Genomic DNA, 55,861 nt, shown 5'->3' on the forward strand with positions numbered 1-55,861 from the left:
AAGGCCACACGACCACCCAGGGGGCGAACCCCGAGCAGCCAAACCTCAGAAGAAAATCCCAGCAAACACCAACCCCCCGAAAGAGGCCGGTGCATTGCCTCAAAGAAATCCCCGACCCCAACCACCCTCCCGAAGAAGGATGCACAGGGCCACGGGGCGACCCGACCGCATCACGGCCGGGCCGATAAAGGCACTGGCTTTTAACACGCTGTTGAGTTCTCAAGAAACGGACACCCACCGCGCCGAACCCGCTTCCGCGAGCCCCGCTCCGGGGCGACTCCTTTACTTTATCGGATCCGCCCGGCTTGTCAATTTCCAGGCTTTTCCAATAACGCCTTTCCGTTCCGCTCGCGCGGCCCTTCCAGGCGGTGAAGCCATTTCACCAGATTCGGCGCGATTGTCAAAATCGAACCGGTTCCGGCCCACCGCCGTACAGCGGACACGACGAAGCCGCGTCGGCTGGTTCGGTGGTGGGTTCCCCGGACGGTCGGCCGCCAGGCAGGCGTCCTGCATCCGTGTGGGGACGAGGGGTTAACTTACGTCGTCTGGACGGCCACGTCAAATCGACATCGCCCAGCGGGTCCCCTCCCGCCGTCTTGCGGGAAGAGTGAGCGTGAGCGGACCCTGAGCATCGGGGCCTTCTCGCGGCCCTACCAGCCCACGGCACGGAGGTACTCCCAGTGACCTACTACCCCCCAGTGAACCCGGCCGGACCCGGCGGCACGCCACCCCCGAACCATCTCGTCTGGGCGATCCTCACCACCCTGTTCTGCTGCCTCCCCGCCGGGATCGTCTCCATCGTCTTCGCCGCACAGGTCAACTCCAAGTGGTCGACGGGCGACCACGCCGGTGCCTTGAGCGCCTCCAACAACGCCAAGATCTGGGCCATCGTCTCGGCCGTCATCGGAGGCGTGGCGACCGTGCTCTTCGTGGCGCTCTCCGCCGGCAACTACAACAGTTGAGCCTGGACAGGACGGCCGGCCCGTGACACGTGACCGCCGATCGGCTCCCCCGCCGGCGGGCGCCGCGCCCCGCGACCGTTCCGCGGTCGCGGTGACGCGGCGGCTCGTCCTGCCCGGCGGCGTCCTGGTCCTCGCCGGAGTCGTCGTGGCCTACGTCGCGGCGATCGATCCGAACCGGGCGGGCAACTATCCGACCTGCCCGTTCCTCTCCCTGACCGGTTGCCAGTGCCCGGGGTGCGGGTCCCTGCGGACGATCCACGCGCTCGCCCACGGCGATGTGCGGGAGGCGCTCGGCCTCAACGTGTTCGCCATGGTGATGCTTCCGGTTCTGGCGTTCTTCTGGGGCCGCTGGACGGTGGCCCGCGCGCTGGATCGGCCGCCCCGGACGAAGGCGGGCGACCCTCGGCTGATCTGGGGGCTGCTCGGCGCCGTCATGCTTTTCTGGCTCGTTCGGAACCTGCCCTTCGGCGCGTTCCTCAGCGCGTAGCGCGGAGGTGTTCGCGGGGCCTCGGGTCGCGAGCACCATACGGGGGCGGCGACGCGCGTGGTCCCACGGCGGCGGGGAGGGCGCGTCGCCGGCCCCTGGCGAGAACTCGCCAGGGGCCGTGCGTTTCGCTCTGCGGACGCCTCTTCCTGGATGCAGAACGCGCAGGTCATCGGCGTGTTCGAAGCGACAGAAGGGACGAATGAGGCCACTGCCCGACCATGGGGTCACATTGGTCCACTGAGGTCGTGGAGAACGGTGGGACGGGTGTCAGACTGTCGGGATGAGTCCTCGCAAATCGGACCCCGGTGTGCGCGTGATGTTGATCGACATCGCGGCCCGGCTGCTGGCGGAGGAGGGGCCGCAGGCGCTCACGACGCGGCGGGTCGCCGCCGAGGCGGGCAGCTCGACGATGGCCGTCTACACCCACTTCGGGGCGATGAGCGGGCTGGTGCGGGCGATGGTCCACGAGGGCTTCACGCGGTTGAAACGGTACTTCGACGGGATCGTCGAGACCGACGACCCGGTCTCCGACATGGCGCTGCTCGGACGGGCGTACCGGCACAACGCGCTGGCGAACTCGCATCTGTACACGGTGATGTTCGGCAGTTCGTCCCTGGGCGGGTTCTCGCTGTCCGAGGAGGACCGGCAGCACGGCCGCTACACGCTGGCGCACGCCGTGGACCACGCGGCGCGCTGCGTCCGGGCGGCGCGGTTCCGCACCGGTGACCCCGAGCTGGTCGCGCACCAGATGTGGAGCGCGATGCACGGGCTGATCACGCTGGAGCTCGGCGAGTACCTGATCGAGCCGTACGACGCGGAGGTGTGCTTCGAGGCGCAGCTGGTGGGGTTGATGGTCGGGGCCGGGGACACCGTGGAGGCCGCGACGCGGTCGGTGCGGGCGTCGCTCGACCGGCTCGGGACGGAGCTCACCGGCGCACCCGCCACCGAGTTCGTCGACTGACCCCGCGCCTCAGGACGGCAGGCGCATCTTGCGCATGAAGACGGGCAGCAGCCACGGCCGGCGTCCCCAGACGACGATCTTGCCGGTGAGCGCGGCCCGCGCCCTGCTGACGCGGCCGAACAGCATGAGGTTGAGGTAGACGGGGTCGAAGCGCACCTTCACGTCGATGTCGCGGCCGGGGTGCCCGATGCTGACCCGCCCGTTGTCGAGCACCATCACCGCGGGGCTGGTGTAGGCGGACCGGAACTCGACCGCGACGCGGCCGCGGTGCTCCGGACGGTTCCAGTCGAGCAGGTGCCCGTAGCCGTGCCTGGTCACGCCGAGCAGGAACAGCTCGAAGAACAGCGCGGCGTCCGCCGGGAGGATCGCCCAGCGCGTCCCGGTGGCGCGGGCGATGTCGCGGCCGTGGACCTGCATCTCGTTGACGAGGTGGGCGAGCACGCCCGCGGCGGGGACGCGGGAGCCGCCGAGCCAGTCGATGGGCTCGTCCGGGTCGAGGTCGTCGCAGGCGCGCTGGATGGCGGCGATGTCCTCGCGGAGGCGGCCGGCGAGGGTGCGGACGTCGCGCTCGGTGAGCTGGGCGAGCGCGACGTCGTTGAACTGGGCGACGGTGTCGACGGTGGTGCGCGGGATGACCTCGGCGATCACCGGGCTCTCCGAGAGGCTGCCCGACTTGCCCAGCATGCGCCGGTAGGCGTCGGAGATCGTGACGAGGTGGGCGGCGGTGTCGGCGACGGTCCAGTCGACGGTGGCCATCGCCTCGGACGGGACGGACAGCAGTAGTTCGGCGAATCGCGCGCCGGTGATTTCCACACTGTGGCGGGCGTTGGACCATGTGGTCGGGGAGACGGCCGGGAGCATGTCCGCCCTCCTTCGGGAGGTTCTCGGGACCGAACAACACCGGTATACCACCTGGAACAGTCGGCGCCTATAGGTCATGCATGCCCTATTCCGAGAATCAAGCAGTTTTCGAGATGACGGTAATGCTGAGCCACCCTGAGAAGCGGCCGGGAGTGGGGCGGTGTCCCCGGCATGGCGCTCCAAGAGTTTCCCGTGAAAAATCATCCGCGGCCTCTTCATTTCGCTCGGCGGCGGCGCGGAGTCGTCCGGGAAAGGGCATGCCGGAGAGCCGGTTCCGAACTCGCGCGGCGGGGCTTCGCGCGGGGCGGGCGTCGTTGGTTCACCGCGCTGACCTGCTACTGGACGAACCTGGTGGTCCTTCCGCGGGCGCCGAGGCCGGGGCGGTGGCCGGGCGGCCGCCGCCGGTCCAAGGCCCGGCGTACACCCGCTACGCCGAGCAACCCGCTTGTCGCAGCGCGCATTTCACCCCGCGAATTCCACCGGCCGTTCGGCGAGGCGCCGTTGCCGCGAGCCGCCGCCGGGCGGCCCTGGCCATCCGCGCAATGGTCCGGTGGCGCCGACGCTTTCGCCACCGGTTTCGGACGGGCGTCAGGGGCGCTTCCGACCGCGCACCAGGAGCGGGCCTTCGCGTTCGTTTCCCAGGCGGGGAGCCCTCCGCACGGGACGGAATGCGACGGGAAGGTAACCGGCCCTGCCCATCCCGCTGACGCGCATGAGGCCATGGGCCCCGGCCCAAGCCGAGGCGCTCTGTGTCCTTGTGCCGGGACGCTTCGAATGGAACCCGCGACGATGTGGCGTTTTCCGAGAGGGGCGGTTACCGGTGGCTCACGGCCGGCCCCGCGGGGGCGGCCGCACGTTCAGGTCACCGGGACGATCCGCGCGCGGACGAGCCGTCCGTCGCGGATGTCCAGGAGGCCGAGGGTACCGTGCGGCTCGCGGCGCCGGTCGGTCGGCGAGCCCGGGTTGAAGACGCGGACGCCGTCGCCCGTCTCGTCCATGGGCGTGTGAGAGTGGCCGAAGACGACCAGGTCGGCGCCGGGGAACCAGGCGTGCATCCGCGCCGTCCGGCCGAGCGTCCGGCCGCTGTCGTGGACCATCGCCACCGCGAGGCCGTCGAGGTCGAGTTCGAGGCGCTCGGGGGCGCCCCAGTCGGCCACGTCCTGGCCGTCGTTGTTGCCGAGCACGGCGTGGACGGGCGCGTACTGGGCCAGCTCGTCCAGGACGGAGGCCACGCAGACGTCGCCAGCGTGCAGGATCACGTCGGCTCCCCGCAGGTGCTCGGCGACCCGCGGCGGGCACGACTTCCAGCGCCGGGGCGCGTGGGTGTCGGAGATGGCGACCGCTCTCATCCCTCCCATCCTCCCCCACGCCCCGCCGGTCACCGCGCGCGGGTGGCGGGTGCGCGCCCGCCGGGCCAGCTCGGGTGCCGGGGGCGCCAGCGGAGCCGGGACCGCGCGCGGGCGTTGTCCGCGCCGCGCAGCCCCGTCATGCACGCCACGCCCCATCCGCCGACGGCGAGCCGGGCGAGGGCGACGGGCGTGCGCCTGGGCTGCGGGGCGTCCAGCATCCGGGCGAAGGCGGGCAGGAACTCCGCCATCGTGAGCGGGGTGTCGTCGACGACGTTGAGGACGCCGCCGACCTCCTTGTCGAGCGCCGCGACGATCGCGGTGGCGGCGTCGTCGGCGTGGGTGAACGACAGCACCGACCGGCCGCCGCCGACCACGGGGACGCGCCCCGCGCGGACCCGCTCGGTGAACGACCCGCGGGCCGCGAAGGCGGATCCGGGGCCGTACAGGTGGCCGAAGCGGAGCACCAGCCCGCCCGCGTCCGCGGTCGCCCGCTCCAGGTCCAGCAGCGCCGCGAGGACGGGCGCGAACCGACGGGGCGTGTGCTCGGTCCACAGCGGCGCGTCCTCGTCGGCGAGGCCCTCCCCCGGCTGGTAGGCGTAGGCGAGGCCCTGCGCGATGATCCGCCGGGCACCGGCCTCGCGCGCCGCCTCGTACAGGTCGCGGGCGCACCCGGTGCGCGGCAGGCCGCCTGCGGCGCGGTGCCGGGCGGCGCGGCGGGGTCCGAGGACGGCGGGGACGGGGGTGAGCAGGTTGACCACGGCGTCGGGCGCGGCGCTCGCCACCGCGCGGACAAGGGCGTCGCGGTCCCGCACGACCGCCACGGCATCGTCCTCGGAGCGCCGCCGGGACCCGGCCAGCGCGACGACGTCGTGGCCGACGGCCTCCAGCAACGGCACCAGCGGGCTCCCGATCACGCCGGTGGCCCCGGCGACAAGCACGCGCATGACGACACTCCCCTGATCCGCCCGGCCGCCTCGCCGGGACAACGCCCTACGGGAAGCAAGACGGACCGCCCCGCCCGTGCGTGACACCCCGGCGGCCGCGGATCGGGTGAATTTCAGACGCGGCGGCTCGGACACCGGTGGGAAAAAACTGTAAGCACCGTGTCATTTCCCGCTGCTGACCAGCGGGGTTAGGCTCGGGCTCCCTCGCGGCCGCCGCCGTGCCGGCGGCCGAACGCCCCCGGTCCGCGCCGGCGGCGGCGCACATCGCGAGGGCCAGGGGACGGCCGGGCTCCGAGGAGGTATGGACACTCCCTTGCACCGGCCGAGGAGTCCGGCCGTCCCTCCCGCTCCAGGCGCGGCGGGGGCGTGGGTCAGCGCGCCGCCGGGGACGGCAGGCCGGTGGCGGGCAGGCCGGCGGCGCACCACGCCTCGAAGCCGCCGTCGATGTCGGTGGCGCGGGTGAGGCCGAGGTCGTGCAGGGCCGCGGCGGCCAGGCTGGAGGTGTAGCCCTGCGAGCAGAACACGATCACGCGCACGTCGTGGCCGGTCGCCTGCGGGATCCGCGCGTCGGAGGCGGGGTCGAGCCGCCACTCCAGCACGTTGCGCTCGATGATCAGCGCGCCCGGCACCTCGCCCTCGGCCGCGCGCTGGGCGGCGGGGCGGATGTCGACCAGCAGCGCGCCGTCGAGGAGGTCGGCGTGGGCGCGCTCGGGCGTGACGCGCTCCAGCCGGTCGCGGGCGGCGGCGAGGATCTCGTCGATGGTGCGGGGCATGCGGGCCAGCATGACACCCGATTCCCTATCAAGTCAATCTGAATAGTTGCTAACGCGCGAGCAGGTCGGCGGCGGCCGCGGTGAGGATCTCCTGGACGCGCAGGCCGTGCGCGGCGTCCAGGGGGTGCCCGCCGCCGTCCCGGACGGCCGCCGCGAACTCGGCGACCATGGTCGGGAACGCGTCGTCGCCGAGGTCGGTCCAGTCGAGCCGCGCGTGCCCCGCCCGCCCGTGGACCTCGACGTGGGCGGGCGGGCCGCCGGCGGCCCCGGCCATCGAGACCGACGCCTGGCTGACCGCGCCGCCCTCGTGCTCCAGCAGCAGCCCGACCCAGCCGAGGGGGTCGCCGTGGGCGCGGACGGCGGTCACGCGTCCGAGCGCGGCGTCCAGCAGGTCGACGAGGTGGGGGCCGAGGTCCAGCAGCGCGCCGTGCTCCAGCCGCCACGGGGTGGCGAACGGCCCGCCGGCCAGCACCGGCGTGACGAACGAGCCGTACCCGCCGAGCGGCGCGGACCCGCGCGCCCGCTCCAGGAACGCCCGCGCGGCGGCCGAGTAGCGCACGGTGAGCGCGATCTGGGAGGCGACCCCGGCCTCGGCGATCGCGCCGGAGAGGCGCCGCGCCCCGTCCAGGTCCAGCGCGAGGGGCTTCTCCAGCAGGACGGCCTTGCCCGCGCGGGCGGCGCGTGCCGCGAGATCGGCCTGCACGTCCGGCGGGACGCAGAACGCGACCGCCTCGCAGGCGTCGAACAGCTCCTCGATCCGCGTGAACGAGGGCGCGCCGTGCGCGCCGGCCAGCGCGGCCGACGCCTCGGGACGCCGCGCCCAGACCCCCGCGAGCCGGGTGGACGGCCCCGCCGCCAGCGCGGGCGCGTGCGCCATGCCCGCCCACGGACCCGCTCCGACCAGCCCCACCGCCACCGCTTCGCCCATGCGCCGACGATAGACCGGGTGCGGTAGGCGGGGGTCAGCACCCGCCGTGCGTGAGCGTCCAGTCGTCCAGGAACGTCTGCACGTGGTAGCCGTAGAGGCCGCCGTCGGTCAGGTACCGGTAGGCGTAGTCGTAGCCCGCGCCGCAGGTCGCGTTCCCCGCCTCGATCGCCCAGCCGTCGGGGGCCGTGATGCCGTCACCGGCGATGGCGTCGAGGAAGCGCTGGTCGGCGCCGCCGAACGAGCCGCCGCCGCGGGGCTGCGGCACGACGACGGTCTTCCGCACGACCTTCGGCTTGGTGACCGTGACGGTCGGGGTCGGCTCCGGCTCGGCCGGGGCGTCGGCCCCCGTGGGGTCCGGTGACGCGGTCCGCGCCACGGCCCCCGCGCGGTGCGCCCCTCCCGGGTCCAGCATGACGACCGCGGCGGCGCCCCCGCCCGCCGCGACCGTCGCCGTCACGGCGGCGACCGCGACGACGATGATGGTGTTCCTGCTCATGTCGCCCTCCGTTCGACAGCGGGCGCCGCCGGCGAGCCGCCCCCGTCCGGCTCGCCCGGCGCCCCCGTCCAAGGGTGCGCGTGATCGCGTCATCACAGACAGGGACCGATGTCCTGATCCGTTCCCGCCGCGTGTCCCGGACGCGGCGGGCGGGAACGGCCGCGCGGATGGGACGCGCGGGCCCCCTCAGGCGTCGCGGGCGACGGAAATACCGCCCGGTACCGCTCCCCCGCTTCGCGGGTCGAGGGGACAGTTGTCCTTGCCGTTGTCCTCGCCGCCCGACCGGGAGTTCGAAACAAGCACGGAATGCGGAGCGCCCGTGCCGAATGGCGGGCCCCCGGCCCCGGGTTCCCGGGCGGTCGGGAGCGGTGGCCACACCAGGCTACGGCGCGCTTGCGGACCCCGGCGGATCGCCATAAAGCAGTAAACTCACCGCACCGTCGAGTGATGGAGCGAAATGCAGGAAATCGGGCTGGCTGAGGCAGTGAAAGCGATCCGCGACGACCTGGTGCGGGCCGAACGGGAAGGCGCGGGCGAGAGCGTCCGTTTCACCGTCGGGCCGATCGAGGTCGCCTTCGACGTCGCGCTGACCAGGGAGGGCGGCGCGAACGGCAAGGTCAAGGTGTGGGTCATCGAGGCCGGCGCCTCGGGCAAGGTGTCGCAGACCAGCACGCACCGGGTGGCGTTCACGCTGACCCCCACGCTCGACGGCCGGCCGCTTGAGGTGGGTGACCGGCTCAGCGCGCCCAGCCGGTGACGCCCGACGAGCCACGCTGGCGCACCGTCGAGGTGCTCGTCGAGGACGGCGCGAAGGGGTTCGGCACCGGCTACCGGGTCTCGGACCGGCTGGTGCTCACCTGCCGGCACGCGGTGGAGACGCCGGGGACGGCGACCGTCCGGCTCGCCACCCCCGACGGTTCGGTCGCCGTCGCCGCCGACCGGGTCTGGACGGCCGAGGGCGCCGAGGTCGACCTGGCCCTGCTGCGGGTGCCGTCCGGCGCGCTGCCGCGGGTCGCCCCGGCCGTGCTGGCCGACGTCGACCCCTGGAGCACGGGCCGCGCGACGTTCTCCTCCTGGGGGTTCCCCGCGTCCCACGAGCGCAAGGGCGCGCTCGGCGCCGTCCGCGACGTCGACCAGGTGGACGGGGAGGTGCTGCTCGGCGCGAACGTCAAGACCGGTCTGCTCGACCTGCACCGGCACGACGCGCCGCAGCGCGCGGGCAGGGCCTACAAGGGGCTGTCGGGCGGGCCCGTCCTGGTCGGCGGGAGGCTGGTCGGCGTGGTCCGCTGGGCCGAGGCCGACGGGCCGCTGACCGCGTCGCGGGTGTTCAGCGCCGCCGGGCCGCACCGGCCCCGGATCGCGGGCGAGTTCGTGGAGCCGCGCGAGAGCCGGGAGGCCCTGAACGCCCTGCTGGAGGACGCGGGCGTCCGGCTGGAGGAGGCACACGCCGGCCCGGCGGCGCCGGTGCGCCGGTCGCGGTACTGGTCCACGATCACGAAGATGCGGGCGCGGTGCCCGCACCCCGCCGACCGGGACGCCGAACTCGCCCGCCTCCAGGAGTTCGCGACGGGCGCCACGTCCTACCTGTGGCTGGTCGGCGACCCCTACGCGGGCAAGACCACGCTCGCCGCCGCGTTCGCCGGGGACCCCGCGCCCGAGGTCATCACGGTCGCCTTCTTCGTCTCCCGCTCGACCGGCTCGCGCCTGGCCGACTACCGGACCGCGCTCGCCGACCAGCTCGCCCCGCTGGTCGGCGAGGTCCTCTCGCCCGGTGTCGTGCCCACCGCGTTCGACCTCGACGACCTGTGGCAGCGCGCGGTGGAACGTGTCACCGCGGACGGCCGCCACCTGATGCTCATCGTGGACGGCCTCGACGAGGACGACCACGTCCAGCACCGCGAGAGCAGCATCGCAGCGCAGCTCCCCGAGTACCTGCCGCGCGGCGGCCACGTGCTGGTGACCAGCAGGTACTTCCCCGAAGTGCCCGCCGACGTCCCGGACGGGCATCCGCTGCGCCGCTGCGAGCGCCGCCCGCTGGCCGCCAACGACGCCTCCCGCGCGTCCCGGCGGGCCGCCGAACTCGACCTCCAGCAGCACCTGCGCGACCGCACGAGCCGGGACGTGCTCGGGCTGCTGGCCGCCTCGGGCGGCGGGCTCGCCGACGCCGACGTCGCGCACCTCACCGGCCTCGACCTCTTCGACGTCCGGGACCTGGTCGAGCACACGATCGCGCGGCTCGTGGACTGCCGCGAGGAGCACGGCCTGCGCCGGTACTCCTTCGCCCACGACCTCATCCGGGAGACCACCACCGAGCGCCTCGGCCCGGAGGCGATGGCGGGCCACTGGGAGGCCGTCCACGCCTGGGCCGAGCCCTTCCGGGCGCGCGGCTGGCCCGCCGACACCCCGCTCTACCTCCTGGACCGCTACCCGCAGGTGCTGGCCGACACCGGCGACCTGGAGCGGCTCCGCGGGCTCAACGACCCCGAGCGCTGGCGGCGGCTGCTGGAGCGCGTCGGGACGACGGAGCCCGCGGTGCGGACGCTCACCGACTCGATCCGGCTCCACCTCGCCGAGGATCCCCCCGACCTGGCCGCGACGTACCTGCTGGCGCTGTGGCGCGACCAGCTCCGGCTCTCCTCCCGCATCCACCCCGAGATCATCGCGATGGGGTGGGCGGAGCTCGGCGACCTGGAGCGGGCCGAGCGGATGGCGCGGGAGATCGTCGTCCCGTCGATCAAGTCCAACATCCTGGTCTCCATCGCGGAGGTCGCCGGGCGGTCCGGCGCCGACACCCAGGCGGAGCTGTGGCTCCAGGAGGCGGAGCTGCTGGCCGGCGACATCCTGAGCGGGGTGCGGCGCGCCCGGACCCTCGCCCGGATCGCGCTGGTGCTGGGCGCCGGGTTCACCCGGGCCGAAGCGCTCATGGAGGAGGCCGCCCGGCTGATCATCTCCGTCGTCCACTCCCGGGGCCGCCGCAGGGACCTGATGGTGAACCTCGCCTGCGACGCGGCGCGCGCCGGGCTGTTCGACTCGGTGGAGCGCGTCGCGCGCTCGTTCACCGACCGGAAGGACCGGCGGCAGATCATCGCGGCGGCGGCCCGGACCGCCGCCGAGGCCGGGTTCCAGGAGGACGCCGAACGCCTCGCGAACCTCATCGAGCACCAGGACGTCCGCTGGGAGGCGCTCGCCGACATCGCCGGGGTGCTCGCCGAGCGGGGCGAGGTCGCGGCGGCGCGGGAGCTGGTCGGCACGTCGGTCCACGGGGCCCGGCTGGTGTGCGGGGCGCTCGGCCGGGTCGTCCGGGCGCTGGAGCTGCGGGGCGAGCACGCCGAGGCCGCGGCGGTGCTGGCGCAGGCGATCGAGATCGCCTCCGCCAAGGGCGGCTCCCGGCAGGCCGCCTTCGCCGCGCTGTTCTCCCCGGTCGTGGACGCCGGGCTCCTCGACGACGCCGAGCGGCTCATGGAGCTGATGGAGGGGCACCGCCGCCCGGTGGCCGCGATCCGCGTCGCGCTCGCCGCGATCGACGCCGGCAGCGCCGACACCGCGACCCGGATGGTGGCGGTCGCGGCCGACCTCGTCGCGCGCCAGCCGCGGCGCCAGTGGGCGCCGCTGGTCGAGATGGCCGCCGCGGCCGCCGCGCGCGGCGACCTGGAACGCGCCCGGGACCTGCTGACCGTCGCGCTGAACGCGGGCGACCGCCCCCGGCCCTGGGGGACGCAATCGATGGGCCTGCTGATCGAGACCCATGTCGCGGAGCTGCGCGGCGACACCTCCGACCTCCTTGAGGCGGGCATCGCGGCCGCGCTCCGGTACCCGTCGAAGCAGAATTTGCCCACCGAGCTCGCCAAGACCGCCACCGACCTCGGCCTCACCGCGCTGGCCGTCCGCGCGGCGGTCCGGATCATCGACGTGCACGAGCGCAACGACGTGCTCGGCGCCGTCGTCGCGAAGGCCGCGGCGCAGCGGAGAACGGAGGTCGTCGAGGCGGCGCTGGCCGCGATGAGCCCGACCCGCAAGCGGGCGTTCGCGCTGGTCAACGCGGCGGAGGAACTGGCCAGGGCGGGCCTGGCGCTGGACGCGGAGCGGCTCGTCCAGTCGATGCCGCACGGGTTCCGGCACGCGGTCGGCCTCGCCCAGCTCGGCCGGGTCGCCATCGAGCGGGGCGACCGCGAGCGCGCGGTCGCCTTCCTGCTGGCGGCCGAGGAGGCGGCCCCGGCGGGATCGGTCCGGCACCTGTCGCCGTTCGAGCTGACGGCCGCGTCGCTCGCCGCCGCCGGGCGGGGCCGCTACGGCGACGCGGAGCGGATCGTCGGCGTGATCGACCGGACCCGCCTCCAGGTCAGCGCGTTCGCGGACCTGGCGCGGGCGGCCTACGGCGACGGCGAGTACGGCCGCGCCGGACGGTTCCTCTCCCTCGCCGAGCAGCGGCTGGACGACGCGGACGCCGACACCCTCGACTCCAGCGCGGCCGAGCTGGCCTCCGCCGCCGCCGACACCGCCGACCTCGACACCGCCGAGCGGCTCGCCGCCCGCGTCGCCGACCCGGTGGCGCGCGTCTCCGCGCTCGCCGACGTCGCCCGCATCGTCCACGCGCTCGGGCACACCGCCGCCGCCGCGCGGCTGCTGGCCGACGGCGAGCGGCGGCTGCCGGGCTTCGACGCCGACTCCCACGACGCCGTCGCGGTCACGCTCGCCTCGGCGGCCATCGCGACCGGCGACCTGGTGATGGCCGAACGGCTCGCGGGCCGGGTCGCCGACCACCGGTTCCGCGTGGAGACGCTGCTGGCCGTGTGCGCCGCGAGCCGGGACCGGCTGCGCGCGCTGCGGCGCAGGGTCGGGCAGGACATCCGGGCCGTCCGCAACCTGCGGGTCCGCGGCGCGCTCCTCGGCGCCCTCGCCCGCGTCATCGCCGACTCCGGCAACCCGGGGCAGGCGGGCAAGATCCTCGCGGAGGCCGAGGCGGCCGTGCACACGATCGCGGTCACCAACGCCGAGCCGCGCTGCCGCGGGCTCATCGAGCTGGCCGTGACCGCCGCCGCGATCGGCGACGCCGAGCGCGCCCGGCGGCTGCTGCGCGAGGCCGAGGAGCTCGCCGCCACCCACGTGGACGAGCGCCGCCACCAGCGGGCGCTGGCCAACGTCGCCCACGCCGCCGTCCAGATCGGCCAGCTCGACCTCGCCGAGCGCACGGTGACGGTCATGCAGGGCGCGCGGCTGCCGTTCCCGGCCTGGAACAGCCTCACGCTGATCGCCGCGCGCGCCGCCGCCGACGGGGAGACCGCGCGCGCCGTCCGGCTCAACGAGCAGGCCCTGGACATCGCCAAGCGCATGCACGACCCCAAGGTGCGCGGCGCGGCGCTGGCCTCGATCTCGGCCGCCGCCCTCCGCGCCGGGCTCCTGGACCAGGCGCGCGACATCCTCGACGACGACAGCCATCACCACCACCGGCAGGGCCCCATCTGGCGGGACATCGCGCTGGCGATCGCGGCGGCGGGCCGACTGCCCGAGGCCGAGGCGGAGGCCGCGCGCATCCAGTCGCCCACACGGCGCCGCGAGGCGTTCGAGGGGATCATCGACCGGCTCGTGACCGCCGACGCCCGCGACGACGCCGAACGCCTCATCGTCCAGGGCATCCGCGAGGACAGCTGGCTCCCGCCGCCCGCCCTCATGATCGCGGCCCTGCCCCAGGTGATCCCCGTCCTCGGCAACGCCCTCCCGGCGATGGCCGCCTTCGAGGAGCACGAGCGCGGCTGACCCCGGATTCCGGCGTCGCCGCAGGTCCGAGGCGGTTCGCGGGGCCGGTAGGCTTCAAGGGGCCCCCAAATCGATCTTCGAGAACTTTGGAATGACTCCTTCCACCGCGCGCCCCTCCACGCTGCCCCCGAACGGCGCGCCCGCCGGCGTCGGCGGGGACGGATCGTTCCGGATCGGGCTGCTCCAGTTCGCGCCCCAGGTCCGCTCCGAGCGCGAGAACGTCCGGTTCATCCGCTCGGCCGTGCGGGGCGTCACCGACGCGACCATCGTGCTGCCCGAGTTCTTCCTCGGCAGCTACCGCACCTACCCCCTCTTCTTCCCCGAGCAGGACGAACTGGCCCGGCCGCTGGAGCCGCTGCTCGCCGTCTCGGTGGAGCAGCGCCTGCGGTTCGTCGGCAGCCTGCCCGTCCGCTCCCACGGCAGGAACTTCAACCGCGCGCTCGTGGTCGGCGAGGGGACGATCTCCACGGCGCACGACAAGGTCCGGCTGTTCGGGCCCGAACTCGACGTGTTCAGCGCCGGGCGCAGCCCGCACCGACTCATCGACATCGGCGGCCTGCCGAGCACCGTGCAGATCTGCATGGACATCGCCGACCCGGTGCCGGTGCGCGCGGCGGCGGGCGCCGGGGTGCGGCTGGTGCTCAGCCCCTCGACGGTGTCGGTGGCCTTCCTGCGGGTCATCCACCAGGCCAGGGCGCTGGAGAACCAGGTCGTCAGCGTGTTCTGCAACCGGCACGGCGTGGACGACGACGGCACCGTCTACCTGGGGCGGAGCGGGATCTTCCTCCCCGACGGCACCGACGTCTCGGTCCGCGCGGACGGGGACGAGCTGGCGCTGCGCACGGTGCGGGCCGAGCAGCTCGCCGCGTGGTCGGCGCTCCAGCGCGGCCTGGTCGGGACCCCGGCGGCCCCGCCCGGCTGAGGGGCCGCGCGGCTGAGGCCCGCGCGGCTGGGGCCCGCGCGGCTAGGCGGGCCGCTTGGTCAGCAGGTGGTCGCCGAGGACCAGCGCGTCCAGGTTCATCGCGAGGAACGCGCGGCACGCGTCGGAGGGCGTCTCGACGAGCGGCTCGTCCCGCCGGTTGAACGAGGTGTTCAGCAGAACCGGGACGCCCGTGCGCGCGCCGAACTCCCGCAGCAGCCGGTGGCAGCGCCGGTCCTGCTCGCGGCCGAGCGTCTGCACCCGCGCCTTGCCGTCCACGTGGACCGCGGCGGGGATCAGGTGCCGCGCGGCGGGACGGACGTCCACGGCCAGCGCCATGAACGGGCTCGGCCCCTGGAGCTCGAAGAACTCCCCGGCGCGCTCCTCGACCACCATCGGCGCGAACGGCCGGAACCACTCGCGGTCCTTGACGGCGGCGTTGATGTGGTCGCGCATCCCGGCCCGGCGCGGGTCGGCCAGGATGCTGCGGTGCCCGAGGGCCCGGGGGCCCAGCTCGGACCTCCCCTGCCACCAGCCGACCACCTGGCCGTCGCACAGCCGGTCCACGACCGCCGCCAGGAGCGGCGCCTCGTCCAGCCGCGCGTGCTCGACGTGCTCCCCGACCGCCGCGACGGCGGCCTCGACCTCGTCCTCGGAGTACGGCGGGCCGTAGTAGGCGGTGCGCATCGTGGTGTCCACGGGCAGGCCGCGCGCCTTCACCTCCAGCAGCAGCTTGCCGACGGCCTGGCCGTCGTCGCCGGGCGCGGGCACGACGAACACCTCGCGGAACGGGCCGTCCCGGACGATCCGCCCGTTCGCGACGCAGTTCAGCGCGACACCGCCCGCGAGGCAGAGCCGGGGGCTCCCGGTGAGCCGGTGCGCCCGCCGGGCCAGGCCGAGCACGATCTCCTCCAGGATGACCTGGCCCGCGTGGGCGATGTCCATGTCGTCCTGGTCGAAGCACCCGGGGACCGGGGGCCGTGCGCGCGCCCGGACGAACTCCTCCCACAGGACCTGGTCCTGCGGCTCGGGCGGCGCCCACCCGAACTGCTCGCGGCCGAGGGTGTTGGCGAGCACCACGGAGGTGAACCGGGGATCGACCCGGTAGCGGCCGTCGTCGCGGGTGCCGGCGAAGCGGCGCAGCCGGTCGAGGAAGTGCGACGGGCGGCCGTAGGCGGCCAGCGCCATCGTCTTGCCCTCGCAGTTGAGCTGGCCCATCCCCGCCAGCACGCCGACCGCCGTGTAGAAGTGGCCGATCGACTCGGCGGCGAACACACCGGAGGAGGCGGCGAGCTCCTCCACCAGCCGCAGCCCCGCCGCCGTCCCCCGCCAGACGGACGTGGTGACGAGCCGGTCGTGGCGGTAGCCCTGGCCGTCCACCACGAGCACCGCCGCCTCGTCGAAGCCCGAGCCGTAGAAGGTGCTCGCCGCGTGGTGGAGGTGGTGGTCCTCCCGGCGGAGCCCGCCGGAGTTGTCCACGAACCGGTCGCCGGGGCCGCCGAGATGGCGCCCGTAGGCGGGCCGGTCGCGCAGGAACCGGTAGGCGAGCCGGGAGTCCCAGCTGTGCTTGCGCCGGTCGCCGACCCGCTCGGAGGCCAGCGCGACGATCTCGCCGCCCGGCGCCAGCATCGCGACGCCCCCGTCGTGCCAGGAGGTCGCGTGGCTGTGCAGCAGCGCGGGCAGCGCACGGTGTTCCACGGGCTCCCCCGCGAGGGTCAGGCGTCGAATCCCAGGGACGCGACGAACACGAAGTTCGGCGACCGGTTCACCAGCCTGATGACGACGAAGTCGTTGTACAGGCCCGGCGGGACCTCGGTGTCGACGTGCACCCGGACGCTGACGCGGGCGGGCAGCGCGCGGCCCGCGAGGTCGACCGCGAGGTCGGCCTTGTTGTTGTCGGACGTCGTCAGCCGGGTGGTCGCGAGCACGACCTCCCTGAAGTGGCCGGGATGGGCGGGGTCGGCCTCGTGGAGGATCACCGAGACCACATGGCCCGGGTAGCCGGCGAACGTCGTGACATTCTCGGTCAACACCTGCAACGTGGTGGTGTTCGGCCCGGCGGGATCGGTTTTCTGGAGCGTCAGCGGAAGCTCGACGGTAAGCCCGGAATAGGCGGCGTCGCCGTACACACCCGGTTCGTCCCCGAGGTGGACACGGCCCTGCCAGACCAGTTCCGGCTGGATGCTGAGCATGTGCTGACCTCCCGTACGCGGGGCCCGGACAATTCGGTTTCCCATGCTATCGAGAAAGCCCGCTCCCTGTCATTGCCCGCGCCGATCCCGCGGCCTTCTCCGAATGGATCAAGAACGGCCCGTGTCGGATCTTCACCGGACGGTCACCAGTCACAAGATCCGTTATTTGCGATCAATATCGGAACAAATCCGGCCGGAGGCCGCGAGGCCGTGACCAGGCGCTCCCCGCGGAGGGCACCGGCGTTTCCGTCCGGCAATTCCCGGCGCAATGCGCCCGAACAGGCGAAAGGAGGGGGTCCTTGGGATGATGCTCCTCCTCGGCCGTCCCGCACGCCGTCAAGGTGTTTGACCGCGTTCGGCGCGTCAGTTGAACGGGCGCGCGTGTGATTGAACGGACCGATCTGTGAGCGTTAGCCGGTACGTCCCGTCCGGTGGGCGGGCGCGAAACGAGAGCGAGGACGGGCCTTCGTGACCGGAAAAGGTGGCAGGATCAGGCGCTGGGCGCGCCGGCGGTTCGACGACGACTCGATCACCCGGCAGCGGATCAAGCCCGGCACCGTGCGGCGGATCGTCCCCTACGCGCTGCGCTTCCCCTGGCTGCTGTCGGCTCTGCTGCTGGCGACGGTGGCCGAGGCCGTCTTCACGGCGCTCAGCCCGCTGATCCTCAAGGCGATCATCGACGAGGGGATCATCCCGCGCCGGTTCGGCGTCGTGCTGTGGCTGTGCGCGGCGGTGGTCGGGCTGGCGCTGGTGAGCGCGGCCGTCGACTACATGCGGACGTGGTGCGCCGGACGCGTCGGGGAGGGCCTCGTCTACGTCCTGCGGACGAAGGTGTTCGACCACGTCCAGCGGCAGCCGCTCGCGTTCTTCACCCGCGCGCAGACCGGCGCGCTGATCAGCCGCCTCAACTCCGACGTCATCGGCGCCCGGCGGGCGGTGACCTCGCTGCTGGTGGGCTCGGTGTCGACCATCCTGACCCTGCTCCTCGTGGTGGGGGCGATGTTCTACCTGTCGTGGCAGCTCGCGCTGGCGTCGCTGGCGCTGATCCCGCTGTTCCTGCTGCCGATCCGGCTGATCGCCCGCCGGGTGCAGCGGCTCACCCGCGCCGGCATGGAGCTGGAGGCGGACATGGGCTCGCTGATGAACGAGCGGTTCAACGTCGCGGGCGCGATGCTCGGCCAGCTCTACGGGCGGCAGGACGAGGAGTCGGAGGCGTTCGCCGCGCGGGCGGGCCGGCTCCGCGACATCCAGGTCCGCGGGATCGCGGTCGACCGGATGACGTCCCAGCTCGTCGGCGTGCTCACCGCGCTGATCACCGCCGTCGTCTACGGGCTGGGCGCGGCGCTCATCATCGACGGACGGCTCCAGCTCGGCACGCTCGTGGCGATGGTGGCGCTGCTGCTGCGCCTGTACGGCCCGGTGGACCAGCTCTCGACGATCCAGGTCGACGCGATGACGGCGCTGGTCAGCTTCGACCGGCTGTTCGAGATCCTCGACCTCAAGCCGCTGATCAGCGACCGGCCCGGGGCCCGCGACCTGCCCGCCGGGCGGGAGGCGCCCGACATCGAGTTCGACCGGGTCTCCTTCCGCTACCCGACGGCGGAGGAGGTGTCGCTGGCGTCCCTGGAGTCGATCGCCAGGCGCGGGGTGGAGAAGACCAGCGACGCCTGGACGCTGGACGGGCTGAGCTTCCGGGCGCCCGCGGGCAGGCTCACGGCGCTGGTCGGCCCGTCGGGCGCGGGCAAGACGACGATCACCCAGCTCGTCCCCCGGCTGTACGACGTCGGCGCGGGGGCGCTGCGGATCGGCGGCCACGACGTCCGGGACCTCACGCTGCGGTCGGTGCGGGAGGCGGTCGGGGTGGTGACGCAGGACGCGCACCTGTTCCACGACACGCTCCGCGCGAACCTGGAGTACGCGCGGCCGGGCGTGACCGAGCGGGAGATCGTCGAGGCGTGCGTCGCGGCGCGCATCTGGGACATGGTCGAGGCGCTGCCCGACGGCCTCGACACCGTGGTCGGCGACCGCGGCTACCGGCTCTCGGGCGGGGAGAAGCAGCGGATCGCGCTGGCCCGGCTGCTGGTCAAGGCGCCGCCGGTGGTCGTCCTGGACGAGGCGACCGCGCATCTGGACTCCGAGTCGGAGGCCGCGATCCAGCGGGCGCTGCGCTCGGCCCTCGCCGGCCGCACGTCGCTGGTGATCGCGCACCGGCTGTCCACGATCCGGGAGGCCGACCAGATCCTCGTCGTCGAGGCGGGGCGGATCCGCGAGAGCGGCACGCACGAGGAGCTGCTGAGCCAGGGCGGCCTGTACGCGGACCTGTACCGGACGCAGTTCGCCGGCCAGGCGGGGGACGATCCGGCCGTCCGCTCCACCTGACCGGCGGCACCTGACCGGCGGCGCGCGATCCCCGCGTTCGCCTAGCGCGCGGCGCCGAAGTCGTGCACGACGACGGCCGCGGCGCCGACGCTCGGGTGGCGCTGCAGGACGGCCTCGATCTCGCCCAGCTCCATCCGCACCCCGGCGATCTTGACCTGCCGGTCGACGCGGCCGAGGTACTGCAGGACGCCCTGCGGCAGCACCTTCACCTCGTCGCCGGTCCGGTAGAGGCGGCCGGTCGCGGTGGTCTCGAAGGGGTCGCGGAAGAAGGCGTCGCGGGTGCGGTCGGCGTCGCCGGCGTAGCCGCGGCCGACGCAGGTGCCGCCGACGAACAGCTCGCCGGCCTCGCCGGGCTCGGCGGCGTGCCAGCCGCCGTCCTCGCGGCGCAGGACGTACAGCCGCGAGTTGATCACGGGGGCGCCGATCGGCAGCCGCAGCAGCCCGAGGTCGGCGGGGGTGACCGTGTGGTGGGTGACGTCGTCGGAGCACTCGGTCGGGCCGTAGGCGTTCATGAGGCTCGCGTGCGGCACCTCCGCCAGCCAGCGGCGGGCCAGCTCGGTGGGCAGCTCCTCGCCGGTCGCGAGCATCCAGCGCAGGCCGCTCATCCGGGGGGCGTCCGCCGCCTCGGCGAGGTCGTCGAGCAGCAGCCGGATCATCGTCGGGACCAGCTCGACGATCGTGACGCCCTCCGCGTCGACGTGCCGGGCGAACGCGGCCGAGTCGTGGCCGGTCCGGTCGGCGACGACCGTGACCCGGCCGCCGAGCAGCAGCGGGCAGAGCATCTGCCAGACCGAGATGTCGAAGCCGAGCGGGGCGGTCTGGGCGAGGACGTCGGACGCGGTCATGCCGAGGTCGATGATCTTGGCGTGCAGGTGGTTGAGCATGCCCTGGTGCTCGACCACCGCGCCCTTGGGCCTGCCGGTCGAGCCGGAGGTGAACAGCATGTAGCGGGGCTGGTCCGGGCCGTCGAGCCGGGCGGCGCCCCGCCACGGCTCGGCGGACGCGGCGTCGGCGGCGCGCACCACCGGCACGCCGGCCTCCCCCGCGCCCTCGGTGAGCGCGGCCGTCACCTCGCCCGGGTCGGTGGCGAGCAGCAGCACCGCGCCCGCCTGCCCGAGGACGTCGGCGACGCGCCGGGCGGGCCAGCCCGCGTCCGCCGGGACGTAGACGGCGCCGAGCAGCTCGATCGCCAGGAACGCGGCGATGACGTCGACGCCGCGCTCACCGCCCACGGCGACGACGGTGCCGCGCCCGGCGCCGTGCCGCTCCAGCAGCGCGGCGACCCGGCGGGCCTCCGCGGCCAGCTCGGCGTAGCCGACCCGGCGGCGCTCGTCCTGGACGGCGGGGCGGTCCCCGGCGGCGGCGAACCGCTCGACGTGCGTGATCACCGCGTCGGCGAGGTCGGCCTCGTGCTCGCGGCCGAGCGCCAGCTCCCGCGCGCGCCGCAGGTCGGGATCGGCGATCGGCAGTTCCGGCAGTTCCGAGGGGGCGAGCAGGGTCCGCGCGATCGTCATGATTCCGCTCCCAAACAGTTCGACACTTGAGGGCCATTACCCCGCGCCACGGGGATGAACGCAGCTTTTGTGATTCGCTGCCCTACAGTACGGTGACCGAGGCTACGGCACCCAGTACCGATTTGCCTATTCTCCTTTCTCCCGGAACCCTGCCGTCACCGCTGCCTGTCATTCATTGGGGTGTGCGCAACGTGACCATTATCGACTCGCCACACGAGTTCAACGTCGAGGACCTGTACGTCGACCTGCGCGGGCCGATCGGCTCCGCGCTGTTCCTGAAATGTGAGGGATTCAACTTCGCGGGGTCGGTGAAGCTCAAGGCCGCGGCGCAGATGGTGGAGGCGGCGGAGGAGGAGGGCGTGCTCGGCGCGGAGTCCGTGCTGGTGGAGTCGTCGTCGGGCAATCTGGGCATCGCGCTGGCGCTCATCGCGGCGAGCCGCGGGCTCCGGTTCCGGTGCGTCACCGACCCGCGCTGCAACCCCGCCTCGCTGCGTTTGATGCGGTCGCTCGGCGCGGAAGTCGAGGTGATCTCCACGCCGGACACCAATGGCGGCTTCCTGGAGAGCAGGATCCGCCACGTGCGGGAACTGTGCGCGTCCAGCGATGACTACGTGTGGCTCAACCAGTACGCGAACCCGAGCAACTGGAGGGCGCATTACCGGCGCACCGCGCCCGCCATCGCGAGCGCCTTTCCTGGCCTTGAGGTGCTTTTCGTCGGCGCCGGGACGACGGGCACGCTGATGGGCTGCGCGCGCTACTTCAAGGAGCACCGGAAACCGGTGACGATCGTCGCGGTCGACGCGGTCGGGTCGGTGACGTTCGGCGGCATCCCCGAGCGGAGGCTCGTGCCGGGCCTCGGCACGAGCCGCCGCCCCGAACTGCTCGACGAGGCCTACATCGACGACGTCGTGTTCGTCCCGGAGACCGACACGATCGCGACGTGCCACGCGCTGGCGGCGCGGGGCTTCCTGTTCGGGGGCTCGACCGGCACGGTCGTCAGCGGCGCCGTCCGCTGGCTCGGGGAGAAGTACCCGGGCGCCGAGCCGGTCGCGGTGGCGATCTCACCCGACCTCGGTGAGCGCTACCTCGACTCCATCTACGCCGACAGCTGGCTGGAGGAGCACTTCGGCGCGCTCCCCGCCCGGTCCTGACGCGGCGTCCCGGCCCCGACGCGACCGCCGCGCGGCCGAGCCGCCGGGCGGCGGTCGGCCACGCGGCGGTCGGCCACATGGTCGCGGGGACGGGCTAGCGCTGCTCCATCGCCGCGATCAGGCTCTTCGGCCGCATGTCGGTCCAGGACCGCTCGATGTAGTCGAGGCAGTCCTGCCGGCCCGCCTCGCCGAAGACCTTCTCCCATCCCTCCGGCACCTCGACGAAGACCGGCCACAGCGAGTGCTGGCCCTCGTCGTTGACCAGGACGAGGTAGCTGGCATCGGGGTCGTCGAACGGATTGGTCATCTCGCCGTCCTCTCTCAGGTGATCGGCCCACGCGCACCCACTATGGCGCGCGTCCCCGTGGCCGCGTCAACGCCCACCGCGGGCCCGCCGCGGGGCCCGCGCGGGACGCGTTCGACTGCGCCGGTGTGCCGGTTGAACACCAGGTGGGACCGGCTCCGGCGGCACGCCGCGGTGCCCTTGATCGGCCCGCTCGCGCGGTGCCAGGGTGGCGCATGCCCTTCGTGAGCACCAACGGGATCCGGCTCTCCTACCAGCGCGCGGGACGCGGGGAGCCGGTGCTCCTCATCATGGGGTCGGGCGCGGCGGGCCGCGTCTGGACCCTGCACCAGACGCCCGCGCTGCACCGGGCGGGCTACGAGACGATCGTGGTCGACAACCGCGGCATCGCGCCCTCCGACGTCCCGCCCGGCGACTACGCGCTCGCCGACCTCGTCGCCGACACCCGGGGCCTGGTCGAGGCGCTCGGGATCGGGCCGTGCCGCCTCGTCGGCACCTCGATGGGGTCGATGATCGCGCAGGAGCTGGCGCTGGAGTCGCCGGAGCTGGTGCGCTCGGCGGTGCTGATCGCGACGCGGGCGCGCTCGGACGCGGCGCGCCGCGCCCTGGCGGCGGCCGACCGGGTGCTGCGCGAGAGCGGCGTCCGGCTGCCGGACGCCTACCGGGCCGCGCGGACCGTCGTGGAGATGCTGTCCCCGGCGACGCTGAACGACGAGGCGGCGATCGGGGGCTGGCTGGAGGTCTTCGAGATGTCGGGCGGGGACGACGTCGCGCCCGGTCAGCAGACCGTCGAGCCGGCCGGGGACCGGCGGGAGGCGCTGCGGGGCGTCACGGTGCCGTGCCGCGCGATCGCCTTCGCCGACGACCTGGTCTGCCCGCCGCACCTGGTCGCCGAGGTCGCCGACGCCATCCCGGACTGCGACCTCGTGGAGATCCCCGGCTGCGGCCACCTGGGGAACCTGGAGCGCCCGGACGCGGTCAACACCGCCATCGTCGAGTTCTTCGCCAAGAACTGACCGCCCCGGGCGGCGGCCTCACACCGGGCGCGGGTCGGCGGGCAGCGGCCACGCCACCGCGCGGGGGTCGGGGACGGCCTTGCGCCACGTCCGCTCGGCCGCGACGGTGAACCCGCGCCGCAGGTAGTTCCCCCGGGCGTTCGGGTGGTCGAGCGTGCTGGTCGTCAGGTGGACGCGCCGGGCCGGGCCGAGGTCCTCGGCCCACACCTTCCCGCGCCGCCAGGCCCGGCGGGCGCACTGCTCGACCAGGTGGCCGCCGAAGCCGCGGCCGACGAAGGCGGGGACGAGCCCGACGAGGTGCACCTCGGTGTCCCCGCCGGGCTGCGCCTCCAGCTCGAAGTAGCCCGCGACCGTGCCCTCGGCCATCGCGATCCAGGTGGCGAGGCCGGGGCGGGCCAGCCAGCGCGCCCAGTCGGCGTGCGTCCAGCCGAACCGGTCCGTCCAGCAGACGCGGGCGCCGACCGCCGCGTACAGCGCGCGGCTCAGGTCGGGTGAGGCCGTCCCGGCGAGGCTGAAGGTCATCTCGCCGGGCGGCTCGGCGGCCGGGCGCAGGTCCGCGCGGTCGCGCATCTCCAGCGTCCACTCGGTGACGTCGATCCCGGTGGTGCCGGTACCGGTCGTGTCGATGCCGGTCGTGTCGGTCCCGGTGCTCGTCACCGGCGGCCCCCCTCGTTGGCTGGACGGACGGCGGGGACTACCAGCGCCACTCCTGCTGCTTGAACAGGTGCCCGGCCCTGATGTCCCGGTCGGAGCACCAGGTGAGGAACTCCTCGATCTGCTTGATCTGGTAGGTGTCCTCGTTGTAGGTGGTGGCCATCACGTGGCCGAGCCAGTCCTCCTCGCCCATCGCGTAGACGTAGGCCTCGGTGGCGCCCAGCTCGGTCATGATCGCGGCGGCCTGCTCGGCGTTGGAGCCCGACAGCTTGCGCGAGTTGCTCATCTTCTTCGTGACCGGGACCGTCAGCAGCGCCTGGTAGAGCCAGGTCAGCGGCGCGCCGTCGCACTCCATGCCGAGGAAGGCGATGTCGGCGGTGCCGAGGTGGCCCTTCACGTACCGGTACAGGCTCGGGTCGATGCCGGAGGAGTCGGCGCCGACGAACACCTTGCGTCCGGCCAGCTCGACCCAGTACGTCGACTTGGCGCGGATGTCGAGGTCGCAGTGCTCGCCGAGGAAGGGGGTGGCGACGACCCGGCCGCCGGGGAAGTCGACCTCGTCGAAGTCGTCGACCTCGATGACGGGGAAGCCCTGGTGGCGGAGCATCAGCGCCATGGACGGGTCGGCGAGGTTCCCGCGCGAGGAGCGCGGCACGACGATCGCGCCGACGCGTCCGCGCAGTTGCAGCAGGGTCTCCAGGACGATGTGGTCCTGGTGCCCGTGCGTGATCAGCACGAGGTCGATGTGGTCGGGCAGGTCGTCCAGCGTGTAGCGGTCGCCGGCGGTGCTGTCGGCGCTGATGAACGGGTCGGTGACGATGGCGGCCTCGGCCGTCTGCAGGACCAGGCACGCGTGCCCGAAGTAGCGGATCCGGCCGCCGCCCTCGATGTGCCGGTCCGCGGCGAGGCTCGGCCGCTCGCTCAGCATCCCCGACAGGTGCGCGGCCTGCGCGTCGTCCAGCCCCAGCGCGTCGCGCAGGTGGGCGAGGGTGGTCGGCTGGACGCGGGCCTTGAACAGCTCCTCCAGGCCGGGGTGGTCGAAGGGGATGTCCAGTTCCAGGACGTCCGGGGACGGCAGCCGAGGCGTGCTGAGGATGAACGGGCGCTCGATGCCGGTCTCGAAGGACAGCTGCACCGACTGGCGGGCGTTGGTGTAGTAGTCGCTCTTGTAGACGACCGGCTCCATGAACCGGAGCTGCGCCTGGTTGTCGGTGTCGTAGGCGAGTTCCACCAGCCCGCCCAGCTCGGAGGGGAGCTTGGGGTAGAGCGGGGTGAGGTCGAACCCGGTCGCGTTCGCGCGCAGCAGTTCCTGGCCGTCGGCGATCGCCTGCGCGAAGCGCAGCATGTCGGCGCGGTCGCGCTTGATGGCGGCGAGCAGGTCGCGCACCTCGTCGGCGCGCTCCTCGGGGATGTTGATGAAGTAGCCGCCGCGCAGCTCGGGGTTGTTGCTCGCCGCGATGTGGACCTGCGGCGACTGGAGGTAGGACTCCAGCAGCGGCACCTGGAGGAACGCCAGGTTCATCGCCGCCTGGACGGGCGCGACCGTGTAGGGCCACGCGAAGAACCGGTCCACCAGCGGTTCGACGATCACCTTCGACCGCAGGAACAGCTTCTCGTCGGTCATCTACGTCTCAACCTCCAGGAACCCGATGGCACGGGCCGTCGCCAGAACGAAAGGGCCCGCGTTTCCAAGGCACGGGCGAAAGGAACGGGCGAAAGACCCGCGCGCCGCGCCACGCATTCGTGCGCACTCCCGCATCAGCATGTCTTCTCCACTCGCGGCCGGGCAATGATCCCCCGCGCATGCCCCGGGGAATTGAACATGCGAAATGGAGCGGGCGCCGTTCAACCGGGTCGTTGAGTCAGTTGAACGGGCCGCGAACTTGATCGTCAGGCGAAGGCGGGATAAGGGGAGAGCGGGGCCGCTCCCCATTCGGCCGACAGTTCCAGGACGCGCCGCGCCGCCTCCGCCAGCGCGGGGTACTCCCCGGCCGGGAGCAGCTCGTCCCGGAGCATCCCGCACCGGTGGACGAGCAGCCGCCGGATCGTCGGGGACGCGGCGGCGCGGCGGTTCAGCGGCACGTCGCCGGCGACCGCGTCCGGGACCAGCAGCAGGGTCAGCGCGGTCCACGCGGCGATGCCCCGGCGGACCCCGGCCCGCCAGGCGCCGTCGTCGGCCAGATCCGGATAGACCTCCAGGAGCCCCGCGCGGTAGGTCTCCTCCACCAGCGCCGCGAGCGCGGGATCCAGACGGAAAACGCACCAGCAACTCGAAAAGGGCATCCGGCAGTACGCGGCGGTGAGGAAGACCGAGGGATGTCCCGACGCCTCGAAATCCAGGAACCGCAGCCCGCCTGGGGTGAGCATATTGTTGTCGGGGCAGGTGTCGCCCGGGGAGAAGGCGGGATAGCCGTCGTCGGCGAGGCGGCCGAGTTCGTCGATCTCGCCGGCCAGCCCGTCCGGGACCTCGATTCCCGCTTCGCCGAGCGCGGCGGGGACCCTGCCGATCCCGCGCAGGGTCGAGCTGACCTTGGCGGGCGGATCGCCGTCCCGGCCGTATTCGCGCCGGAGCCGCTCCAGCTCGCCCTGGCGGCCGTGGCCCGCGCGGGCCATCGCGCCGAGCCCGCGCGCCCAGCCCAGCAGTCCGTCGCGCGCGGCCTGCGGGTCGGCGCCGAGCAGCAGGTCCGTCAGGCTCGGCCCGGCGCCGAGGTCGGCCATCACGACGAGCGGGTACCCGGTGTCGACGGCGAGGAGGTCCGGGCCGCCGACCGCGAGCGCGAGCCCGGACGCCTCCGCCGTGAACGAGTTCCGCGCGTCGGCGTAGGTCTTGACGATCACGGTGCCGCCGCCGGGGCGGCGGCAGCGCAGCACCGCGCAGTCGCCGGGGTCGCCGAGCGGCACGGGGTCGCTCAGCGGCTCGCCCAGCGCCGCCGACGCGGCCCTGACCGCCGCCCCGTCGCCCGGTCGGGTCACCGGGCCTCCCACTCCTCGATCGCCGCCCAGACGAGCCCGAGCGTCTCGGGCTTCGCCATCTCGTAGTGCGTGCACGGGACGCCCGCCTCGGTGACCGTCCCGGTCACGTAGGGCGCCCATCGCTGCGCGGTGGGGTCGTCCGGCTCCCGGTCGCCGGTCGCGGTGACCAGCAGGAGGTCGCCGTCGAACCGGCCGTGCTCGTGGCCGATCTGGATCGTCCGGTTGTTGCGGATGACGCGCGCGATGGCGTGGACCTCCTCGTCGGTGGCGGCGCCGAGCGTGCTGCCCGCCTCCTTGCGGACGACCTCGACCAGGCTCTCCAGGTGCGCGTCCGGGTCCTCGGCGGTCTCGGCGGGGTCGTCGGGCCGCTCCAGGAACGGGAACTGGTCGAGGATGATCAGCGCGACCTCCTCGCCCGCGTCCTGGAGCCGCACGGCGATCTCGTGCGCCGCGACGCCGCCGAACGACCAGCCGAGCACCCGGTAGGGGCCGTGCGGCCGCACGGCGCGCATCTGCTCGATGTAGTCGGCGGCCATCTCCGTGACGGATGCGGGCAGCGGCGAGGTCGCGTCCAGGCCGCGCGCCTGGAGCCCGTACAGCGGGACGCCCTCCGGCGCGAACCGGGCCAGCGGCATGTAGCACCAGCTCAGCCCGCCGGACGGGTGGACGCAGAACAGCGGCGGCTCGGTGCCCTCGGCGCGGATCGGCAGCAGGACGTCGAGCGAGTCGCTGATGGAGGAGACCGTCATCCGCCGCATCAGCTCGGCGACCGTCGGGGAGGCGAACAGGTCGCGGACGGCGACCCGCACCCCGCGCTCGCGGAGCCGCTCGACGAGCCGCACCGCCAGCAGCGAGTGGCCGCCGAGCGCGAAGAAGTCGTCCTGGACCCCGACCCGCTCGACGCCGAGCACCTCCGCGAACGCCGCGCACAGGCCCTCCTCGAAGGAGGTGACGGCCCAGTGGGCTGCCTCCTGGCCGGCGCCGTGGTCGGGGGCGGGCAGCGCCTTGCGGTCCACCTTGCTGTTCGGCATCAGCGGCATCCGGTCGAGCGGCACGACCGCCGACGGCACCATGTAGCCGGGGAGCTGCTCCTGGGCGAGCGCGCGGACCGCCGCCGGGAGGCCGCCGGGCTCCTGCTCCGCGCCCGGGTCGGGCACGACGTAGGCGACCAGCCGCCGGTCGCCCGGCACGTCCTCGCGCACCAGCGCGACGGCCTGCGCGACGGCCGGGTGCGCGGCGAGGACGGTCTCGATCTCGCTCAGCTCGACCCGGAACCCGCGGATCTTCACCTGGTCGTCGGCGCGGCCGAGGTAGTGCAGGTCGCCGTCCGCGCTCCAGCGGACGACGTCGCCCGTCCGGTACATCCGCGCGCCGGACGGGCCGAAGGGGCACGCGACGAACCGCCCGGAGGTCAGCGCGGGCCGCCCGAGGTAGCCGCGCGCCAGGCCGTCGCCCGCGATGTACAGCTCGCCGGGCACGCCGGGCGGCACGGGCGCCAGCCGGTCGTCCAGCACGTACACCTGGGTGTTCCCGATCGGGCCGCCGATGGAGGACACGTCGGTCGCGTCGCGGGAGAAGTGCTTGGCGGTCGACCACACCGTCGTCTCGGTCGGCCCGTACAGGTTCGACAGCGTCGTCCGGTCGATCAGGACGCGGGCGAGGTCGCCCGGCAGCGCCTCCGCGCCGATCATCGCGCGGACCCCCGACCAGTCGACCGGGTCCTCGGCGTCGGCGACGAGCCCGCGCCACAGGCTCGGGGTGGCGTGCACCATCGTGGCCCCGGAGGCCCGGACCAGCTCCCGCAGCGCCCACGGGTCGAGGACCTGCTCCTGCGACGCGAGGACCATCCGGGCGCCGTTGACCAGCGGGAGGTAGAACTCGAACCCGGCCATGTCGCAGCCGTGCGTGCTGACCGCGAGGAGCCGGTCGTCCGCGCCGAGCGCGAAGTCGTCCTGCATCGCCGAGAGGAAGTTGACGATCGCGCGGTGCTCGACCAGCACGCCCTTCGGACGGCCGGTGGACCCGGAGGTGTAGATCACCCACATGGGGTGCTCGGGCCGCAGCGGCGCGGTGCGCTCGGCGTCGGCCAGCGGCCCGGCGGGGAGCGCGGCGAGCGCCCCGGCGACGGCCGGGTCGTCCAGCAGGACGACGGGGACGCCGGTGTCGGCCTGGTCGCCGACCTCGAACTCGGCGAGCCGCTCCCGCATGTCCGTGCCGCTGAGCAGGCACACCGCGCCGGAGTCGGCGATCACGTAGGCGGTGCGCCCGGCCGGGTAGGCGGGGTCGATCGGCAGGTAGGCCGCGCCCGCCTTGACCACCGCGAGCAGCGCGACGACGAGGTCGGCGGTCCGCTCGAACACGGCGGCGACGACCGACTCCGGGCCCACCCCCCGCTCCACCAGGTACCGCGCGAGCCGGTTCGCCCGCGCGTCCAGCTCCGCGTAGGTGGTCTCGGTGCCCCCGGCCACGAGCGCGACCGCGTCGGGGGTCCGCGCCACCTGCGCCTCGAACAGCCCCGCGACGGTCGTCTCCGGCACCGGCGCCGCGGTGTCGTTCCATCCGGTGAGGACGCGGCGCCGCTCCTCGGCGCCGAGGACGTCGACCTCGCTCAGCCGCAGCCCCGGGTCGGCGGACACCGCGTCCAGCACCAGGACGAGCCGCTCGGCGATCCGCGCGACGGTCTCCGGCTCGAACAGGTCGGCGGCGCCGACGACGCGGCCCTCGATCCCGGCCGGGGCGCCGTGCTCGTCGAGGGTCTCGGCGGCGCTCACGTCCAGGTCGAACTTCACCGTCCACCGCCCGGTGGACGCCCCCGACGACGCCTCCCGGTCGCCCTGGACACCGGGCAGGTCGAGCACCGCCTCCTCGGTGTTCTGCAACAGCAGCATGACCTGGAACAGCGGGTGCCGCGCCAGCGAGCGCGGCGGCGACAGCTCCTCGACGAGCCGCTCGAACGGCACGTCCGGGTGGGCGAAGGCGCCGAGGCCCGCCTCCCGCACCCGCGCCAGCACGTCACGGAACGTCGGGTCCTCCGACAGGTCGGTGCGCAGCACGAACGTGTTGACGAAGTAGCCGACCAGGTCGTCCAGCGCCTCGTCGGTGCGCCCGGCGATCGCCGAGCCGACCGGGATGTCGGTTCCGGCGCCGAGCCGCGACAGCAGCACCGCGAGCGCGCCGTGCAGCATCATGAACATCGTGACGCCCTCGGCGCGCGCCAGGTCCCGCAGCCGCGCGTGGACGTCGGCGGGGATCTCCAGCGGCACCCGGTACCCCTCGTGCCCGGCCACGGCGGGACGGGTCCGGTCGGCGGGCAGCGCCAGCTCCTCCGGGATCCCGGCCAGCGCGTCCCGCCAGTAGGCGACCTGCCGGGAGATCAGGCTGCCCGGGTCCGCGCCGTCCCCGAGCACCTCGCGCTGCCAGATCGCGTAGTCGGCGTACTGGACGGGCAGCGGCTCCCACCCGGGCGCCTCACCCGCGCGGCGCGCGGCGTAGGCCGCGGACACGTCCCGCGCCAGCGGCGCCCACGACCAGCCGTCACCGGCGATGTGGTGGACGACCACCATCAGCACGTGCTCGTCCGGCGCGACCCGGAACAGCCACGCCCGGACGGGCACGTCGGAGGAGAGGTCGAACGTGCACGTCTCGGCCGCCGCGATCGCCTCGCGCAGGTCCGCCGGCTCGACGTCGAGCGTCTCCAACCGCCAGTCCAGGTCGTCGATGTCGATGACGTGCTGGTAGGGCTCGCCGTCCGCGACGGGGAACACGGTGCGCAGCACCTCGTGCCGGGCGAGCGCGTCGCGGAACGCGGCCGCCATCGCGGGCGCGTCCACCTCGCCGGCCAGCCGCGCCGCGACCGGGATGTTGTAGGTGGAGCCGCCGCCCTCAAGGCGGTCGATCAGCCACATGCGGCGCTGCCCGAACGACAGCGGGATCCGCTCCGGCCGCTCCATCGCGGTCAGCGGCGCGCGTGCCTCCGCCGCGCCGGTCAGCCGCTCGGCGAGACCGGCCACCGTGGGCGCCTCGAACAGCGCGCGGATCTCGATCTCCACTCCCAGGACGGCCCGGATCCGGCTGACCAACCGGACCGCCAGCAGCGAGTGGCCGCCCAGGTCGAAGAAGTCGTCGTCGACACCGACGTCGTCGAGGCCGAGGACCTCGGCGAACGCGAGGCAGAGGATCTCCTCCCGCGGCGTCCCCGCCCGGCGCCCGCCCTCCAGCAGCAGGGACGCGTAGTCGGGCGCGGGCAGGGCCCTGCGGTCGAGCTTGCCGTTGCCGGTGAGCGGCAGCGCCTCCAGCGCGACGACGGCGGAGGGGACCATGTGCTCGGGAAGCCGCTGCGCGACGGACTGCCGCACGGCGGCCGGGAACGCGGTGTCCTCGCCGTCGTCCGGATCGGCGGGGACGACGTAGGCGATCAGCCGGAGGTCGCCGGGGGCGTCCTCGCGGGCGATGACGGCGGCCTGGCCCACCCGGGGGTTCGCGGTCAGGGCGGCCTGGACCTCGCCGGGCTCGATCCGGAACCCGCGGATCTTGACCTGGTCGTCGGCGCGGCCCGCGAAGACGATCTGCCCCTCGGGGTTCCAGCGGGCGCGGTCGCCCGTCCGGTACATGCGCTCACCGGGCGCGAACGGGCACGCGACGAACCGCTCCGCCGTCAGGGCGGGGCGTCCCACGTAGCCCCGGGCCAACTGGGCGCCCGCTATGTACAGCTCCCCCACGACGTTCGGGCCCACGGGGCACAGGAACTCGTCCAGCACGAACACGCGGGTGTTCCCGACCGGGGAGCCGACCGGCACGACGCCGCCCGCCGAGAGCCGGGTGGTCGTCACACCGATCGTCGCCTCGGTGGGGCCGTAGTGGTTGAACACCGCGCATCCATCGGCGGCCTCCACCAGCTCCTCCACCCATACCGGCGGGGCGGCCTCGCCGCCGAGGACCAGTGACCGGGCGGGCAGCACGTTCCGCGTTCCGGCGGCCGACGCCAGTGCGGCGAGGTGCGACGGGACGGCCTTCAGGTAGTCGATCGAGTGCTCGCCCAGGTATTCCGCGACGGCGGCCGGATCGGTGACGGATTCCTCCGGCAGGATGTGCAGCTCACCGCCGGTCGCCAGGCTCGCGAACACCACGGTGTTACCCAGGTCGGTGACCTGCGCCTGAAGCAGCGCATACTTCCCGCCGGGCGTCCCGAATTCGACGCGGGCGGGAACCGAGGCGACGTAGTTCCGCACGCCGCCGTGCGTGACGGCCACACCCTTGGGGCGGCCAGTCGATCCGGAGGTGTAGATGACATACGCCACCCCATCCGCCTCGACGTTCACCCGCGGTGCGGTCGTGGGCTGGGCGGCCAGTTGCATGGCGGTGAACGGTTCGTCCAGAGCGACCATGCGGACCCGGCCCGCGGGCAGATCCTCCAGGATCTCATCGGTGGTCAGCAGCAGAACCGCGCCGCTGTCGGAGAGCACGAACGCGATCCGCTCGGCGGGTTGGGCCGGATCGACCGGAACATAGCCTGCCCCGGCCTTCCACACGCCCAGGACTCCGACCACGAAATCCACGCCGCGCGACAGGCACAGGCCCACGACTGATTCGGCGCCCACGCCTTGGCCCATCAGGTAGTGCGCCAGCCGGTTCGCCCGCTCTTCCACCTCCGCATACGAGACCTCGGCACCTTCGGCGACCACCGCCACCGCGTCCGGGGCGAGCGCGACCCGCTCCTCGAAAAGGTCGGTCAGCATCGCGCGGCCGGCGTCGAAACCGGTGTCGTTCCACTCGACCAAGACCTGGTGCCGCGCGTCCTCGTCCAGGAGGTCGACCGCGCTCAGGTTCAGGCTCGGGTCGGCCGTCAGCAGGTCCAGGACCCGCACCCAGCCGTCGGCGATCCGCTTGGCGGCGTCGCGGTCGAACAGGTCCGCCGCCACCGTCACCGACCCGTACACGCCGCCGGGCGCGCCCTCGGCGTCGAACGCCTCGCCGACCAGCACGTCCACGTCGAACTTGGCCGAGGACCAGGACTCGTCCGCGTCGTCCACGGAGGAGCCCCCGGCCTGGACGCCGGGCATGCGCAGCGTCGTGTCCACGGTGTTGCGCATGGTGAGGACGATCTGGAAGAGCGGGTGCCGCGCCATCGACCGGCTCGGCGCCAGCTCCTCGACCAGCTTCTCGAACGGGACGTCCTGGTGCGCGAACGCCGACAGGCTCCGCTCCCGCACCCGGCCGAGCACCTCACGGAAGGTCGGGTCGCCCGACAGGTCCGTCCGGATCACCAGCGTGTTGACGAAGAAGCCGACCAGGTCGTCCAGCGACTCGTCGGTGCGCCCGGCGTTCGCCGAGCCGATCGGGATGTCGGTTCCCGCGCCCAGCTTGGACAGCAGCATCGCCAGCGCCGCCTGGAGCGCCATGAACGTGGTCACGCCCTCGTCGCGGGCCAGCTTCAGCAGGCGCGCGTGGATCTCCGCCGGGATGTCGAGCGAGACCAGGTGCCCGCGGTGCGAGGCGACGGCCGGACGCGGACGGTCGAAGGGAAGCGACAGCTCCTCGGGGGCGCCCGCCAGCGCGTCGCGCCAGTACGCCACCTGACGCGAGATCACGCTTTCGGGATCGCTCTCATCCCCCAGCAACTCACGCTGCCAGAGCGCGTAGTCCGCGTACTGGACGGCCAGCGGCTCCCAGTCGGGCGCCCGCCCCTCGCGGCGCGCGGCGTAGGCGTCGGAGAGGTCGGCGGCCAGCGGGCCCTTGGACCAGCCGTCGGTGGCGACGTGGTGCATCGTCACGACCAGTACGGGCTCGTCGGCGCCGGACTCGAACAGCCAGGCGCGGATCGGCACCTCGGCCGACAGGTCGAAGGCGTACCGGGCGGCCTCGGCGACGGCGCCCGCGAGCTCCCCCGGGGCCACCTCGACGGTCTCCAGTTCCCAGGAGAGGTCGTCGATGTCCAGGACGTGCTGGTAGGGCTCGCCGTCGGCGGTCGGGAAGACGGTGCGGAGCACCTCGTGCCGCCCCAGGACGTCGCGCAGGGCGAGGCCGAGGGCGTCGCGGTCGACGTCGCCCGCCAGGCCGAGGACGACGGGGATGTTGTAGGTGGCGCTCGGGCCTTCGAGCTGGCCGATGAACCAGAGCCGCCGCTGGCCGTAGGACAGCGGCATCCGCTCGGGCCGGGCCCGCGCGGTCAGCGGGGTCCGCGCCTCGCCCGCGCCGCCGAGCCGGGCGGCGAGCCCGGCGGGGCTCGGGGCCTGGAAGAACGTCCGGACGGTCAGGTCCGCGCCGAGCGCCTCCCGGACCCGGCTGATCAGCCGGATCGCGAGCAGCGAGTGGCCGCCGAGTTCGAAGAAGTCGCCGTCGGGCGCCACCGCGGGCAGGCCGAGGACCTCGGCGAACGTGGCGCAGAGGATCTCCTCCCGCGGGCTCGCCGGGCGGCGGGCGGCGGAGGTGCGCGGCGCGGGCGCCTGGTCCGGGTCGGGCAGGGCCCGGCGGTCCAGCTTCCCGTTGCCGGTGAGCGGCAGCGCGTCCAGGACGGTCACGGCGGACGGCACCATGTGCTCCGGCAGCCGCCCGGCGGTGAACTCGCGCAGCTCGGCGGGGAGCCGGTCGTCCGCCGCGCCGGCCGGGACCACGTAGGCGGCGAGCCGTGTGTCGCCGTCGGCGCCGGTGCGGGCGATCACGGCGGCCTGGGCGACGCGCGGGTGGGCGAGCAGCGCGGCCTGGACCTCGCCCGGCTCGATCCGGTACCCGCGCACCTTGACCTGGTCGTCGGCGCGGCCCGCGAACACCAGCAGGCCGTCCGGCGTCCAGTGGGCGAGGTCGCCGGTGCGGTACATCCGCGCGCCGGGCTCGAACGGGCAGGCGACGAAGCGCCCGGCGGTCAGGCCGGGGCGGCCGGTGTAGCCGCGCGCGAGCCCGGCGCCCGCGACGTACAGCTCGCCGACGGCCCCGGCGGGCACGGGCCGCAGCCGGCCGTCCAGCACGTAGAGGCCGGTGTTGGCGATCGGCGTCCCGACCGGAACGGCGCCCGCGCCGACCAGGCCGGGGGTGAGCCGGACGGTGGTGACGCCGATCGTGGCCTCGGTCGGGCCGTAGTGGTTGGACACCGCGCGCGTCCCGGCGGCGGCCAGCACGTCGCGGAGCCAGCCGGCCGGCGCGGCCTCGCCGCCGAGCACCAGCGCCTTGGCGGGCAGCACGTTCTCGACGCCCGCGGACGCCGACAGCGCGGCGAGGTGCGAGGGGACCGCCTTGACGTGGTCGATGCGGTGGTCGGCGAGGTAGGCGGCGACGGCGGAGGCGTCGGTGACGGCGTCCTCGTCCAGGACGTGGAGTTCGCCGCCGGTGGCGAGGCTGGTGAACACGACGGTGTTGCCGAGGTCGGTGGCCTGCGCCTGGAGGAGCGCGTACCGGTCGCCGGGGGCGCCGAACCCGACGCGGCCAGGCACGGACGACACGTAGTTCGCGAGGCCGCGGTGGGTGACGGCCACCCCCTTGGGACGCCCGGTGGAGCCGGAGGTGTAGATCACGTAGGCGAGGCCGTCCGGTTCGGGGCGGACGTCCGGGCGCGTACCCGGGTAGCCGTCGGCGGCGAGGGCGGACGGGTCGTCCAGCAGGATCTCGCTGCCGCTGTCGGCCAGCATGAACGCCGTCCGCTCCAGCGGGTAGCCAGGGTCGATCGGCAGGTAGGCGGCGCCCGCCTTCCAGACGGCGAGGACAGCCGTCACCATGTCGGCGCCGCGCGGCAGCGACAGCCCGACGACCGACTCCGCGCCGACGCCCCGCGCCCGCAGGGAGTGGGCGAGGCGGTTCGCGCGCGCGTCCAGCTCCGCGTAGGTGATCTCGGTGGAACCCGATACCAGCGCGACCGCGTCCGGGGTCCGCGCGGCCTGCTCCTCGAACAGGGCGGCGACGGTCGTCCGGGGGATCTCGGCGGCGGTGTCGTTCCACGCGCCGAGGATCCGGTTCCGCTCCGGTTCCGCGAGGACGTCCACCTCGGCGAGCGGGACCTCCGCCTCCGACTCAAGGAGGCCGACGAGGCTCCCGGTCGCGGTGGCGAGGTGCCCGGCCACGGCGGGCGCGTCGATGGGCGCGACCGCGTAGACGACGATGGAGATCTCGTCGCCGTCGTCGTCCACCGCGACCGTGAGCGGGTAGTTGTTGCGCGTCTGGGAGAAGACCCGGCCGATGCCCTCGCGTCCCCGGGGGTCGTCGGCGGCGGCCCGGCCCGAGTTGTGGCGGTAGTTGAACAGGGAGGTGAACAGCGGCGCGTCGCCGGTGACGCCGCTGGCCCGCTGCGCCTCGGCGAGCGGGGCGTGCTCGTGTTCGAGCAGCTCGGCCAGTTGCGCGCGCATCGCCGCGACGGCGGACGCGGCGTCCACGCCGTCCACCCGGACGCGCACGGGCAGCGTGTTCATGAACAGGCCGAGCATGCGGTCCGAGCCGGAGCCGGCGTTCATCCGGCCGAACAGCACGGTCCCGAAGACCACGTCGTCGCGTCCGGACACGGCGGCGAGCACCCGCGCCCACGCCACGTGCAGCACGGTCGCGGCGCTGACGCCGAGGCGGCGCGCCACCGTCCGGAGCCGGTCGTGCAGCTCGCCCGCGAGCGGGAGTTCGGCGCGGACGACGTCGGCGCCGTCGCCGAGGACGTCCAGCCGTCCGAACGGCGCGGTCGGCTCGGTCACGTCGCCGAGCAGCCCGGCGAAGAAGCTCCCGTGGTCGGCGTGCTCCGCCTCGTGGCGCGCCTGCGCGACGAAGTTCCGGAACGGGAGGGGCTCGGCCAGCTCGTCGCCGCGCCCGGCGAGGAACGCCTGCACCTCCTCAAGGAGCAGTTCGAGGGCGGTGTGGTCCTGGACGATGTGGTGCACGCGGACGAGCGCGAGCCACCGCCCGTCCCGGCCGGGCGCCACGTGGAGGTCGATGAGCGGGGCGCGGCGCAGGTCCATCGCGCCGCCGCCGAGCGCCACCAGGTCGGCGACCGGGTCGGCGCTCGCCGGGTCGAGGTCCACCTCCCGGACGGGCAGCGCGGCGCGCCGCCACACGACCTGCACCGGCGCGCGCAGCCCGTCCCGGGCGATCGAGGTGCGCAGGATGTCGTGCCGGTCGACGACGTGCTGCAGCGCGGCGACGAAGCCGTCCAGGCGGGCGCGGGTGTCGAACTCCAGCACGGTCGGCATGACGTAGGCGTCGCCGCCGCCCTCGGCGAGCAGGTGGTGGAACAGCAGGCCCTCCTGGAGCGGGGCCAGCGGGTACACGTCGGCGGTGTTGGCCGCGCCGCCCTCGACGGTCGCGACGACGCGTCCGACCTCCTCGGCGGTGAGGTCCGCCAGCGGCAGCATCGCCGGGGTGATCTCGGTGGCGCCGTCCGGGACCAGGTTCGGCGGCACCTCGACGCGCTCGCCGCCCGCGCTGAGCGCGAGCCCGGCGGGCGTCGGGGACACGAACAGGGCGCGCACCGACACCGACAGGCCGCGTTCGCGGAGCGTCTCCACGAGCCGGATCGCCAGCAGCGAGTGGCCGCCGAGCGCGAAGAAGTCGTCGTCGACCCCGACCCGGTCCAGGCCGAGGACCTGCGCGAACGCGGCGCACAGCACCTCCTCGCGCAGGGTGGCGGGGCCGCGCCCACGGGTGGGGGTGTACTCGGGCGCGGGCAGGGCGCGGCGGTCCAGCTTGCCGTTGGCCGACAGCGGCAGCGCGTCCAGGACGACGACGGCGGACGGCACCATGTGCGCGGGGAGCCGCTCGCCCGCCAGCGCCCGCACCTCGGCGGGCAGCGCGCCGCGATCCGCGCCGGAGCCGGGGACGACATAGGCGATCAGGCGCTTGTCGCCGGGGGCGTCCTCGCGGACCACGACGGCGGCCTGCGCGACCCGCGCGTGCGCCGCGACGACCGCCTGGACCTCGCCGGGCTCGATGCGGAACCCTCGGACCTTGACCTGGTCGTCCACGCGCCCGAGGTATTCGAGCCGCCCCTCGTGGTCCCAGCGGACGAGGTCGCCGGTGCGGTAGAGCCGCTCCCCCGACCCGAACGGGTCGGCGACGAACCGCTCGGCGGTCAGCGCCGGGCGCCGCAGGTAGCCGCGTGCGAGCCCGCCGCCCGCTATGTACAGCTCGCCCGCGACCCCCGCCGGGACGGGGCGGAGCGCGTGGTCGAGCACGTAGGCGCGGGCGTTGGACACCGGGCGGCCGATCGGCACCGGGCCCTCGTGGTCGACGCCGCCCCCGCCGTCCGCCGACCAGGCGGTCGCGTACACGGTGGCCTCGGTGGGCCCGTAGATGTTGGAGACCCGCGCGTCGGGCAGCGCCGCGCGGACGCCGTCCACCACGTCGGCGGTCAGCGCCTCGCCCGCGAACACCACGGCGCGCGGCGCGGCCCGCAGCCCGCCCGCCAACAGCCGCGCGAACGCCGACGGCACGCCGCTGACCAGGCTGACGGGGCCGAGCGGGGCGTCCCGGTCGGCGAGCGCCAGCAGGTCCGGGACGATCTCGACGGCGCCGCCCGACACCAGCGGCCCGAACAGCTCGAACACCGACACGTCGAAGGTGAGCGACGTCGACAGCAGCACGCGCGCGAAGTCGGCGCCGCCGAACTCGCGGGCCGCCCATTCGAGCAGGCCGGTGACCGAGCGGTGCTCGACGACGACGCCCTTCGGCCGTCCCGTCGAGCCGGAGGTGAAGATGACGTAGGCGGGGTGGCCGGGCAGCGGCGCGGGCCGCTCGGCGGCGGTGAGCGGGAGCGGGTCCAGGCCCGCGAGCGCCGCGGCGGTCTCCGGCGCGTCGGTGAGCACGACCGGCACGCCGCGGTCGGGGACGGCCCCGGCCGTCGCCGCCGACGCGAGCACCACGGCGGGCGCCGCGTCGGCCAGCATGAACGCGACCCGCTCGGCGGGGTGGGCGGGGTCGATCGGCAGGTAGGCGCCGCCCGCCTTCAGCACGGCCAGCAGCGCGACGACCGCGCCCGCGTCCCGCTCCAGGCACACCCCGACGACCGACTCGGGGCCGACGCCGCGGCCGGTGAGGAGCCGCGCGAGCCGGTTGGCCCGCGCGTCCAGCTCCGCGTAGGAGAGGGTCGCGCCGCCGTGGACCACCGCGTCGGCGCCGGGCGTCCGCGCGACCTGCGCCTCGACCATCTCCGCGACGGTGGACGCGGCGACCGGCACGGCGGTGTCGTTCCACTCGACGAGCACGCGCCGCTCCTGCGCCTCGTCCAGGACGCGGACGAGGCCGAGCGGCAGGTCCGCGCCGCCGTCCACGGCGCGCTCCAGCGCCTCGACGAGGTTCGCCGCCGCCGCGCCGACCAGCAGCCCGACCGCGTGCGGGTCGACCGGCGCGACCGCGTCGACGTCCACCTCGATCGCGTCCCCGTCGTCGTTCACGGAGACCATCAGCGGGTAGTTCGTGCGCTCCTCGAAGAACACCAGCCGGATGCCGCGCAGCGGGTCCTCGCGGTCGCCGCCGCCCGAGCCGTCGTCGGGGTCCTTCGGGTCGTGGCGGTAGTTGAACAGGGAGGTGAACAGCGGCACGTCGCCGGTGACGCCGCTGGCGCGCTGCGCGACGGCGAGCGGGGCGTGCTCGTGCTCCAGCAGGTCGGCGAGCTGGCCGCGCATCGCCGCGACGGCGTCCAGCACGCCCGGCTCGCCTGTCCGGACGCGCACCGGCAGCGTGTTCATGAACGGGCCGGGCACCCGGTCGGACCCCTCGCCGGAGTTCATCCGGCCGAACAGGACGGTGCCGAACACCACGTCCTCGCGCCCGGACACCGCCGCGAGCACCCGCGCCCACACGACGTGCAGGATCGTCGCGGGGCTGGCGCCGACGCGGCGCGCGACGTTGCGCAGCCGGGCGTCGAGGTCGGCGGGGAACGCGACCGTCGCGCGGACGGACCCGGCGCCGTCGCCGCGCACGTCGGCCAGGCCGAACGGCGCGGTCGGCTCCTCGACGTCGCCGAGCAGCTTGGCGAAGAACCGGGCGTGCTCGGCGCGGTCCATGCCGCCGCGCGCCTGCGCGACGAAGTTGCGGAACGGCAGCGGCTCGGGCAGCGCGTCGTCGCGCCCGGCGAGCATGTCCTTCACCTCGTCGAGGACGACCTCCAGCGCGGTGTGGTCGCGGACCATGTGGTGGCCCCGCACCAGCGCCACCCAGCCGCCACCGGGCACCGCGGCGACGTGCGCGTCCATCAGCGGCGCGCGGCCGAGGTCGAGCGACCGGCCCCCGGCCGCCGCGAGGAGCCGCCCCGCCGGGTCGGCCTCGCCCGGCTCCAGCGCCACCTCCTCGACCGGCAGGACGGCGTCGCGCCACACGACCTGCACCGGCTCCGGCAGCCCTTCCCACAGCACGGACGTCCGGAAGATGTCGTGCCGGTCGACCACGCGTTGCAGCGCGGCCAGGAAGGCGTCGAGCCGCTCGCGCGACTCGAACTCCAGGACGGCGGGCATGACGTAGGCGTCGTCGCCGCCCTCGGCGATGAGGTGGTGGAACAGCAGGCCCTCCTGGAGGGGGGCCAGCGGGTACACGTCGGCGAGGTTCGCCGCGCCGCCGTCGACGGACGCGACGATCCGGTCGACGTGGTCCTGCGACAGCTCCACCATCGGCAGCATGCCGGGGGTGATCGCGGTCGCGCCGTCGGGGATCATCCGGTCGGGGACGGCGACCCGCACCGCGCCGGAGGACGCGGCGACGCCCGCCGGGGTCGGCGCCTGGAAGAACGCCCGGACCGACACCGACACGCCCCGCGACTGGAGCAGCGCCACCAGCCGGATCGCCAGCAGCGACTGGCCGCCGAACCGGAAGAAGTCGTCGTCGACGCCGACCGTGTCGACGCCGAGGACCTCCGCGAAGGCCGCGCACAGGATTTCCTCCCGCACGTTCGCCGGGCCCCGGCCCGCGCCCGCCCCGGCCGCGAAGTCCGGCGCGGGGAGCGCGGCGCGGTCGAGCTTGCCGTTCGCGGTCAGGGGCAGCGCGTCCAGCACGACGACGGCGGAGGGCACCATGAACTCGGGCAGCCGCCCGGCGACCCACCCGCGCACGTCGTCGGGCAGCGCGTCGCCCCCGTCCCCGGCCGGGACCACGTAGGCGACCAGGTGGACGGTCCCCGGCGCGTCCTCGCGCGCGACGACCGCCGCCTGCGCGACCCGCGGGTGCGCCGCGACGACCGCCCGGACCTCGCCGGGCTCGATGCGGAACCCGCGGACCTTCACCTGGTCGTCGGCGCGGCCGAGGAACTCCAGCCGGGCGTCGGCGTTCCACCGGACGCGGTCGCCGGTGCGGTAGAGGCGCTCCCCCGCCGCGAACGGCGAGGCGACGAACCGCTCCGCCGTCAGCGCGGGGCGGCCCGCGTAGCCGCGCGCGAGGTTGGCCCCCGCGACGTACAGCTCGCCGGGGACGCCGCGCGGCACGGGACGCAGCCGCTCGTCCAGGACGAGGGCGCGGGTGTTGCCCACCGGCCGGCCGATCACCGGCGCGGGGGCGTCGGCGACGCGGGCGATCGCCGTGTCCACGGTGCACTCGGTCGGCCCGTAGAGGTTGAAGGCCGTGACGCCGTCCGCCGCGCGGAGCAGCTCCCATGTCCTCGCGGGCAGCGCCTCGCCGCCGAGGCCGACGCGGCTCGGGCGGTGCGGGCCCTCCAGCAGGCCCGCGTCCGCCAGCGCCTGGAAGTAGGACGGGGTGACCTCCACGAAGTCGACGCGGTTCTCATGCAGCCAGCGGACCAGGAGTGAGGCGTCCCGCCAGGTGACACCGTCCACGATGTGCAGCGCGTGGCCGGTGAACAGGGCGGCGAGCTGGTTCCAGGACGCGTCGAACGACACCGAGGTCGTCAGCGCCACCCGCGTCCGCCCCCCGCCGTAGAGCGCCTCGTGGTGCCCCTCGCACAGCCCGGTGATCGCGCGGTGCTCGACCACCACGCCCTTCGGCCGTCCCGTCGACCCGGACGTGTAGATCACGTAGGCGGGGTGGCGGGGAAGCAGCGGCGCGGTCCGCTCGCCGGGGGCGAGCGGACCGCCGTCGACGCCCTCCAGGGCGGCGTCGTCCAGGACGAGGCGCGGCGCGCCCTCGGGCAGCGCCGCCGCGGCCGTCGCCGTGGTGAGGACGGTGACGGGCGCGGCGTCCTCGATCATGTAGGCGATGCGGTCGGCCGGGTACTCCGGGTCGAGCGGAACGTAGGCGCCGCCCGCCTTCAGCACACCGAGAATCGCCACGATCAGCTCGGCACCGCGCTCCAGGCACACCCCGACCCGCGCCTCGGGCCCGACCCCGCGAGCGATCAGCGACCGGGCGAGCCGGTTCGCGCGCTCGTCGGTCTCGGCGAAGGTCAGTGTGACGCCGTCGAAGACGAGCGCCGGGGCGTCCGGCGTCCGCGCGGCCTGCTTCTCGAACAGCTCCGCGAGCGTGGCGGCCTCGACCTCGCGGGCGGTGTCGTTCCACTCGGCCAGGACGAGCCGCCGCTCGCCCTCGTCCAGGACCTCCACCGCGCTCAGCCGCGTCTCCGGCGCCGCCACCAGCTCCCGGACGACGCGGGCGAACAGCGTCGTGATCCGCTCGATCGTCGCGATCTCGAACAGGTCGGCCGCCGCGACGACGCCGCCGCGCAGCCCGGCCGGGGCGCGAGCGGCGTCGAAGAACTCGTCGAAGGTCCAGTCGAGGTCGAACTTCGCCGCCGCCGAAGCCGCCGCCGAGGGCGCGGGGCCGGACCGGGCGGGGCCGGGTTCGGGCTCCGCCGCATCCAGGACGGTCCGCTCGTTGTTCTGGACCTTCAGCATCACCTGGAACAGCGGGTGCCGGGAGAGCGACCGCGCCGGGGACAGCTCCTCCACCAGCCGCTCGAACGGCACGTCCTGGTGTTCGAGCGCCGTCCACCCGGTGTCGCGGACGCGGGCCAGCACCTCGCGGAACGTCGGGTCGCCCGACAGGTCCGTCCGGATGACGAGCGTGTTGATGAAGAACCCGACCAGGTCGTCCAGGGCCTCGTCGGTCCGGCCCGCGGCGGTCGTCCCCATCGGAATGTCGGTGCCCGCGCCGAGCCGCGACAGCAGCACCGCCATCGCGGCCTGCACGACCATGTAGCTGGTGACGCCCTCCGCCTGCGCCAGCTCGACGAGGCGCGCGTGGACGGGGGCGGGGATGTCGACCGCCACCTCGTGCCCGCGGTGGGAGGAGACCTCCGGGCGCGGGCGGTCGAACGGCAGCGCCAGCTCCTCCGGGGCGCCCGCCAGCGCGTCCTTCCAGTACGCCACCTGGCGCGACATGACGCTGTCCGGGTCGTTCTCGTCGCCCAGCAGCTCCCGCTGCCACAACGCGTAGTCCGCGTACTGCACCGGGAGCGGCTCCCACTCCGGCTCCCGCCCCTCGACGCGGGCCGCGTAGGCGGTCGACACGTCCCTGGTGAGCAGGCCCATCGACCAGCCGTCGCTCGCGATGTGGTGCATCGTCACCACGAGGACGCGCTCGTCCGGACCGGCCTGGAACAGCCACGCCCGGATCGGGATCTCGGCCTCCAGGTCGAACACGTGCTCTGACGCCTCGGCGATCGCGACGTCCAGGTCGGCGGGGTCGACCTCGGCCACCGACAGCGCCCAGTCCAGCTCGTCGGGCTTCAGGACGCGCTGGTAGGGCTCGCCGTCCACGGCCTCGTAGACGGTGCGGAGCACCTCGTGCCGGGCCAGCACGTCCAGGAACGCGCTGCCGAGCGCCGCGGCGTCGACCTCCCCGGGCAGCCGCAGCACCCGGGAGATGTCGTAGGTCGCGCTCGGGCCGTCGAGCTGCGCGATGAACCACAGCCGCCGCTGCGCATACGACAACGGAACCATCAGGAGTCCTCCCGGGTACGCATCGGCCGCAACATCGGCCTCGCTGACTGTTGTTCTCCGAGCCGCCGCGCGAGCTCCGCCACCGTCGGCGCTCCGAGCAGCACCCGCAACGGAAGCTCCACCCGCAGGACGGCCCGGATCCGGTTGACCAGGCGCACGGCGAGCAGCGAATGCCCGCCGAGGGCGAAGAAGTCGTCGTCCACCCCGACCCTCTCCAGGCCGAGGACCTGCGCGAACAATCCGCACAGGATTTCCTCCCGGCGGTTGGAGGGGCCCCGGCCCGCCCCGGCCACCACGGCGAACTCCGGCACGGGGAGCGCGTCCCGGTCCAGCTTTCCGTTCGCCGAGTACGGCAGCGCGTCGAGCACCACCACGGCCGCCGGGACCATGGAGTCCGGCAGGTGCGTCGCGGCGAACGCCCGCACGGACTCGGGCGTGACGCCCTCGTCCTTCGCGACGACATAGGCGACGAGGCGTCTGTCGGCGGCCGCGCCCGGGACCGCCATCGGTGCACCCTCGGGGGTCAGGAACTCGACCCGCCCTTCCGGGGTCCGCCGTGCCCTGGCGCCCGTGCGGTACAGGCGGTCGCCGGGCTCGTCGGATGCCGGACGTGCGTCCGCCAGATACAGATCGCCCGGCACGCCCGCGGGCACCGCGCTCCGCGAACCGTCGAGCACCTGGGCCCCGCCCAGGGGGTCGACGCTGTGCAGGGGCGGCGCCGTGCCGTCGAGGGCGTCCTCCAACGCGGGGACGAGGTTCTCGATCGCGGCCCTCATCAGGAGCGCGACCGTCCGCGCGTCGATCGGGGCGAGGGCCCCGGCCGACACCTGGATCCCGTCCCCCGTGTCGTCGATGGCGACCTCAAGGGGGAAGTTGGTGCGCTCGCGGGAGTACCGGAGCCGGATGCCCTCCTGCCCCGGACCGGCCGCGTCCTCCCGGCCGGTGACGTGCAGGTAGTTGAGGAAGGAGGTGAACAGCGGAACGTCGCCGGTGACGCCGCTCGCCCGCTGCGCCGCCGCGAGCGGCACGTGCTCGTGCTCCAGCAGGTCGCCGAGTTGGGCGCGCATGCCGGAGACGGCCGCGAGCACGTCCTGCCCGTCCGTCCGGACCCGGACGGGGAGGGTGTTGACGAAGGGCCCGGGGACCCGGTCCGCGCCGGCCCCGGCGTTCATCCGGCCGTACAGGACCGTCCCGAACACCACATCGTCGCGGCCCGACACCGCGGCGAGGACCCGCGCCCACGCCACGTGCGTCACGATCGCCACGCTGCTGCCCAGCTTCCGGGACACCTCCCGCAGCCGCGCGACCACGTCGGCCGCGAGGGGCTCCACGTGGTGGGCCACCCCGGCGCCGTCGCCCCGCACGTCCAGCACGCCGAACGGGGCCGTGGGCTCGCGGACGTCCGCGAGCAGCCCGGCGAAGTACCGCTCGTGCTCCGACTCCTCCAGCGCGGCGCGCGACCGCGCCACGAACTCGCGGAACGGCAGCGGGGCGGGCAGGTCGGCAGCGTCCCCGGAGAGGAACGCCTCCACCTCCCCGAGCAGCACGCCCATCGCGGTGTGGTCCTGCACCATGTGGTGCACCCGCACCAGCGCGAGCCACCGGTCGCCGTCGGGGGCGGTGTGGACGCTGATCAGCGGGGCGCGCCCCAGGTCCATCGAGGTGCCGACCGTCGCCACCAGCTCGGTCACCGGATCGGCGCCTGCGGGGTCCAGGGCCACCTCCTCGACGGGCAGGACGGCGCGGCGCGCGACCACCTGGACCGGCTCGCGCAGGCCCTCCCAGACGATCGACGTGCGGAGGATGTCGTGCCGGTCGACCACCTGTTGCAGCGCGCCCGTGAACGCGTCGAGCCGGGCCCGGGAGTCGAACTCCAGCACGGTCGGCATCACGTAGGCGTCATCACCGCCGTCGGCGAGGAGGTGGTGGAACAGCAGCCCTTCCTGGAGCGGGGCGAGGGGGTAGATCTCGGCGACGTTCGGCGCGCCGCCGACGGTGTTCTCGGTGATGTGGCCGATCTCCTCGGCCGACAGCTCCACCAGCGGCAGCATGTCGGGCGTGATCTGAGTGGCGCCGTCCGGGATCAGGTTCTCGGGGACCGCGCCGCGTTCCGCTCCGGCCACGTCCGCGAGCCCGGCCGGGGTCGGCGTCTGGAACAGCGCCCGCACCGAGATCGACACCCCGTGGACGCGCAGCCTTTCCACGAGCCGCACCGCGAGCAGCGAATGGCCGCCGAGGGCGAAGAAGTCGTCGTCGACGCCGACCTCGTCCACGTCGAGGACTTCGGAGAACGCCGCGCACAAGATCTTCTCGCGAGCGTTGGACGGCGCCCTCCCAGAGGTGGCACCCGTCTGCTCTGGGGCGGGAAGGGCCTTGCGGTTCAGCTTTCCGTTGGCCGTCAAAGGCAGCGCGTCCAGCACCATGAACACCGACGGCACCATGTAAGCGGGAAGGATCTGGGATACCTGAGTCCGAAGCTCGGCGGAATTCACCGCCGCATCCGAACCGGTTACGAGATATCCGACCAAGCGATCCGCGTGAACGGTGGCCGCCGCGCGTGCCACTCCCCCGAGACGCTCCAGCGCGGCCTCGACCTCGCCCAGCTCGATCCGGAAGCCGCGCACCTTCACCTGGTCATCGGTACGGCCCAGGCATTCCAGGGTTCCATCGCCGCGCCAGCGCGCCAGATCCCCCGTCCGATACATCCGAGCCGACGAAACGAACGGGCACGCCACAAAACGCTCCGCCGTCAGCCCCGGGCGGCCGAGATAACCGCGCGCCAACTGAGCCCCGGCCAGATACAGTTCCCCGGTCGCACCGACGGGAACCGGCCGCAGCGCGCCGTCCAGCACATAGGCGGAGGTGTTGAGGAAGGGGCGGCCGATCGAGACCGGGCCCGCATCGACAGGTGCGGACGTGGCCCAGATCGTCGCCTCGGTCGGCCCGTACACGTTCACCGCGTCCAGACCAAGCGCATGCATGTGGGCTGCGAGTTCCTGCGGGAGCGCCTCGCCGCCCACCAGAACACGCACCTCGGCAGGCCAGCCCTCGACGTCCAGCAACGCCCGCCACAACGACGGAACCGCCTGCACGACGGTCGCGCCGACGCTGCGCACCAACTCGGCCAGCGCCCTGGGCTCGGCCACGGTTTCCCGGTCGGCCAACACCACACGGGCGCCCGACACCAGCGGCAGGAAAAGCTCCAACGCCGCGATGTCGAACGACACCGTCGTCACCGCGACAAGCCGGTCCTCCGGGCCCAGCGGCACCCGCTCACCCATCGCCCACAGGTGGTTCACCAGGGCGCCGTGACCGACCACCACGCCCTTCGGACGACCCGTCGACCCCGACGTATGAATCACATACGCCGAATCACCCGGCTCCAGTAGCGCACGCTTTTCCAGCGGCTTCCCGGAAAGGTCGAGGTCCTCCAGAACCAGCACGTCGGCAAGGTCCGATGGCAGAACCCCGGCCGTGGCCTTCGACGCCAGGACGCACACCGGCGAAGCATCGTCCAGCACGAAACCAATGCGCTCCGCCGGATACTCCGGATCCACCGGAACATACGCGCCACCGGCCTTCAACACCGCCAGCAACGACACCACCAGATCCACCGACCGCTCCACCACCACCGCGACCAGCGACCCGACACCCACACCACGCCCGACCAACAACCGCGCCAAACAACCGGCCCGAGCATCCAACTCCGCGAACGTCAACGACACATCACCCGACACCACCGCCACCGAATCCGGAGCGGCGGCCGCACGCGCCTCGAACCACTCCACCACCGACCCGTGCGGGACGTCGGCGGCCGTGTCGTTCCAGCCGGTGAGGATTCGCGTCCGCGAGGCGGTGTCGAGGATCTCCAGGGCGCCGAGGGACGTCTCGGGGCCGCCGTCGAGGGCTCGTTCCAGTGCCGCGACGAGGTGTTCGGTGGCCGCGTGCACCATCGCGCCCACGGCGAGCGGGTCGATCGGCGGGACGGCGTCGATGGTCGCGGCCATGCCGTCGCCGTCGTCGTCGACCGCGAGCGCGACCGGGTAGTTGGTGCGTTCGCGGGACGACAGGAGGCGGATGCCGCGCGTCGCCTCGTCCTGGGCCTCGGTGTCCGGTCGGCCGCCGGTGTTGTAGCGGTAGTTGAGGAACGAGGTGAACAGCGGCGTGTCGCCCGCGACGCCGCTCGCCCGCTGCGCCGCCGCGAGCGGCGCGTGCTCGTGTTCGAGCAGTTCGGCGAGTTGGCCCCGCATCGCCGCGACCGCGTCCACGACGCCGGGTCCGCGGGTGCGGACCCGGACGGGCAGCGTGTTCATGAAGGGGCCGGGGACCTGGTCCGCGCCGGCGCCCGCGTTCATCCGGCCGAACAGGACCGTCCCGAACACGACGTCGTCGCGGCCGGACACGGCGGCGAGGACCCGCGCCCACACCAGGTGCATGAGGGTCGCCGGGCTCGCTCCCAGCCGCCGCGCGCTCTCGCGGAGCCGGGTGTTGAGCGCGGGCGCGAAGGGGATCGTCTCGCGGACGAGCCCGGTGCCGTCCCCGTGGACGTTCACGATCCCGAACGGCGCGGTCGGCTCCTCGACGTCGCCGAGCAGCCCCGCGAAGTACCGTTCGTGTTCGGAGCGTTCGACGCCGCCGCGCGCCTGGGCGACGAAGTTCCGGAACGGCAGCGGGGCCGGGAGGGAGTCGCCGCGCCCCGCGAGGAAGGCCCGCACCTCGTCGAGCAGCACCTCCAGCGCGGTGTGGTCCTGGACGACGTGGTGCACCCGCGCGACCGCCAGCCAGCGGCCGGTGCCGGGGACGGCGGCGGCGTGCAGGGTGATCAGCGGCGCGCGGCCGAGGTCCATGGCAAGGCCCGCGGCGCTGAGCAGCTCTCCGGCCGGGTCGGCGGCCGAGGGGTCCAGGACGACCTCGGTGAGGGGCACCGACGCGTTCCGCCACACCACCTGGACCGGCTCGCGCAGCCCCTGCCAGACGAGGGACGTCCGGAAGATGTCGTGCCGCGCGACGACGAGGTCCAGGGCCTGGACGAAGCCGTCGAGCAGCGTCCGGGAGTCGAACTCCAGCAGGGTCGGTAGGACGTAGGCGTCCTCGCCGCCCTCCGCCATGAGGTGGTGGAAGACGAGCCCCTCCTGGAGGGGGGCGAGGGGATAGACGTCGGCGATGTTCGCGGCGCCGCCCGGCACGGCCGCGGTGACGCGCCCGATCTCCTCGGCGGTCAGCTCCACCAGCGGCAGCATGTCGGGGGTGATCTCGGTGGCGCCGTCGGGGATCAGGTTCGGCGGCACCTCCACGGCCCCGGCGCCCGCCGCGGCGGCGAGCCCGGCGGGGGTCGGGGTCTCGAACAGCGCCCGCACCGAGACGGGGACGCCGCGCCCGCGCAGCCGCTCCACGAGGCGGATCGCGAGCAGGGAGTGCCCGCCGAGCGCGAAGAAGTCGTCCTCCGCGCCGACACCGTCCAGGCCGAGGATCTCGGCGAACACCGCGCACATGATCTCTTCGCGGGGCGTGGCGGGGCCGCGCCCGGACGCGGCCGGGAGCGGTTCGGGCGCCGGGAGGTTCGCGACGTCGACCTTGCCGTTCGGTGTGAGCGGCAGCTCCGCGAGCGTCACGAACGCCGCCGGGACCATCGACTCGGGCAGGTGCTCGCGCAGGAAGTCCCGCAGCTCGGCCGGGTCGACGTCCGCGCCGGGCGCCGGGACGACGTAGGCCGCCAGCCGCCGGTCCGATGCCTTCGGGGCCCGCCGGGCCGCGGGGACGAGCCGTCCGTCCGGGGTCCAGCGGACGCGGTCGCCGGTCCGGTGGAGCCGCTCGCCCGGGACGAAGGGGCTGGCGATCGGCGCGCCGCCCTCCCGTCCCGCGACGTAGAGGTCGCCGGCGACACCGGCGGGGACGGGCGCGAGGCCCTCGTCCAGGACGTAGACGGGGCCGCCGCCGGCGGTGCTCCATTCGGTGAGGATCCGGTGGCGTTCGGCGTCGTCGAGGACGTCCACGGCGCTCAGCCGGGTGTCGGGCGCCCCGGTCAGCCGGTCCAGGACCCGCGTCAGGCGCGCGGCGAGCGTCGCGGCCGACCCCGCGTCGAACAGGTCGGCGGCGGCGATCACCGAGCCGCGCAGCCCGGCGGGCGCGCCGTCCGCGCCGAAGACCTCGCTGACCGGCACCTCAAGGTCGAACTTGGCGACCGGCGGGCCGGGCGGCGGCGCGTCGGAGCCCGCGTCGGACGGGTCCAGGACGGTGCGGGTGGTGTTCTGGAGCGTCAGCATCGTCTGGAACAGCGGCTGCCGCGCCAGCGACCGGGCCGGGGACAGGTCCTCGACGAGCCGCTCGAACGGGACGTCCTGGTGCTTGAGCGCGGCGAGCCCGGTCGCGCGGACCCGGGCGAGGACCTCCCGGAACGTGGGGTCGCCGGACAGGTCGGTCCGCATGACGAGCGTGTTGACGAAGAACCCGACGAGGTCGTCCAGCGCCTCGTCGGTGCGCCCGGCGACGTCGGTGCCGATCGGGATGTCGGTGCCCGCGCCGAGGCGGGAGAACAGCACCGCCAGCGCCGCCTGGAGCACCATGTAGGTCGTGGCGCCCTCGGCGCGCGCGAGGTCGGCGAGCCGCGCGTGCACCCGCGCCGGGACCTCCAGCGGCGCGCGGTGCCCCCGGTAGGACGCGACGGACGGGCGCGGCCGGTCGTAGGGCAGGTCCAGCTCCTCCGGGACGCCCGCGAGGGCCTCCCGCCAGTACGCGAGCTGGCGGGAGACCACGCTGCCCGGGTCGTTCTCGTCGCCGAGCAGCTCCCGCTGCCAGAGCGCGTAGTCGGCGTACTGGACGGGCAGCGGCTCCCACCCGGGCGCGCCGCCCCGGCTCCGCGCCGCGTAGGCGGCGGCGATGTCGCGGGTGAGCGGCTCGACGGACCAGCCGTCGGCGGCGATGTGGTGCAGCACGACGATCAGCACCCGCGCGCCCGAGCCGGTGTCGAACAGCCACGCCCGGACCGGCACCTCGCCCGCGAGGTCGAAGGGGTGCGCGGACGCGTCCGCGACCGCGCCGTCCAGGTCGTCCGGAGCCACCTCGGCGGTCTGGAGGGCCCACTCCAGCTCGCCGGACTTCAGGATGCGCTGGTGGGGCTCGCCGTCGACGGCGGCGAACACCGTCCGCAGCACCTCGTGGCGCTCGATGACGTCGCGGAGCGCCGCGTCCAGGCAGGCCGGGTCGACCTCGCGCGGGAGGCGCAGGACGATCGGCATGTTGTAGGTGGCGCCCGGCCCTTCGAGCCGGTCGATGAACCAGAGCCGGCGCTGGGCGAACGACAGCGGGACCATCAGGACTCCTCCCCGGCGCGCATCCGCCGCAGCGCGGGCCGCCGCGTCCGCTCCTCGCCGAGCCGCGCCTGCTCGTCGAGCCGCGCCGCGAGCCCGGCGACGGTCGGCGCCTCGAACAGCGTCACGATGTCGGTCTCGACGCCGAGCGCCGCGCGGATCCGGCTGACGAGCCGGACCGCGAGCAGCGAGTGCCCGCCGAGCGCGAAGAAGTCGTCGTCGACACCGACCCGCTCCAGCCCGAGGACCTGCGCGAACGCCGCGCAGAGCGCCTCCTCCCTGGGATCGGACGGCCCCCGGGATACGGGCGCGGTGCGACGGGGGGCGGGTAGCGCGCCGTGGTCGAGCTTGCCGTTGGCGGTCAGCGGCAGCTCCGCCAGCGCCATCAGCGCCGCCGGGACCATCGACTCGGGCAGGTGGGCGCGGACGAACTCCCTCAGCTCCGCCTCGTCGATGGCCGCGCCGGGCGCGGGCACGACGTAGGCGACGAGCCGCCTGTCCCCGGCCCGGACGGGAGTGTCCGGGGGTTTCAGGAGGTCGAGGGTGCCGTCGCGGGTCCAGCGGGCGCGCTCACCCGTCGGGCGCATCATCGCGCCCGGCTCGAACGGGCACGCCACCAGGCTCTCCTCGGCGCTGTCCGGCGAGGGGAGGACGTAGAGGTCGCCCGGCACCCCCGGCGGGACGGGACGGAGCCCCTCGTCCAGGACGTAGGCGGACTCCTTCGCGCTCCAGTCGCCGAGCACCCGGCGCCGCTCGGCGTCGCCGAGGACGTCCACGGCGCCCACCGGCAGGCCCGGGTCGCCGGTCACCGCGCCCAGCACCCGCGCGAGCCGCCCCCCGATCAGCTCGACCGACTCCGGGTCGAAAAGGTCCGCCGCGCCGACCACCGAGCCGCGCAGCCCGGCCGGGGCGCCGTGCGCGTCGAACGCCTCGCCGACCGACACGTCCAGGTCGAACTTCGCCACGGTCAGGCCGGTGGACACGCCGCCGGTGTCCGCGCCCGGCAGGTCCAGGTCGGCGCCCTCGTTGTTGTGCACCGACAGCATCACCTGGAACAGCGGGTGCCGCGACCGCGACCGCGCCGGGGACAGCTCCTTCACCAGCCGCTCGAACGGCACGTCCTGGTGCGCGAACGCAGCCAGGCTGCGCTCCCTGACCCGCGACAGGACCTCGCGGAACGTCGGGTCGCCGGACAGATCCGTCCGGACGACGAGCGTGTTCACGAAGAACCCGACCAGGCCGTCCAGCGCGTCGTCGGTGCGCCCGGCGACGTCCGACCCGATCGGGACGTCCGCGCCCGCGCCGAGCCGCGACAGCAGGACGGCCAGCGCCGCCTGGAGCACCATGAACGTGGTGACGCCCTCCTCGCGCGCCACCTTGAGCAGCCGCGCGTGGGTCTCGGGCGAAACGTCGAGCGATGCCTCATGCCCCTGGTAGGACGCGACCCGCGGCCGCGGGCGGTCGGCCGGGAGCGGCAGCTCCTCCGGGGCGCCCGCCAGCGCGTCCCGCCAGTACGCGAGCTGTTCGGAGATGACGCTTCCGGGGTCGTTCTCATCGCCGAGCAGCTCCCGCTGCCAGAGCGCGTAGTCGGCGTACTGGACGGGCAGCGGGTCCCACTTCGGCACCCGGCCCTCGCTCCGCGCCAGGTACGCGGCCGAGACGTCCCGGGCCAGCAGGCCCATCGACCAGCCGTCGCCCGCGATGTGATGGATCGTCACCACGAGGACGCGCTCGTCCCGCCCCGCCTCGAACAGCCACGCGCGGATCGGCGCCTCGACCGCCAGGTCGAACGCGTACCCGGCGGCCCGCGCGACCGCGCCGGGCAGGCCGTCCGGGGCGACCGCGGCCGTCTCCAACCGCCAGCCGAGCCGGTCGATGTCGATCACGTGCTGGTACGGCTCGCCGTCCTCGGTGGGGAACACCGTGCGCAGCACCTCGTGGCGCTCGACGACGTCCCGCAGCGCCGCGCCGAGCGCCACCGGGTCGACGTCGCCGGACAGCCGCAGCGCGATCGGGATGTTGTAGGTGGCGCTCGGGCCCTCCAACTGCCGGATGAACCAGAGCCGCTGCTGGGCGAACGACAGCGGTACCCGCTCCGGACGCTTCCGGGGCGTCAGCGCCAGCCTGGCCGCGGCGGCCTCGCCGAGCCGGGCGGCGAGCCCGGCGACCGTGGGCGCCTCGAACAGCGCCCGCAGCGGCACCTCCACACCCAGGACCTTCCGGACGCGGCTGACCAGCCGGGTCGCCAGCAGCGAATGCCCGCCCAGCACCCGGAAGAAGTCGTCATCGACACCGACCCGCTCCAGCCCGAGCACCTCCGCGAACAACCCGCAGAGGATCTCCTCGTGCATGCCGGACGGCGCACGGCCCGTGCCCGACTGCTTCGGGTCGCTCTCCGGGGCAGGCGCCGGGTCGTTCTGCTCGATGACCAGGCGGCCGTCGAACGTCCAGCGGGCGCGGTCGCCCGTCCTTCGCACGGGGCCGTCCGGCTCGGCGGCGGTGTGCAGGTCGCCCACGACCCCGGCCGGGACGGGACGCATCTCCGCGTCCAGGATGTGAGCCGATTCGCTGGCGCTCCAGGCATCCACCTCGCGCCGCTCGGCTTCGTCGCGCACGTCGAGGGTGCTCAGTCTCGTCTCGGGGTCGGCCGACAGCACCTCCAGCACCCGCGCCCACCGGCGTCCCAACCGCCGAGCGGAATCGGGCTCGAACAGGTCCGCGGCCGCGACCAGCCCACCGCGCAACCCCGCCGGAGCACCGTCCGCGCCGGTCGTCTCCGCGACACCGAACTCAAGGTCGAACTTGGCGGCGGACGCCCCGGTCGCCACTCCGTCGGCGTGTACGCCGGAGAGTTCCAGTTCCGCCTGGACGTTGTTCTGCAACGTCAGCGACACCTGGAAGAGCGGGTGCCGCGCCATCGACCGGGACGGTGACAACTCCTCCACCAGCCGCTCGAACGGCACGTCCTGATGGGCGTAGGCCGCGAGGCTGCGCTCCCTGACCCGCGACAGGACGTCGCGGAACGACGGATCACCCGACAGGTCGGTCCGGACGACCAGCGTGTTGACGAAGAAGCCGACCAGGCCGTCCAGCGCCGCGTCCGTCCGCCCGGCCACCGCCGACCCGATCGGCACATCGGTCCCCGCACCCAAACGCGACAGCAGCATCGCCAACGCGGCCTGCAACACCATGAACGTCGTCACGCCCTCGGCGCGGGCGACCTCGGCGAGCCGCGCGTGGACCTCTGCCGGAGCATCAAGCGGGACGTCGTGCCCCTTCCGCGACGGAACCAGTGGACGCGGACGGTCGAACGGCAACCCCAGTTCCTCGGGGACGCCTGCCAGCGCCTCGCGCCAGTACGCCACCTGACCCGAGATCAAACTGCCGGGATCCGCCTCGTCGCCCAGCACCTGCCGCTGCCACAGCGTGTGGTCGGCGTACTGGACGGGCAGCGGTTTCCAGTCGGGGACGTGGCCGCGGCTTCGCGCCGCGTACGCGGTCGACAGGTCCCGGGCCAGCGGGTCCATCGACCAGCCGTCACTGGCGATGTGGTGCAGCACGACGAGGAGGACACGCTCGTCCTGCCCCGTCCCGAAAAGCCACGCCCGGATCGGCACCTCGACCGCCAGGTCGAACGCGTACCGGGCCGCCTCCGCGACGGTGCCGCCGGGCGCGGTCTCCAGCTCCCAGTCCAGCTCGTCGATGCCGACGACGCGCTGGTAGGGCTCGCCGTCCGCGACCGGGAACACGGTGCGCAGCACCTCGTGCCGGCCGATCACATCCCGCAGCGCCAAACCCAAAGCCTTGACGTCCACCGCACCCGCGAGCCGCAACGCGATCGGGACGTTGTAGGTGGCGCTCGGACCCTCCAACTGCTCGATGAACCACAACCGCCGCTGCCCATACGACAACGGAACCCGCTCCGGCCGCTCCATCACGGTCAGCGGGGCGCGTGCCTCTCCCGCGCCGGTCAGCCGCTCGGCGAGACCGGCCACCGTGGGCGCCTCGAACAGCGTGCGGATCTCGGTCTCCACGCCCAGGACGACCCGGATCCGATCAACGAGCCGGACCGCCAGCAGCGAGTGCCCGCCCAGGTCGAAGAAGTCGTCGTCGACGCTGACGTTGTCGAGGCCGAGGACTTCGGCGAACGCGGCGCACAGGATCTCCTCGCGGATGTTGGAGGGCGCGCGTCCTTGTCCGGCGGACCCGGCGAAGTCGGGGGCGGGGAGGGCTTTGCGGTCGAGTTTGCCGTTGCCGGTCAGCGGCAGCGCCTCCAGCACCACGACGGCGGAGGGGACCATGTGCTCGGGAAGCCGCTGCGCCGCGAACTGCCGCACGACCGTCGCGAGCCCCTCGTCCTCGGGGTCGTCCGCGACGATGTAGGCGACCAGCCGCAACTCACCGGGAGTGTCCTGGCGGGCGACGACGGCGGCCTGGCTCACCCGGGAGTGCGCGTTGAGGACGGCTTGGACCTCGCCCGGCTCGATCCGGAAGCCGCGGATCTTGACCTGGTCGTCGGCGCGGCCCGCGAAGACCAGGAGACCGTCCTGCGTCCACCGGACGCGGTCACCCGTCCGATACATGCGCTCACCGGGAATGAACGGGCACGCCACGAACCGCTCCGCCGTCAGCCCAGCACGCCCGACATAACCCCGGGCCAACTGGGCCCCGGCGACATACAGCTCCCCCACCACACCCGGAGCCACCGGACACAGGAACTCATCCAGCACGAACACGCGGGTGTTCCCGACCGGCGATCCCACCGGAACGACGCCGCCCGACGAAAGCCGGGTGGTCGTCACACCGATCGTCGCCTCGGTGGGGCCGTAGTGGTTGAACACCGCGCATTCACCCGCAGCCTCAACCAGTTCCCGCACCCACTCCGGAGGCGCAGCCTCACCACCCAGAACCAGCGACCGGGCAGGCAGCACATTCCGCGCCCCCGCGACCGACGACAACGCCGCCAAATGCGACGGAACAGCCTTCACATAATCGATCCCATGCTCGGCCAGATACCCCGACACCGCGCCCGGGTCGGTCACGGCCTCCTCCGGCAGGATGTGCAACTCCCCACCGGTCGCCAAACTCGCGAACACCACCGTGTTACCCAGGTCGGTGACCTGCGCCTGAAGCAGCGCATACTTCCCACCCGGCGC

25 protein-coding genes are annotated in these 55,861 nt (G+C 74.1%); 9 read left to right on the top strand and 16 right to left on the bottom strand.

Going from position 1 to position 55,861, the window contains the following annotated elements; genetic code table 11:
* Positions 1–680: 680 nt before the first annotated feature.
* From GNZ18_RS40310 to GNZ18_RS40320, 3 genes are all read left to right on the top strand, one after another.
* Positions 681–962, top strand: coding sequence for a CD225/dispanin family protein (locus GNZ18_RS40310; RefSeq protein ID WP_214619682.1), 282 nt, complete (start codon positions 681–683; stop codon positions 960–962).
* Between the two features lie 22 nt (positions 963–984).
* A complete protein-coding gene (locus tag GNZ18_RS40315; protein ID WP_312875021.1) occupies positions 985–1,449 on the top strand; it encodes a DUF2752 domain-containing protein in 465 nt (154 codons plus the stop codon).
* Positions 1,450–1,765: 316 nt separating this feature from the next.
* Positions 1,766–2,410, top strand: a complete 645-nt coding sequence (locus tag GNZ18_RS40320; protein WP_246251330.1) for a TetR/AcrR family transcriptional regulator — start codon at positions 1,766–1,768, stop codon at positions 2,408–2,410.
* Between the two features lie 9 nt (positions 2,411–2,419).
* Here GNZ18_RS40320 and GNZ18_RS40325 read toward each other — a convergent pair whose 3' ends face one another.
* The 6 genes from GNZ18_RS40325 to GNZ18_RS40350 all read right to left on the bottom strand — a co-directional run bounded on the left by GNZ18_RS40325 (position 2,420) and on the right by GNZ18_RS40350 (position 7,761).
* Entirely contained in the window at positions 2,420–3,271 is an 852-nt protein-coding gene (locus GNZ18_RS40325) for a maleylpyruvate isomerase family mycothiol-dependent enzyme (protein ID WP_156222824.1), read from the bottom strand.
* An 857-nt stretch (positions 3,272–4,128) separates the two neighbouring features.
* A complete protein-coding gene (locus GNZ18_RS40330) occupies positions 4,129–4,620 on the bottom strand; it encodes a metallophosphoesterase family protein (RefSeq protein ID WP_156222825.1) in 492 nt (163 codons plus the stop codon).
* Positions 4,621–4,649: 29 nt separating this feature from the next.
* Positions 4,650–5,564, bottom strand: coding sequence for an NAD-dependent epimerase/dehydratase family protein (locus GNZ18_RS40335; RefSeq protein ID WP_156222827.1), 915 nt, complete (start codon positions 5,562–5,564; stop codon positions 4,650–4,652).
* 371 nt (positions 5,565–5,935) lie between these two features.
* A complete protein-coding gene (locus GNZ18_RS40340) occupies positions 5,936–6,337 on the bottom strand; it encodes a rhodanese-like domain-containing protein (RefSeq protein ID WP_214619690.1) in 402 nt (133 codons plus the stop codon).
* Positions 6,338–6,386: 49 nt separating this feature from the next.
* Positions 6,387–7,265, bottom strand: a complete 879-nt coding sequence (locus GNZ18_RS40345; RefSeq protein WP_156222830.1) for a Gfo/Idh/MocA family protein — start codon at positions 7,263–7,265, stop codon at positions 6,387–6,389.
* Positions 7,266–7,299: 34 nt separating this feature from the next.
* The gene (locus GNZ18_RS40350; RefSeq protein WP_156222832.1) at positions 7,300–7,761 is read right to left on the bottom strand and encodes a hypothetical protein; all 462 of its coding nucleotides are present in this window, start codon (positions 7,759–7,761) and stop codon (positions 7,300–7,302) included.
* A 457-nt stretch (positions 7,762–8,218) separates the two neighbouring features.
* On the opposite strand from GNZ18_RS40350, the gene GNZ18_RS40355 reads away from it, so the two are divergent.
* From GNZ18_RS40355 to GNZ18_RS40365, 3 genes are all read left to right on the top strand, one after another.
* Positions 8,219–8,518, top strand: a complete 300-nt coding sequence (locus GNZ18_RS40355) for a trypco2 family protein (RefSeq protein ID WP_156222834.1) — start codon at positions 8,219–8,221, stop codon at positions 8,516–8,518.
* Positions 8,515–13,515 (top strand): trypsin-like peptidase domain-containing protein, encoded by a 5,001-nt coding sequence (locus GNZ18_RS40360; RefSeq protein WP_156222836.1) that lies wholly within the window; start codon positions 8,515–8,517, stop codon positions 13,513–13,515. Before GNZ18_RS40355 ends, GNZ18_RS40360 begins: the two co-directional genes overlap by 4 nt.
* Before the next feature lie 91 nt (positions 13,516–13,606).
* Positions 13,607–14,437, top strand: coding sequence for a carbon-nitrogen hydrolase family protein (locus GNZ18_RS40365; protein ID WP_156222838.1), 831 nt, complete (start codon positions 13,607–13,609; stop codon positions 14,435–14,437).
* Positions 14,438–14,479: 42 nt separating this feature from the next.
* Here GNZ18_RS40365 and GNZ18_RS40370 read toward each other — a convergent pair whose 3' ends face one another.
* Complete coding sequence (locus GNZ18_RS40370) at positions 14,480–16,132, bottom strand: carbamoyltransferase family protein (protein WP_312875022.1); 1,653 nt, start codon at positions 16,130–16,132, stop codon at positions 14,480–14,482.
* Positions 16,133–16,149: 17 nt separating this feature from the next.
* A complete protein-coding gene (locus GNZ18_RS40375) occupies positions 16,150–16,626 on the bottom strand; it encodes a hypothetical protein (protein WP_156222840.1) in 477 nt (158 codons plus the stop codon).
* A gap of 468 nt (positions 16,627–17,094) precedes the next feature.
* On the opposite strand from GNZ18_RS40375, the gene GNZ18_RS40380 reads away from it, so the two are divergent.
* On the top strand, positions 17,095–19,005 hold the full coding sequence (locus GNZ18_RS40380) for an ABC transporter ATP-binding protein (RefSeq protein ID WP_308166300.1): 1,911 nt from the start codon (positions 17,095–17,097) through the stop codon (positions 19,003–19,005).
* Between the two features lie 41 nt (positions 19,006–19,046).
* On the opposite strand, the gene GNZ18_RS40385 is transcribed toward GNZ18_RS40380, so the two are convergent.
* Positions 19,047–20,519, bottom strand: a complete 1,473-nt coding sequence (locus tag GNZ18_RS40385) for an amino acid adenylation domain-containing protein (protein WP_156222842.1) — start codon at positions 20,517–20,519, stop codon at positions 19,047–19,049.
* A 191-nt stretch (positions 20,520–20,710) separates the two neighbouring features.
* Here GNZ18_RS40385 and sbnA point away from each other — a divergent pair, with 191 nt between their 5' ends.
* Entirely contained in the window at positions 20,711–21,670 is a 960-nt protein-coding gene (gene sbnA / locus GNZ18_RS40390; RefSeq protein ID WP_242889932.1) for a 2,3-diaminopropionate biosynthesis protein SbnA, read from the top strand.
* 94 nt (positions 21,671–21,764) lie between these two features.
* On the opposite strand, the gene GNZ18_RS40395 is transcribed toward sbnA, so the two are convergent.
* Positions 21,765–21,977, bottom strand: a complete 213-nt coding sequence (locus GNZ18_RS40395) for an MbtH family protein (protein ID WP_156222844.1) — start codon at positions 21,975–21,977, stop codon at positions 21,765–21,767.
* A 212-nt stretch (positions 21,978–22,189) separates the two neighbouring features.
* Here GNZ18_RS40395 and GNZ18_RS40400 point away from each other — a divergent pair, with 212 nt between their 5' ends.
* Positions 22,190–22,990, top strand: a complete 801-nt coding sequence (locus tag GNZ18_RS40400; protein ID WP_156222846.1) for an alpha/beta fold hydrolase — start codon at positions 22,190–22,192, stop codon at positions 22,988–22,990.
* A gap of 18 nt (positions 22,991–23,008) precedes the next feature.
* Here GNZ18_RS40400 and GNZ18_RS40405 read toward each other — a convergent pair whose 3' ends face one another.
* From GNZ18_RS40405 to GNZ18_RS40430, 6 genes are all read right to left on the bottom strand, one after another.
* The gene (locus GNZ18_RS40405; protein WP_312875023.1) at positions 23,009–23,647 is read right to left on the bottom strand and encodes a GNAT family N-acetyltransferase; all 639 of its coding nucleotides are present in this window, start codon (positions 23,645–23,647) and stop codon (positions 23,009–23,011) included.
* A 37-nt stretch (positions 23,648–23,684) separates the two neighbouring features.
* Positions 23,685–25,268 carry an MBL fold metallo-hydrolase gene (locus GNZ18_RS40410; RefSeq protein WP_156222849.1) on the bottom strand — a complete coding sequence of 528 codons (1,584 nt, stop codon included), beginning with the start codon at positions 25,266–25,268 and terminating at the stop codon, positions 23,685–23,687.
* A 266-nt stretch (positions 25,269–25,534) separates the two neighbouring features.
* Positions 25,535–26,617, bottom strand: a complete 1,083-nt coding sequence (locus GNZ18_RS40415; protein ID WP_156222851.1) for a hypothetical protein — start codon at positions 26,615–26,617, stop codon at positions 25,535–25,537.
* Positions 26,614–43,398, bottom strand: coding sequence for a non-ribosomal peptide synthetase (locus tag GNZ18_RS40420; protein ID WP_156222853.1), 16,785 nt, complete (start codon positions 43,396–43,398; stop codon positions 26,614–26,616). The genes GNZ18_RS40415 and GNZ18_RS40420 overlap by 4 nt, the downstream gene beginning before the upstream one ends.
* A complete protein-coding gene (locus GNZ18_RS40425) occupies positions 43,398–50,708 on the bottom strand; it encodes a non-ribosomal peptide synthetase (RefSeq protein WP_156222856.1) in 7,311 nt (2,436 codons plus the stop codon). The genes GNZ18_RS40420 and GNZ18_RS40425 overlap by 1 nt, the downstream gene beginning before the upstream one ends.
* Complete coding sequence (locus tag GNZ18_RS40430; protein WP_376766301.1) at positions 50,708–55,840, bottom strand: condensation domain-containing protein; 5,133 nt, start codon at positions 55,838–55,840, stop codon at positions 50,708–50,710. Before GNZ18_RS40430 ends, GNZ18_RS40425 begins: the two co-directional genes overlap by 1 nt.
* Positions 55,841–55,861 lie beyond the last annotated feature (21 nt).

Source organism: Actinomadura litoris, assembly GCF_009733595.1.
GTDB lineage: Bacteria > Actinomycetota > Actinomycetes > Streptosporangiales > Streptosporangiaceae > Spirillospora > Spirillospora litoris.

Excerpts from the sequence above, each read along its gene's own strand:
- GNZ18_RS40330 (WP_156222825.1), bottom strand. The coding sequence starts at position 4,620 with ATGAGAGCGGTCGCCATCTCCGACACCCACGCGCCCCGGCGCTGGAAG.
- GNZ18_RS40325 (WP_156222824.1), bottom strand. The coding sequence starts at position 3,271 with ATGCTCCCGGCCGTCTCCCCGACCACATGGTCCAACGCCCGCCACAGT.
- GNZ18_RS40340 (WP_214619690.1), bottom strand. The coding sequence starts at position 6,337 with ATGCCCCGCACCATCGACGAGATCCTCGCCGCCGCCCGCGACCGGCTG.
- GNZ18_RS40375 (WP_156222840.1), bottom strand. The coding sequence starts at position 16,626 with ATGCTCAGCATCCAGCCGGAACTGGTCTGGCAGGGCCGTGTCCACCTC.
- GNZ18_RS40385 (WP_156222842.1), bottom strand. The coding sequence starts at position 20,519 with ATGACGATCGCGCGGACCCTGCTCGCCCCCTCGGAACTGCCGGAACTG.
- GNZ18_RS40345 (WP_156222830.1), bottom strand. The coding sequence starts at position 7,265 with ATGGGCGAAGCGGTGGCGGTGGGGCTGGTCGGAGCGGGTCCGTGGGCG.
- GNZ18_RS40420 (WP_156222853.1), bottom strand. The coding sequence starts at position 43,398 with ATGGTTCCGTTGTCGTATGCGCAGCGGCGGCTGTGGTTCATCGCGCAG.
- GNZ18_RS40335 (WP_156222827.1), bottom strand. The coding sequence starts at position 5,564 with ATGCGCGTGCTTGTCGCCGGGGCCACCGGCGTGATCGGGAGCCCGCTG.
- GNZ18_RS40410 (WP_156222849.1), bottom strand. The coding sequence starts at position 25,268 with ATGACCGACGAGAAGCTGTTCCTGCGGTCGAAGGTGATCGTCGAACCG.
- GNZ18_RS40355 (WP_156222834.1), top strand. The coding sequence starts at position 8,219 with ATGCAGGAAATCGGGCTGGCTGAGGCAGTGAAAGCGATCCGCGACGAC.
- GNZ18_RS40425 (WP_156222856.1), bottom strand. The coding sequence starts at position 50,708 with ATGGTCCCGCTGTCGTTCGCCCAGCGCCGGCTCTGGTTCATCGACCGG.
- GNZ18_RS40365 (WP_156222838.1), top strand. The coding sequence starts at position 13,607 with ATGACTCCTTCCACCGCGCGCCCCTCCACGCTGCCCCCGAACGGCGCG.
- GNZ18_RS40320 (WP_246251330.1), top strand. The coding sequence starts at position 1,766 with ATGTTGATCGACATCGCGGCCCGGCTGCTGGCGGAGGAGGGGCCGCAG.
- GNZ18_RS40400 (WP_156222846.1), top strand. The coding sequence starts at position 22,190 with ATGCCCTTCGTGAGCACCAACGGGATCCGGCTCTCCTACCAGCGCGCG.
- GNZ18_RS40350 (WP_156222832.1), bottom strand. The coding sequence starts at position 7,761 with ATGAGCAGGAACACCATCATCGTCGTCGCGGTCGCCGCCGTGACGGCG.
- GNZ18_RS40395 (WP_156222844.1), bottom strand. The coding sequence starts at position 21,977 with ATGACCAATCCGTTCGACGACCCCGATGCCAGCTACCTCGTCCTGGTC.